49 protein-coding genes, 1 tRNA gene and 1 pseudogene (2 of these 51 only partly in view) are annotated in these 56,973 nt (G+C 69.7%); 22 read left to right on the top strand and 29 right to left on the bottom strand.

Translation table 11 applies throughout. The features are described 5' to 3' along the window. From SM754_RS08765 to SM754_RS08735, 7 genes are all read right to left on the bottom strand, one after another. On the bottom strand, nucleotides 1-702 hold the 5' portion of the coding sequence (locus SM754_RS08765; protein WP_323675843.1) for a phosphotransferase family protein. 408 nt of this gene lie to the left of the window's left edge; the window shows 702 of its 1,110 coding nt (coding positions 1-702); it begins with the start codon at nucleotides 700-702; its stop codon lies beyond the left edge, outside the window. A 103-nt stretch (nucleotides 703-805) separates the two neighbouring features. Continuing rightward, nucleotides 806-1,003 carry a hypothetical protein gene (locus tag SM754_RS08760; RefSeq protein ID WP_323675842.1) on the bottom strand — a complete coding sequence of 66 codons (198 nt, stop codon included), beginning with the start codon at nucleotides 1,001-1,003 and terminating at the stop codon, nucleotides 806-808. A 90-nt stretch (nucleotides 1,004-1,093) separates the two neighbouring features. Next, on the bottom strand, nucleotides 1,094-1,399 hold the full coding sequence (locus SM754_RS08755) for a DUF8022 family protein (protein ID WP_323675841.1): 306 nt from the start codon (nucleotides 1,397-1,399) through the stop codon (nucleotides 1,094-1,096). Beyond that, the gene (locus SM754_RS08750; RefSeq protein ID WP_323675840.1) at nucleotides 1,400-2,944 is read right to left on the bottom strand and encodes an acyl-CoA carboxylase subunit beta; all 1,545 of its coding nucleotides are present in this window, start codon (nucleotides 2,942-2,944) and stop codon (nucleotides 1,400-1,402) included. It abuts the gene before it with no gap. A gap of 70 nt (nucleotides 2,945-3,014) precedes the next feature. Beyond that, entirely contained in the window at nucleotides 3,015-4,427 is a 1,413-nt protein-coding gene (locus SM754_RS08745; protein ID WP_323675839.1) for a sodium-dependent transporter, read from the bottom strand. A gap of 272 nt (nucleotides 4,428-4,699) precedes the next feature. Further along, nucleotides 4,700-6,139 (bottom strand): sodium-dependent transporter, encoded by a 1,440-nt coding sequence (locus SM754_RS08740; RefSeq protein WP_323675838.1) that lies wholly within the window; start codon nucleotides 6,137-6,139, stop codon nucleotides 4,700-4,702. Between the two features lie 122 nt (nucleotides 6,140-6,261). Further along, entirely contained in the window at nucleotides 6,262-6,966 is a 705-nt protein-coding gene (locus SM754_RS08735) for an SDR family oxidoreductase (protein WP_323675837.1), read from the bottom strand. Between the two features lie 343 nt (nucleotides 6,967-7,309). On the opposite strand from SM754_RS08735, the gene SM754_RS08730 reads away from it, so the two are divergent. Then, nucleotides 7,310-7,528, top strand: coding sequence for a hypothetical protein (locus SM754_RS08730; RefSeq protein ID WP_323675836.1), 219 nt, complete (start codon nucleotides 7,310-7,312; stop codon nucleotides 7,526-7,528). A gap of 114 nt (nucleotides 7,529-7,642) precedes the next feature. Here the strand turns inward: SM754_RS08730 and SM754_RS08725 are convergent, their stop codons facing one another. Next, on the bottom strand, nucleotides 7,643-9,520 hold the full coding sequence (locus SM754_RS08725; protein ID WP_323675835.1) for an endonuclease/exonuclease/phosphatase family protein: 1,878 nt from the start codon (nucleotides 9,518-9,520) through the stop codon (nucleotides 7,643-7,645). Nucleotides 9,521-9,650: 130 nt separating this feature from the next. Between SM754_RS08725 and priS the strand changes: the two genes are divergently transcribed. The 4 genes from priS (at nucleotide 9,651) to SM754_RS08705 (ending at nucleotide 13,126) form a co-directional block, all read left to right on the top strand. Beyond that, on the top strand, nucleotides 9,651-10,838 hold the full coding sequence (priS, locus tag SM754_RS08720) for a DNA primase small subunit PriS (protein WP_323675834.1): 1,188 nt from the start codon (nucleotides 9,651-9,653) through the stop codon (nucleotides 10,836-10,838). Next, the gene (locus SM754_RS08715) at nucleotides 10,835-11,866 is read left to right on the top strand and encodes a DNA replication complex subunit Gins51 (RefSeq protein ID WP_323675833.1); all 1,032 of its coding nucleotides are present in this window, start codon (nucleotides 10,835-10,837) and stop codon (nucleotides 11,864-11,866) included. Before priS ends, SM754_RS08715 begins: the two co-directional genes overlap by 4 nt. A gap of 125 nt (nucleotides 11,867-11,991) precedes the next feature. Continuing rightward, nucleotides 11,992-12,456 carry a thioredoxin-dependent thiol peroxidase gene (gene bcp, locus SM754_RS08710; RefSeq protein ID WP_323675832.1) on the top strand — a complete coding sequence of 155 codons (465 nt, stop codon included), beginning with the start codon at nucleotides 11,992-11,994 and terminating at the stop codon, nucleotides 12,454-12,456. A gap of 55 nt (nucleotides 12,457-12,511) precedes the next feature. Next, nucleotides 12,512-13,126: a DJ-1/PfpI family protein gene (locus SM754_RS08705; RefSeq protein ID WP_323675831.1), complete on the top strand. Its 615-nt coding sequence runs from the start codon at nucleotides 12,512-12,514 to the stop codon at nucleotides 13,124-13,126. A gap of 171 nt (nucleotides 13,127-13,297) precedes the next feature. Here the strand turns inward: SM754_RS08705 and SM754_RS08700 are convergent, their stop codons facing one another. Continuing rightward, on the bottom strand, nucleotides 13,298-15,568 hold the full coding sequence (locus SM754_RS08700; protein WP_323675830.1) for a CDC48 family AAA ATPase: 2,271 nt from the start codon (nucleotides 15,566-15,568) through the stop codon (nucleotides 13,298-13,300). Next, on the bottom strand, nucleotides 15,565-15,804 hold the full coding sequence (locus SM754_RS08695; protein WP_323675829.1) for a DUF7127 family protein: 240 nt from the start codon (nucleotides 15,802-15,804) through the stop codon (nucleotides 15,565-15,567). The genes SM754_RS08700 and SM754_RS08695 overlap by 4 nt, the downstream gene beginning before the upstream one ends. A gap of 298 nt (nucleotides 15,805-16,102) precedes the next feature. On the opposite strand from SM754_RS08695, the gene SM754_RS08690 reads away from it, so the two are divergent. After that, on the top strand, nucleotides 16,103-16,891 hold the full coding sequence (locus tag SM754_RS08690; protein ID WP_323675828.1) for an alpha/beta fold hydrolase: 789 nt from the start codon (nucleotides 16,103-16,105) through the stop codon (nucleotides 16,889-16,891). Nucleotides 16,892-16,924: 33 nt separating this feature from the next. On the opposite strand, the gene panB is transcribed toward SM754_RS08690, so the two are convergent. Further along, the gene (gene panB, locus SM754_RS08685) at nucleotides 16,925-17,737 is read right to left on the bottom strand and encodes a 3-methyl-2-oxobutanoate hydroxymethyltransferase (protein ID WP_323675827.1); all 813 of its coding nucleotides are present in this window, start codon (nucleotides 17,735-17,737) and stop codon (nucleotides 16,925-16,927) included. 146 nt (nucleotides 17,738-17,883) lie between these two features. Here panB and SM754_RS08680 point away from each other — a divergent pair, with 146 nt between their 5' ends. Next, nucleotides 17,884-19,536, top strand: a complete 1,653-nt coding sequence (locus SM754_RS08680) for a tRNA uridine(34) 5-carboxymethylaminomethyl modification radical SAM/GNAT enzyme Elp3 (RefSeq protein WP_323675826.1) — start codon at nucleotides 17,884-17,886, stop codon at nucleotides 19,534-19,536. A 101-nt stretch (nucleotides 19,537-19,637) separates the two neighbouring features. Next, nucleotides 19,638-20,798 carry a hypothetical protein gene (locus SM754_RS08675; RefSeq protein WP_323675825.1) on the top strand — a complete coding sequence of 387 codons (1,161 nt, stop codon included), beginning with the start codon at nucleotides 19,638-19,640 and terminating at the stop codon, nucleotides 20,796-20,798. A gap of 26 nt (nucleotides 20,799-20,824) precedes the next feature. On the opposite strand, the gene SM754_RS08670 is transcribed toward SM754_RS08675, so the two are convergent. Together SM754_RS08670 and SM754_RS08665 are read right to left on the bottom strand one after the other, a co-directional pair. Continuing rightward, nucleotides 20,825-21,391: a response regulator gene (locus tag SM754_RS08670; protein ID WP_323675824.1), complete on the bottom strand. Its 567-nt coding sequence runs from the start codon at nucleotides 21,389-21,391 to the stop codon at nucleotides 20,825-20,827. Between the two features lie 78 nt (nucleotides 21,392-21,469). Then, the gene (locus tag SM754_RS08665) at nucleotides 21,470-23,056 is read right to left on the bottom strand and encodes a sensor histidine kinase (RefSeq protein WP_323675823.1); all 1,587 of its coding nucleotides are present in this window, start codon (nucleotides 23,054-23,056) and stop codon (nucleotides 21,470-21,472) included. Nucleotides 23,057-23,289: 233 nt separating this feature from the next. On the opposite strand from SM754_RS08665, the gene rqcH reads away from it, so the two are divergent. Next, nucleotides 23,290-25,437 carry a ribosome rescue protein RqcH gene (gene rqcH, locus SM754_RS08660; RefSeq protein ID WP_323675822.1) on the top strand — a complete coding sequence of 716 codons (2,148 nt, stop codon included), beginning with the start codon at nucleotides 23,290-23,292 and terminating at the stop codon, nucleotides 25,435-25,437. 52 nt (nucleotides 25,438-25,489) lie between these two features. Then, nucleotides 25,490-26,266: a DUF4013 domain-containing protein gene (locus SM754_RS08655; RefSeq protein WP_323675821.1), complete on the top strand. Its 777-nt coding sequence runs from the start codon at nucleotides 25,490-25,492 to the stop codon at nucleotides 26,264-26,266. Nucleotides 26,267-26,322: 56 nt separating this feature from the next. On the opposite strand, the gene SM754_RS08650 is transcribed toward SM754_RS08655, so the two are convergent. Then, a complete protein-coding gene (locus SM754_RS08650; protein ID WP_323675820.1) occupies nucleotides 26,323-26,937 on the bottom strand; it encodes a universal stress protein in 615 nt (204 codons plus the stop codon). Between the two features lie 99 nt (nucleotides 26,938-27,036). Between SM754_RS08650 and SM754_RS08645 the strand changes: the two genes are divergently transcribed. Beyond that, nucleotides 27,037-28,104 (top strand): mRNA surveillance protein pelota, encoded by a 1,068-nt coding sequence (locus SM754_RS08645; RefSeq protein ID WP_323675819.1) that lies wholly within the window; start codon nucleotides 27,037-27,039, stop codon nucleotides 28,102-28,104. A gap of 358 nt (nucleotides 28,105-28,462) precedes the next feature. On the opposite strand, the gene SM754_RS08640 is transcribed toward SM754_RS08645, so the two are convergent. The 3 genes from SM754_RS08640 to SM754_RS08630 all read right to left on the bottom strand — a co-directional run bounded on the left by SM754_RS08640 (nucleotide 28,463) and on the right by SM754_RS08630 (nucleotide 33,704). Then, a complete protein-coding gene (locus SM754_RS08640; protein WP_323675818.1) occupies nucleotides 28,463-29,236 on the bottom strand; it encodes a TrmB family transcriptional regulator in 774 nt (257 codons plus the stop codon). Then, nucleotides 29,237-32,785 carry an MMPL family transporter gene (locus SM754_RS08635; RefSeq protein ID WP_323675817.1) on the bottom strand — a complete coding sequence of 1,183 codons (3,549 nt, stop codon included), beginning with the start codon at nucleotides 32,783-32,785 and terminating at the stop codon, nucleotides 29,237-29,239. It abuts the gene before it with no gap. 184 nt (nucleotides 32,786-32,969) lie between these two features. Then, on the bottom strand, nucleotides 32,970-33,704 hold the full coding sequence (locus SM754_RS08630; RefSeq protein WP_323675816.1) for an MBL fold metallo-hydrolase: 735 nt from the start codon (nucleotides 33,702-33,704) through the stop codon (nucleotides 32,970-32,972). Nucleotides 33,705-33,854: 150 nt separating this feature from the next. Here SM754_RS08630 and SM754_RS08625 point away from each other — a divergent pair, with 150 nt between their 5' ends. Continuing rightward, nucleotides 33,855-34,769, top strand: coding sequence for a shikimate kinase (locus SM754_RS08625; RefSeq protein WP_323675815.1), 915 nt, complete (start codon nucleotides 33,855-33,857; stop codon nucleotides 34,767-34,769). 140 nt (nucleotides 34,770-34,909) lie between these two features. Beyond that, a complete protein-coding gene (locus SM754_RS08620) occupies nucleotides 34,910-35,176 on the top strand; it encodes a chorismate mutase (protein WP_323675877.1) in 267 nt (88 codons plus the stop codon). A 166-nt stretch (nucleotides 35,177-35,342) separates the two neighbouring features. Here SM754_RS08620 and SM754_RS08615 read toward each other — a convergent pair whose 3' ends face one another. Further along, the gene (locus tag SM754_RS08615) at nucleotides 35,343-35,741 is read right to left on the bottom strand and encodes a CopG family ribbon-helix-helix protein (protein WP_323675814.1); all 399 of its coding nucleotides are present in this window, start codon (nucleotides 35,739-35,741) and stop codon (nucleotides 35,343-35,345) included. A gap of 92 nt (nucleotides 35,742-35,833) precedes the next feature. Further along, a complete protein-coding gene (locus SM754_RS08610) occupies nucleotides 35,834-36,571 on the bottom strand; it encodes a carbonic anhydrase (protein WP_323675813.1) in 738 nt (245 codons plus the stop codon). Nucleotides 36,572-36,870: 299 nt separating this feature from the next. Between SM754_RS08610 and SM754_RS08605 the strand changes: the two genes are divergently transcribed. Together SM754_RS08605 and SM754_RS08600 are read left to right on the top strand one after the other, a co-directional pair. Then, nucleotides 36,871-37,953 carry a phosphotransferase family protein gene (locus SM754_RS08605; protein ID WP_323675812.1) on the top strand — a complete coding sequence of 361 codons (1,083 nt, stop codon included), beginning with the start codon at nucleotides 36,871-36,873 and terminating at the stop codon, nucleotides 37,951-37,953. Between the two features lie 75 nt (nucleotides 37,954-38,028). Next, entirely contained in the window at nucleotides 38,029-39,171 is a 1,143-nt protein-coding gene (locus tag SM754_RS08600; protein WP_323675811.1) for a CNNM domain-containing protein, read from the top strand. A gap of 66 nt (nucleotides 39,172-39,237) precedes the next feature. Here SM754_RS08600 and SM754_RS08595 read toward each other — a convergent pair whose 3' ends face one another. Then, nucleotides 39,238-39,900 (bottom strand): hypothetical protein, encoded by a 663-nt coding sequence (locus tag SM754_RS08595; protein WP_323675810.1) that lies wholly within the window; start codon nucleotides 39,898-39,900, stop codon nucleotides 39,238-39,240. Nucleotides 39,901-40,181: 281 nt separating this feature from the next. Between SM754_RS08595 and SM754_RS08590 the strand changes: the two genes are divergently transcribed. Beyond that, complete coding sequence (locus SM754_RS08590) at nucleotides 40,182-40,358, top strand: hypothetical protein (RefSeq protein ID WP_323675809.1); 177 nt, start codon at nucleotides 40,182-40,184, stop codon at nucleotides 40,356-40,358. A 151-nt stretch (nucleotides 40,359-40,509) separates the two neighbouring features. Here SM754_RS08590 and SM754_RS08585 read toward each other — a convergent pair whose 3' ends face one another. The 4 genes from SM754_RS08585 to SM754_RS08570 all read right to left on the bottom strand — a co-directional run bounded on the left by SM754_RS08585 (nucleotide 40,510) and on the right by SM754_RS08570 (nucleotide 45,168). Then, a complete protein-coding gene (locus tag SM754_RS08585) occupies nucleotides 40,510-41,238 on the bottom strand; it encodes a hypothetical protein (protein WP_323675808.1) in 729 nt (242 codons plus the stop codon). Nucleotides 41,239-41,350: 112 nt separating this feature from the next. After that, on the bottom strand, nucleotides 41,351-42,325 hold the full coding sequence (locus SM754_RS08580) for a DUF7282 domain-containing protein (RefSeq protein WP_323675807.1): 975 nt from the start codon (nucleotides 42,323-42,325) through the stop codon (nucleotides 41,351-41,353). Between the two features lie 126 nt (nucleotides 42,326-42,451). After that, a complete protein-coding gene (locus SM754_RS08575) occupies nucleotides 42,452-43,537 on the bottom strand; it encodes a DUF7350 domain-containing protein (protein ID WP_323675806.1) in 1,086 nt (361 codons plus the stop codon). Nucleotides 43,538-43,683: 146 nt separating this feature from the next. Beyond that, nucleotides 43,684-45,168 (bottom strand): hypothetical protein, encoded by a 1,485-nt coding sequence (locus SM754_RS08570; RefSeq protein ID WP_323675805.1) that lies wholly within the window; start codon nucleotides 45,166-45,168, stop codon nucleotides 43,684-43,686. A 103-nt stretch (nucleotides 45,169-45,271) separates the two neighbouring features. Between SM754_RS08570 and SM754_RS08565 the strand changes: the two genes are divergently transcribed. Together SM754_RS08565 and SM754_RS08560 are read left to right on the top strand one after the other, a co-directional pair. Then, a complete protein-coding gene (locus SM754_RS08565; RefSeq protein WP_323675804.1) occupies nucleotides 45,272-46,507 on the top strand; it encodes an outer membrane protein assembly factor BamB family protein in 1,236 nt (411 codons plus the stop codon). Nucleotides 46,508-46,658: 151 nt separating this feature from the next. Further along, nucleotides 46,659-47,144, top strand: a complete 486-nt coding sequence (locus SM754_RS08560; RefSeq protein ID WP_323675803.1) for a hypothetical protein — start codon at nucleotides 46,659-46,661, stop codon at nucleotides 47,142-47,144. A gap of 43 nt (nucleotides 47,145-47,187) precedes the next feature. Here the strand turns inward: SM754_RS08560 and SM754_RS08555 are convergent, their stop codons facing one another. Further along, entirely contained in the window at nucleotides 47,188-47,829 is a 642-nt protein-coding gene (locus SM754_RS08555; RefSeq protein WP_323675802.1) for a DUF6663 family protein, read from the bottom strand. 117 nt (nucleotides 47,830-47,946) lie between these two features. Here SM754_RS08555 and udk point away from each other — a divergent pair, with 117 nt between their 5' ends. From udk to SM754_RS08540, 3 genes and pseudogenes are all read left to right on the top strand, one after another. After that, nucleotides 47,947-48,672, top strand: coding sequence for a uridine kinase (gene udk / locus SM754_RS08550; RefSeq protein WP_323675801.1), 726 nt, complete (start codon nucleotides 47,947-47,949; stop codon nucleotides 48,670-48,672). Nucleotides 48,673-48,767: 95 nt separating this feature from the next. Next, nucleotides 48,768-49,040 (top strand): hypothetical protein, encoded by a 273-nt coding sequence (locus tag SM754_RS08545; RefSeq protein WP_323675800.1) that lies wholly within the window; start codon nucleotides 48,768-48,770, stop codon nucleotides 49,038-49,040. A gap of 306 nt (nucleotides 49,041-49,346) precedes the next feature. After that, nucleotides 49,347-50,315 (top strand): annotated as a pseudogene (locus SM754_RS08540) (WD40/YVTN/BNR-like repeat-containing protein); the annotation flags it as partial. A gap of 649 nt (nucleotides 50,316-50,964) precedes the next feature. Here SM754_RS08540 and SM754_RS08535 read toward each other — a convergent pair. Both SM754_RS08535 and SM754_RS08530 read right to left on the bottom strand, forming a co-directional pair. Then, a tRNA-Thr gene (locus SM754_RS08535) sits at nucleotides 50,965-51,036 on the bottom strand. Between the two features lie 70 nt (nucleotides 51,037-51,106). Further along, a complete protein-coding gene (locus SM754_RS08530; RefSeq protein ID WP_323675798.1) occupies nucleotides 51,107-52,093 on the bottom strand; it encodes a class I SAM-dependent methyltransferase in 987 nt (328 codons plus the stop codon). Between the two features lie 124 nt (nucleotides 52,094-52,217). Here SM754_RS08530 and dph5 point away from each other — a divergent pair, with 124 nt between their 5' ends. Beyond that, nucleotides 52,218-53,021: a diphthine synthase gene (dph5, locus tag SM754_RS08525; protein WP_323675797.1), complete on the top strand. Its 804-nt coding sequence runs from the start codon at nucleotides 52,218-52,220 to the stop codon at nucleotides 53,019-53,021. Between the two features lie 510 nt (nucleotides 53,022-53,531). Here dph5 and SM754_RS08520 read toward each other — a convergent pair. Together SM754_RS08520 and SM754_RS08515 are read right to left on the bottom strand one after the other, a co-directional pair. After that, the gene (locus SM754_RS08520; RefSeq protein WP_323675796.1) at nucleotides 53,532-56,342 is read right to left on the bottom strand and encodes a BGTF surface domain-containing protein; all 2,811 of its coding nucleotides are present in this window, start codon (nucleotides 56,340-56,342) and stop codon (nucleotides 53,532-53,534) included. Nucleotides 56,343-56,714: 372 nt separating this feature from the next. Continuing rightward, nucleotides 56,715-56,973 carry the 3' portion of a VOC family protein gene (locus SM754_RS08515; protein ID WP_323675795.1) on the bottom strand. 515 nt of this gene lie beyond the right edge of the window, so 259 of the gene's 774 nt are visible here — the last part of the coding sequence; its start codon lies beyond the right edge, outside the window; it ends in the stop codon at nucleotides 56,715-56,717.

Genomic DNA, 56,973 nt, shown 5'->3' with positions numbered 1-56,973 from the left:
CTCCCAGTCGAGCACGCCCGGTATCTCGGGGTCACCGCCGGGCGCGAACACGGCGTTCCCGGGTCGGTAGTCGCCGTGGACGAGCGTCGCGTCGACGGCGCCACCGGGCGGTGCGTGCTCGCGGAGCCAGTCGCCGACCGCGTGGAGTCGCGGGACGTCGAGTCCGGTGGCGTCCGTCGTCGCGGCCAGGCGGTCCCGGGAGCGCTCGACCTGTTCGCGCGGCGAGTGGCGGTCGAGGACGTCCTCGAACCGGTCGGCGTCGAGGCCGTGGATGCTGGCGAGGACGTCGACGAGCGCGTCCGCGACCCGTTCGCGAGCGCCCGGGGTCCGGAAGCGCGCCGGGAGGTCGCTGCCGAGCGGGACGACGTCGCCGGGGACGCGCTCGAGCACGACGAACGGCTCGCCGAGCGCGGCGTCGTCACCGCAGAACGCCACTGGGTCGGGCGTCGGGACCGGCCCGTCTGCGAGCCGTTCGAGGACGGCGTGCTCCGTGCGGAGGTCGTTCATGTAGCTCGCGTCCCGGAGCTTGCGGGGCGAGCGGACGACGTACGCGTCGCGGTCGCTCGTCGTCGACACCGAGAGCACGAGGTTCAGGCCGTCGGCGATGACGGAGAGGTCAGCGACATCGGCCTCGAGTTCGGCGTCGATGGACGCGCGGAGCGCGGTCGCGTCGACGTGGAGGTCGGCGAGAGCGGGCGTCATGCTGCCGTGGACGTGGACGCGTTCGAAAAGGTTCCCGGGGGCGAGTTACCTGTTCACAAGGCGAGTCCGGCGGAGCCGGCGGCCGTGCCCGGTCGCGGACCGGTCAGCGCGACGGGCCGGCGCGCTGGAGGTGCAGTCGTTCGCCGAGGAACGCGGTCGCGGCGCCCGCGACGCCGACGAGGCCGACGACGTGCCGGGCCTCCGGCGCCGGGACGACGCCGCCCGCGGCGAGCGCGAGGACGACGACGAGCGCGAGCAGGCCACCCGCGAACCAGAGCACCGCAGTTCGCTTCGGGTTCATACTCCACCTACTCGCGCGAGCCCGAAGTACCTTTCCGCCGTCCCAGCGAGGAGAGAAACCGGTTCGAGCGTCGACGCGCTCCCGTGCCGGTCAGAACCGGTCGGTGCGCCCGCTCGCCGTCCACGCGTCGGTCGGCGCACCGTCCGGAACGCGCGCACTCCGGCCCTGGACGCCCGCCAGCCGGCCGGCGTACGACCACTTCCGGTCCGTCCACGACGCCTCGTCGCCGCCGCCGGCCGCCGCGGCACGTTCCAGGTCCGTCAGGTGCGCGCCGACCGCCGCGGCGATCGCCGCCGCCTCCGCGTCGTCCGCGTCCGCCGGGATCGACAGCGCCGACAGCACGGCCTCGAGGTCCGCGTCGGCCGCCGAATCGTCCGCAGAGTGCTCGGCGGGCATCTACAGCGGGATGTTGCCGTGCTTCTTGTCCGGCTGGCTCTGCCGCTTCGTCTTCAGCATCTCCAGGTCGTCGACGAGGCGCGCTCGCGTCTCCACGGGCTCGATGACGTCGTCCAGGAACCCCTTGTCCGTCGCCGTGTAGGGGTTCGCGAACTCCTCGCGGTACTCCTCGATGAGCTCGTCCCGGAGCTCGTCCGGGTTCTCCGCGTCCGCGAGCTCGTCGCGGTAGAGGATGTTCACCGCGCCCTGGGGACCCATGACGGCGATCTCCGCGGTCGGCCACGCGTAGTTCACGTCCGCGCCGAGGTTCTTCGACGCCATCACGCAGTACGCGCCACCGTACGCCTTCCGCGTGATGACCGTCAGCAGCGGCACCGTCGCCTCGCTGAACGCGTACAGGAGCTTCGCGCCGTGCCGGATGATACCGCGATGCTCCTGCTCGGTCCCCGGCATGTAGCCGGGGACGTCCACGAGCGTCACGATCGGGATGTTGAACGAGTCACAGAACCGCACGAACCGCGACCCCTTCATCGACGCGTCCACGGTCAGCGTCCCCGCGTTCACCCGCGGCTGGTTCGCGACGATACCGACCGAGTGGCCGTCGAGCCGCCCGAACCCGACGACGATGTTCTTCGCGAAGTTCTCCGCGACCTCCATGAACGACCCCTCGTCGACCGTCTCCGAGATGACGTCCGTCACGTCGTACGGCTTCTGCGGGCTCTCCGGGACGATGTCGTTGAGCGCCTCGGGGCGACGCTCCGGGTCGTCCCACGGCTCGACGCGCGGCGGGTCCTCGACGTTGTTCTGCGGGAGATAGGAGAGCAAGCGCTTGATGCGGTCGAGCGCCTCCTCCTCGTCCTGACAGTGGAACTGCGCCACGCCCGTCTTCGACGTGTGCGTCCCCGCACCGCCGAGTTCCTCCTGGGTGACCTCCTCACCGGTAACCGTCTTGATGACGCCCGGCCCGGTGATGTACATGTGGCTGGTCTCATCGACCATGAAGATGAAGTCCGTGATCGACGGCGAGTACACCGCACCGCCCGCGCACGGACCCATGATCGCGGAGATCTGCGGGACGACGCCACTGGCCTGCTGGTTCCGGTGGAAGATGTCGGTGAACCCCGCGAGAGACTTCACGCCCTCCTGGATGCGCGCTCCGGCGGAGTCGTTCAGGCCGATGATGGGTGCGCCGACCTCCATCGCCATGTCCATCACCTTCGTGATCTTCTCCGCGAACACCTCGCCGAGACTCCCGCCGAACACCGTGAAGTCGTGCGCGAACACGAACACCTTCCGCCCGTCGACGTCGCCGTACCCGGTGACGACGCCGTCACCGAGTATCTGCTTCTCCTCCATCCCGAAGTTGTGGGCGTTGTGCGTCCGCAGTTGGTCGAACTCGTGGAACGTGTCGTCGTCGAGGAAGTACTCGATGCGCTCGCGAGCCGTCATCTTCCCCTTCTCGTGCTGGGACTCGATGCGGTCCTCGCCGCCGCCGAGCAGCGCCTCCTCGCGGAGCTCCTCGAGTTCCTCGATGCGGTCCTCCATCGTCACGGCGACCACCTAGTCATTGGAAGAACCGTCGCCCACCGACGACTAAAGGTTTCCCGTTAGGGCCTCATCTAGCGATTTCGTCAGGGACCGGGGTGCGTGCGGCGAGTGCGACGACGAGCGCGCTCGCGGCGACCGCGACGGCGACGACGACGGGCGTGCCGACGTCGACGTTCGCGGCGTCCGCGATTCCGACGCCGAGCGTGAACAGGAGGAACGGGGGGAGGACGACGCCGACGAGGACGCGCCAGGCGTCCGCGAGCCCGGTCGCGAACCGGGTGCCGCGCGCGAACTCGGCGACGGCGTCCGCGCCGAGGACCCACGCGGTGAAGACGACGAACGCGAACAGGCCGACCGTGAGGACGACGTCGACGACGGGCCCGGCGAGGAGCCCGAAGAGCTCGGGCGTGAACGCGCTCGCGCCGCCGGTCGCGAGGACGACCGCGACGACGATCAGGGTCGCGCGCTGGCGGTCGACGGCGCGTTCGTCGACGAGGTACGCGACGACGATCTCGAGCATGCTGATCGAGGAGGAGAGCGCGGCGAGCGCGACGACGGCGAAGAACCCGGCGGCGAGGAGTTCGCCGGCGGGGAGGGCGGCGAACGCGGTGGCGACGCCGACGAAGAGCGCACCGGGGCCGCTCGTCTCGACGCCGACTCCAGGGGTCGAGAACAGCAGCGGGAAGACGACGAGGCCGGCGAGCACGCCGACGGCGGTGTTGAGGACGGCGATCATGGTGGCGTCGGCGGGGAGCGACCGGTCCTCGCCGACGTAGCTCGCGTACGTGATCATCGTGCCGGCGCCGACGCTGAGCGTGAACAGCGCCTGGCCGGCCGCGGACAGGACGATGTCGAGGAAGTTCGCGCGGATGGTGTCGAGGTCGAACGCGAGGTAGAACGCGTAGGCGTCGCCGGCGCCGTCGAGCCCGCTCACCCAGGCGGCCATGGCGACGAGGACGAGGAGGACGACGGGCATCATGATCGTGGTGGCGCGCTCGATGCCGTCGCGGACGCCGCCGTAGACGACGCCCGCGGTTATCGCGAGGAAGAGGACGTGGAACGCGGCGGCCTCGGGGCCGTGCGCGATTCCGTCGAAGTACGCGCCGGGGTTCGCGAAGTACGCGCCCGTCGGGGAGGCGACGAGGTACCGGATGATCCAGCCGCCGACGACGCTGTAGAACGACAGGAGGACGAGGCCGGCGAGGACGCTCACGAGTCCGACGTGCCCCCAGTGCTTCGAGCCCGAGAGGTCTCGGAGCGCGCCGACGGGGCTCTTGCGCGACCGACGTCCGAGCACGAACTCCGCGAGGAGTCCGGGGACGCCGACCGCGAGGACGATGCCGAGGTAGACGACGAGGAACGCGCTGCCGCCGTTCTCTGCGGTCATCCACGGGAACCGCCAGATGTTCCCGAGCCCGACAGCGCTTCCGACGGCTGCGAGGACGAACCCGACGCGGCCCGTCCATGATTCACGTGCCATTGTCACTCATCGCCGGGGCATGCCTCATGAGCGTTACGGACCGACGATTCATCAAAATGCGATTATCACGGTCTTCAACCGTTCAGAAGCCCCGTTCTCGCCATCGTTAGGGCGCGAGACGCGCAGGGACGGTTACGAATCGTCGAATTGGTCCTCGAAACATCGGCCCGAGCCGTCTATCTATCGAATCGGGTCGCCGAACCGTCGGCGTGCGACGAGAACGAGGCGGGATGACCTCGCGGTCGCCTCCGGGACCCGGAAGTCGACCGCTCTCAGACGGAGCCGCCAGCGACGGTGCGCGCACCGCCGACGAGCACGACCGCGATCGCGGCGGCGAGCGCGACGACGAGCGGGAGCGAGGAGAGCGTGCTCGCGGCGACGACGCCCGCGCTGACGAGGAGGGTCTTGACGCCGAGGACGAGCGTGACGGTGAGCGCGAGGACGACGACGACGCGGAGCGCCCACAGCCACACGAGCGCGGCGGCCTCGCCGACGTCGGCGCCGCGTGCGAGCTCGCGCGTCGACCGGTCGCCCTGCATCCAGCCGACCGCGATCGCGACGCCGAGCCCGACCGCGGGCAGGAAGAGGTTGTACGCGAGCATGTTGTACCACCCGAGCGCGCCGATCTCGTTGAACGAAACGCCGAACGCCGCCGGCAGCCCGAGCAGGAAGATGCCGGCGCCGAGGACGGCCGCGATCGGCTTGCGGTCGTACGTCGTGTTCTCGACGACGTACGACACGACGACCTCGAGGAGCGAGATGGCCGAGGAGAGCGCGGCGAGCAGCAGGACGACGAAGAACACCCCACCGAGGACGTTCCCCGCCGGGAGTTCACCGAACGCGGCCGCCATCGACTCGAAGACGGCTCCGGACCCGGCGGTGTCGAACCCGATGCCCTCGGCGGCGAGGATGGGGAAGACGACGAGCCCCGCGAGGACGCCGACGAGCGTGTTCAGGACGACGATGCTCGCGCCGTCGGCGGGCAGGGAGTCGTCCTCGCCGAGGTAGCTCGCGTACGTCACCATCGCGCCCATCCCGAGACTGAGGGTGAAGAACGCCTGCCCGACGGCGTTCGGGAGGACGTCGGGGAGGTTCGTCGCGAGCGTGTCGAGGTCCGGACTGAGGTAGTACGCGTACCCCTCGGCGACGCCGGAGAGCGTGCTCGCCCACGCGGCGAGCGCGACGAGGAGGACGACGATGCTCGGCACCATCACCTTCGTCCCGAGCTCGATGCCGTCCTCAACGCCGAGCGCGACGATACCGACGACGAGCGCCATGAACACGAGGTGGAGGACAGCGGCGTCGGTCCCGGCGGCGATCGACCCGAAGTACCCCGACGGGTCGCCGAAGTACGCGCCGGTGACGCTCCCGCCGATGTACCGGAGCACCCAGCCGCCGACGACGCTGTAGAACGACAGGATCCAGAACGCGACGAACACGCCCGCGGCGCCGACGAGCGCCCACGACCGCCCGGCGTACTCGCGGAACGCGTCCACGGGATTGCGTTCGGTGTTCCGGCCGACGACGAACTCCGCGAGGAGTGCGGGGAACCCGATCAGGAAGACGGCGGCGAGGTAGACGACGAGGAAGGCCGCACCGCCGTTGTCCGCGGCCTGGAACGGGAACTGCCAGATGTTCCCGAGGCCGACTGCGCTCCCGACCGCGGCGAGGATGAACCCGACGCGACTGCTCCACGTCTCGCGCTCTTGCATACGTGTCCAGTTCGTCGATGGTACCCACGGGTAAACCTGACGTTCATTTCTTTCTGTTCCGTGTGACGGACACGCAAGTACGTCCCCATCTTCTGGCCGGAACCGCGAACGGTCGCCTCGGCTCAGGCCTCGCCGTAGACGGGGACGGCCGCGCCGCTCGTGACCGACGCCGCGTCCGAGCACAGGAAACAGATGACGTCGGCGACGTCCGCCGGGTCGACCCAGTCGTCGCTCGGCGTCATCATCTCGCGATTCATCGGGGTGTCGAGCACGCTCGGCATCACCGCATTGGCGCGTACCGCACCGAGTTCCTCCTCCGCGATGGTCTCCGTGAGCGTCCGCACGCCCGCTTTCGACGCCCGGTAGGGGCCGTCGCCTTCGCCGCCTTCGAGCGACGACCGCGAGGAGATGGAGACGATCGCGCCGTCGGCCTCCCGGAGGTGCGGGACGGCGTGCTTGCTCGCGAGGAACATCGACTTCAGGTTCACGTCGAACAGGAACTCGAACGCCTCGACGTCGGTGTCCGCGATGTCGTCGCCGCCGCGCCACGTCCCCGCGACGTTACACAGCGCGTCCACGCGACCGTGGTCGTCGACGACGCGCTCGAACAGTTCGACGACGGCGTCCTCGTCGGTCAGATCGGCGCGGTAGAACTCGGTGCCCGAATCCGGGTCCAGGAGCGCGTCGTCGTGACTCGGTTCCCGGACGTCGACCGCCGCAACCGTCGCGCCCGCGTCACGGAACGCCTCGACGACCGCACTCCCGAGCGCGCCCGATGCACCGGTCACGACCGCGACCTGCTCGCTGAAGTCGAACTCGACTGGCATATCCGAACACACGGTCGGGACGCTGATAGAACTCCGGGTGCCAGCAGGCGAGGGCGACGGACGGCGTGCGTCGAACGCCCTCGACGACCCCGGTGACGTCCTCGTCGGCCTCGTCGGGGAGCGTGATCGCCGTATTCGACCGTCGGCGTCGGCGACCGTCGGCGTCTCCCCGAACCTCGACGCCTCTCCACGTACGACCACGATTAGTCTTCCAACGACGACGAACTGCCTGCCTACGACGACTGTCCATCTCCCGTGGGGGTGAGGCGGTCGCCGCCGGCGGTTCTCGCCCACCGGAAACGCGCGACCGGTTCTTGTACCTGCCGGACGTAGGGACCGGTAGATGAACAGGCAGCGCTACATGTTCGGAATCGTCTTCGGCGCGCTCCTCGGCGTGTTCGGGACCGGCGTCCCCGTTCGCGTGATCGCCGGCGTCCCCGTCCACGGCGCCATCGCGTTCGTGAGCGGTGTCGTCACGATCGCGAGCGCGGTCGGTCTCCTCGTCGCACAGTACCGGTACACGAACGCGTCCGAGTCGGCGAGCGCCTCGTCGTCGCGCTAGAACGTAACACGGGAACTCCGACGGTGTCGTACTCGCCGAGGTTCTCGACGGTCTCGCGGACGCTGTAGTGGTTCGCGCGACCGCCGACGTGCGTTCAAGAACCCGCGATGCCCGTCAGTGCTCCGCGTCCGTCGCGGGGTCGACGGTCGCGAGGACGCCGAGGTGGTCGCTGACGGCGGCGTCGCCGACGCGCTCGCAGCGCGACACCGACCAGTCGCCTTCGAGCCAGACGTAGTCGATGCGCTGGCGCGGGTCGTGCACTGGCCACGTCCCGCCACCGCCGGTCTCGGGGTGGCCGGCGGCGGTCCAGGCGTCGGTGAGGTCCCGCTTCAGGCGGTCGTACGCGGGGTCCTGGTCGGGCTGGACGTTGAAGTCGCCGAGGACGACGGCGCGCTCGTGGTCGTCGCTGAACAGCTCGCCGAGGACGGTCTGGGCCTCGCCGAGTTGCTCGTCGTCCGCGGGCCCGTCCGTCTGGAAGTGCGTGACGACGGTCTGGAGCGGGCCGTCGGGCGCGTCGAGCGTCGCCAGGAGCGCCCACCGTGCCGGGGACCGATGCACGGGCAGCGAGACGACCGTCGTGTCGAGGACGGGATACCGCGAGAGGACGGCGACGCCGTAGCCGCCGCGGCGCGTGGGGACGCCGTAGTCGTGGTGGTAGTCGAGTTCGTCGGCGAGCCACCGCACGGGGTTCGCGCTCCCGTTCGTGTACCGGCCGCCTTCGGTCTCCTGGAGGCCGACGACGTCCGGGTCGTGCTCGGCGAGGAGGTCGCGGACGTCGCGGTAGTTCGCGTCGCCGCTCGCTCCGTCCACCCACTGGTGGACGTTCAGCGTCAGGACGTCGTAGGGCGTGCCCTCGACGACGGAGTCGTCGTCGACCGTCGAGGCGAGCGTGCCGGGGGCGAGCGAGAGCGCGGCGAGCGCGCCGGGGGCGAGCGCGGCGAGCGCGTCCCGACGGTCCGCGTTCGCGAGTTCGGTCGGGTCGCCGCCGACGCCCGCGGCCTCGCGAGCGAGGACGAGGACGGCGGCCACGACCGGTGCGGCGGCGAGCGCGAACGCGGAGAGCGGCGCGTGCCCGGCGAGGGCCGCACCGCCCGGGACGTACGCCCAGTTCGCCGCGAGCACCTGCGTGGCGACCGCGACGACGCCGACGACCTGCGCGAGCGCGAGCCACGAGACGCCGTCGTCGCGCAAGCCGGCGGCGACGAGCCGCAGGAACGTCACCTGCACGAGCAGGACGGCGACGGAGCCGAGCTGTCCCACCCAGACGACGTCCGCGAGCGAGAGCGCGAACGCGACCGCGACGACGACCGCCTCCCGCCGGCCGAGCGCGCGCCCGAGCCCGACCCAGGCGACGCCGACGACGACGCCGGCGACGGTCGCGACCGCCGTCTCGGCGTACCCCAGGCCGCCCCACGCCGCGGTCGCCGCCGGGTACGCAAGGAACAGGCCCTGCGCGAACGCCGCGAGCCACGCGACCGCGGACGCACCGGGTTCGGGGACGTCGTCGAGGAGCGCGAGCGCAGCGGCGACGACCGCGACGCCGACGAGGAGCGCCGTGCCGCCGAGCGTCGCGTACGCCGGCAGCGTCCCGAGCCACCCGCGGACCGCCGCGATTGACGCGACCCCGCCCGCGAGCCCCGGGAGGAACGCGGGGTCGCGAGCACCGAGCGCGACCAGCCACGGCGTCGCGAGCGACAGCGCCAGGACCGCGCCAGCGCCCGCGAGCACCGGGTCCGCGACCGCCGACGCGACGACGGCGAACGGGAGCCCCGCGACCGCCACGCGCAGCGACCGCTCCCAGCCGAGTCGACGCGCGACCGGAAGCGTCCACACCGACAGGAACCCGAGGACCAGAAGCGCGGAGAGCCCGGGACCGGACAGCGAGAAGTTCGATACGAACACGCGCGACGCCGTCCGCTGGAGCGACCCCGCCACCACCACCACGAGCGCCGCGGTCAACGCCACGCGACCCAGTCGACCGTCCCAGTTCATGCCCCGAACGTACCCGTCGGCACTAATAGAGGTTGTCGACGATACCGACGCGCGTTCTTCAACCCCGGACCGCCCCCTGTCGGTCACGAACGGTGGGTTCTTGACGTCGCCGCCAGTACGGTCTCGGAGGATGGAAGAGCGAACCGTCGCGTACCTCCGCGGAGCGTTCAAGCGCCACTACGAGGCGACGACCGTGTCGCCACCGCCGGCGCCGAACGAACGCGAGTGGGGGTACATCCCGTGGACGGCCGAGGCGCAGACGACGATGGTCCGTCATCGCTCCTGGCTGGACGTCGGGAACCTCGGACGGTTCCTCACCGAGGAACGCCCGCAGCACGTGTACTTCTCCGCCGCACGCTACCGCGACCCGTCGGCGAACTCGATGAGTCGGAAGGACTGGCAGGGCACCGACCTCGTCTTCGACCTGGACGCCGACCACCTCCCCGGTGTCGACCCGGAGACGACGACGTACGCAGAGATGCTCGCGGCCTGCAAGGACGCCCTGCTCGACCTGCTCGACGTCCTCGAGGACGACTTCGGGTTCGAGGACTGCACCGTCGTCTTCTCGGGCGGCCGCGGCTACCACGTCCACGTGCGGGACGACGGCGTGCAGGAGCTCGGGCGCGGGGACCGCCGCGAGGTCGTCGAGTACGTGCTCGCCGAATCGCTCGACCTCGACGCGCTCCTGGAGCGCGAGCTCGTCGACGGCATGGGCCTGGAGAACCCGACGGAGAAGCGGACGCTCTCGACGACCGGCGGATGGGGCAAGCGCGTCCACGACCGGTTGCTCGCGCTCGTCGACGAGGTCCGCGCGATGGACGACGAGGAGGACAGATTGGAGCGCCTGCAGGCGTACGACGGCATCGGTCAGGGCTCCGCCGAGAAGCTCGTCGAGGTGTTCGACGCGAACTACGACCAGATCGCGGCGGGGAACGTCGAGGTGCACGGCCGCTTCCTGACGCTCGCTCGCCAGGTCGCCGCGGAGACGTTCGACGCCGAGTCCGCGCCGATCGACGAGCCGGTGACGACGGACATCAATCGCCTGATCCGCCTGCCGGGGAGCCTCCACGGCGGCACCGGGCTCGAGGTGAAGCGCATCCCGCGCGAGAACGTCGCCGACTTCGACCCGCTCGTCGACGCGGTCTCGTCGACGTTCGCCGACGAGGGCGACGCCGAGCTCGTCGTCGACGTGACCGAGCCCGTCGAGGTCGAACTCGGGGGCGATACATTTACCTTGGAGGCGGGCGCATCGACTGTTCCGGAGTACGTCGGCGTCTTCGCGATGGCTCGCGGGCACGCCGAGATAGCAAAGCAATGAACATCGACGAACTTCGCTCCGCGCAGAGCAAGGAACGGCAGAAGTCGGACCTCCAGCAGCTGCGCGAGTCGTTCTACGGCGACGTCGCGGAGTACGTCGAGGAGCTGGAGGCCGAACGCGAGCGCGCCGCCGAACGCGCGGAGGACCCGTTCGGGTCGCCGGAGGTCCAGCAGCTCACGAACGACATCGAGACGGCGAAGGACACCGCGGAGGCGATCTACGAGCGGCGGCTCGGGAAGATCGTGAAGAAGGCGAGTCTCGTGTCGGCGGAGATGGCGAGCCCGAACGACGTGAACGGGCTCACCACCGAGGAGCAGGCGCTGTTCAGCGACCTGGTGGCCCGCATCGAGGAGAACAAGGCGCACATGCTGGACGTCATCGCGGGCGACGTCGCCCCGGGGTCGCGCGAGGACGCGGCCGACTCCGGTGGTGACGGGGCGGCGTCGAGCGACGCGGGGTCGCGGACGGCCGCCGACGCGTCGCCGGGACCGGACGTCCCGCATCCCGAGGACGGCCTGGACGCGCCCGCCGCGGACGCCGGGTCGTCGAGCGCGGACGAGACCGCGACCGTCGACGCGGACGGAACGGCGACCGCGGACGGAGACCGGGACGTGGACGCGGACGTGCGTCGGTCCGAGGCCGCCGCGGTCGCGGACATCGAGGACGAACCACCAGAGGATGACGCCACACCTGACCCGGACGGCGCGGCGCACGTCTCCGCGGCGGACCTCATGGGCGGCGACGACGCGGCCGCCGACGCCGAGGGGAACCAGCCCGGCGGTGCGAGCGACGGCGAGCGCGAGGACGCGGCGGGCCGCGACGCGCCCGAGACCGACGGCGGACCGACCGACGCGGACCGGGCGGCCGTGGACGACGAGCGGGCGACGCTCCGCGTCACGGAGAACGTCGGCGAGATATTCGGCGTCGACGAGCGCGAGTACACGCTCGCCGCGGAGGACGTCGTGACCCTCCCCGAGGAGAACGCGGACGTCCTCGTCTCGCAGGGCGCGGCCGAACGACTGGACTGACCTCCTCGGCCGGACGCCGAAACTGACTCCCGGCCGAACTGACCCGCCCAGGCGGAGCGCCGTCGACCCCGGCGGGGTCGACCGAGAACGAAATCCACTTTTGCGAGCGTCGCTCCGAGTGCCGTATGCTCGAACCAGGGAGTGACGCTCCGGACTTCGAACTGACGGACCAGAACGGCGAACAGGTCGCGCTCTCGGACTACGCTGACCAGCGCGTCGTGGTGTACTTCTACCCGCGAGCGAACACCCAGGGCTGTACCGTCGAGGCGTGTAGCTTCCGGGACCGCTGGGACGAGTACGGCGAGCGCGACGTCGCCGTCCTCGGCATCAGCGACGACGACGTCGAGGACCTCGACGAGTTCGCGACCGAGTACGACCTCCCCTTCCACCTCCTCAGCGACCCCGAGGGCGAGGTCTCGCTCCTGTACGACTCGTTCGGCGAGAAGAACATGTTCGGGAACACGTTCGACGGCGTCTTCCGGAACACGTACGTCGTCGGCCCCGACGGACGGGTGGAGCTCGCGTACGAGGGCGTCGACCCCGAGGACCACGCGGACGAGATCCTCGCGGACCTCGACGACCTCGAGTAGCGGAGCGGGTAGCGGCGAGCGCAACGGCTACGGCGCGAGCGGTCGTGCGCTCGGTATGGACGTCGCGATACCGTTGTTCGACGGGTTCGACGAACTGGACGCCATCGGGCCGTTCGAGGTGTTCGAGAACGCCGTCGAGGCCGGTGCGGACCTGAACGTGACGCTGTGTACGGTCGACGGCGCCGACGAGGTGACGGCGAGTCACGGACTCCGCGTCGGCGTCGACGCCGTACTCGACGCCGCCGCGACCGGCGCCTTCGACCTCCTCCTCGTCCCGGGCGGCGGGTGGACCGACCCGGACGCGCCGGGCGTGCGTCGCGAGTACGACCGCGGCGCGATACCGGACGCCATCGCCGCACTCCACGCAGACGGCGTTGCGGTCGCATCGGTCTGCACGGGCGCGATGCTCCTCTCGAAAGCCGGAGTCCTCGACGGCCGGCCCGCGGCGACGCACGCCGCCGCCGAAGCGGACCTGCGAGAGACCACGGCGGACGTCCGGGACGCGCGCGTCGTCGACGACGGCGACGTCCTCACGTGCGGCGGCGTCACCAGCGGCCTCGACCTCGCCGTCCACCTCGTCGCCCGCGAGTTCGGCAGCGACGTCGCCAACCGAGTCACGACCGAGATGGAGTACGAGCCAACCGGCGACGTCCACGCCGGCGACGACTGAATCGCGGTCGCGTCGAGTAGCCGCGGACGATGCCGGCCGACGTCGTGGCCGCGGTCGGGCCTGCACGCCCCGTGAGCGCACCGGAGTCGAACTCGCGCGAGAGGTTTACATCTCGTGTAAATTTCGACGAGCGGAGGCCCGCAGGGCCACCCGAGGAAGAAAAGCTGGTGGCTACTGGAACGTCCGACTCGTGTCGGTCTCGGGTTCGGGTTCCTCGCGCCCGAACCGTTCTTCGATCTGGTCGTAGCTGTCCTTGACGTCCTCGGTGACGCTCGCCTTGACCTCGTCGAGTGCGTGCTCGAAGTGCTCGCGGGTGATGCGGACGTTCCCGACGGAGTCGGTCATCTCCTCGGGGTCGACGGAGTTCACGAACTCGCGGGTCGCGGCCATGCTGGCTTCGCGCGTGACGGCTTCGACGTCCGCGCCGACGTAGCCGTCCGTGCGGCGCGCCAGCCACTCCAGGTCGACGTCGTCAGCGAGCGGCTTGTCCCGCGTGTGCACCTCGAAGATCTTCTCGCGAGCCTCCTGGTCCGGCACCGGCACGTGGACGTGGCGGTCCAGGCGCCCCGGCCGGAGGAGGGCGTTGTCGATGAGGTCCGGGCGGTTCGTCGTCGCGATGACGACGACGTCCTCCAGGGCCTCCAGGCCGTCGAGCTCCGTGAGGAGCTGGCTGACGACGCGTTCACCGACGCCGCTATCGCCCGTGCGCTGGCCGCGTTCGGTCGCGATGGAGTCGATCTCGTCGAAGAAGACGACGGTCGGTGCGTTCGACCGCGCCTTCTCGAACACCTCGCGGACGCCCTTCTCGGACTCGCCGACGAACTTGTTCAGGAGCTCGGGGCCCTTGATCGAGATGAAGTTCGAGTTCGCCTCGTTCGCGACGGCCTTCGCGAGCAGCGTCTTCCCCGTCCCCGGCGGCCCGTACATGAGGACGCCCTTGGCCGCCTGGAGGTCCATCGCCTCGAACACCTCGGGGTAGTCCAGCGGCCACTGGATTGTCTCTTGGAGCCGCTCCTTCGTGCCACCGAGCCCGCCGACGTCGTTCCACGTGACGTCCGGCACCTCGACGAACACCTCGCGCATCGCGCTCGGCTGGATGCCCTTCAGCGCCTCCTTGAAGTCCGATTCCGTGACCTTCAACTGCTCGAGGACCTCCGCGTCGATCTCCTCCTGTTCGAGGTCGAGCTCGGGGCGGATGCGCCGGAGCGCGTTCATCGCCGCCTCGCGAGCCAGCGATTCGAGGTCCGCGCCGACGAACCCGTGCGTGTTCTCCGCGTACTCGTCGAGTTCGACGCTGTCGCTCATCGGCATCCCGCGCGTGTGGACCTGCATGATCTCCATGCGGCCGTCCTTGTCGGGGACCCCGATCTCGATCTCGCGGTCGAACCGCCCACCGCGGCGGAGCGCCGGGTCGATGGCGTCCACGCGGTTCGTCGCCGCGATGACCGTCACCTGCCCGCGCTCCTCCAGGCCGTCCATCAGGCTCAGGAGCTGGGCGACGACCCTGCGTTCGACGTCACCGCTGGCCTCGCCGCGACTCGACGCGATCGAGTCGAGCTCGTCGATGAAGATGATCGCGGGCGCGTTCTCCTCGGCGTCCTCGAAGACCTCGCGGAGCTGCTCCTCCGATTCGCCGTAGTACTTCGACATGATCTCCGGGCCGCTGATGGTCTGGAAGTGCGCGTCGATCTCGTTCGCGACCGCCTTCGCCATCAGCGTCTTCCCGGTGCCCGGCGGACCGTGCAGGAGCACGCCCTTCGGCGGTTCGATGCCGAGTTGCTTGAACAGCTCGGGGTGACGCATCGGGAGCTCGATCATCTCGCGGACCTGGTCGAGCTCGTCGTCGAGTCCGCCGATGTCCTCGTAGGTCACGTTCGGCACGCCTTCGGCGCCACCGCTGGCGGCGCCCTCCGCGCCCTGTATCTGCTCGGCGGGCTTCTCGCTGATCTGGACGTCCGTCGAGTCGGTGATGACGACGGTGCCCTCGGGGTCGGTGCTCGCGACCTTCAGCGGGACCGACTGGCCGCTCCCCGCCATCGGGCCGAACGAGAGCGAGAACGGGATGGTCTGCCCGCTCGTCACGGCCTGCCCGCTGAGCTTGTCGCGCACGAGCGGCCCGATGTTCCCGCGGATGCGGAGGTTCTGCGGGAGCGCGACCGTCACGCTCTTGGCGGGTTTCACGTCCGCTTTCTCGACCTCGACGCGGTCGTCGATGCCGACGTCGGCCTCCTGGCGGAGGCGACCGTCGATGCGGACGACGCCCTGGCCCTGGTCCTCGGGGTAGCCGGGCCAGACGCGCGCGACGGCCTTCCCGTCGCCCGTCCCGGTGATGAGGATGTAGTCGCCGTTCTCCAGGTCGAGTTCGGACATCGACGCGCGGTCGATGGCGGCGAGTCCGCGACCGGCGTCCTTCTGCTTGAGGGGTTTGACGGTGAGTTTCATGCGTGAGCCTCCATCTCGATGGTGAGGACGCCGTTCCGGATAAAGGCGCGCGTCGGCGTCGAGGGGGTCGAGAGCTCGAACTGTTCGCCGTCGCTGGCGACGACGATGACGGTGTCGTCGAGGACGTCGACATCCGCGTCGGTGACGTCGAGGTCGGCGGCGACGACGACCGCGTCGTCGTAGACGTACTGACGAGCGAACTGACCGTCGTGTTCCGTGAACTGCTGTATGTTCATCCTAACCACGAGTTAGGGATTATAGAATATAAACCTTTCCCCCACGAAACGCACGAAGGCGAGAGGCTACATGCGAACAGGTCGATTCGTGGTTCACACCCAAGAAGAGCGGTGCACAGCTGGTCGGCGACGCTCACAGCCGACCAGCACGCCGCCCGCCGGAGGTGTTCACGTGCGACCAGCTCGCGCGTGCGACCGTCTCGCGACAGGCGTCCACAGCCACGCACGGGCGAACGGGTCGGTCACGGAGCGCCGCGCGGAGTCGGGGTTTAAGCGACCCGCCGGAGTAGTACCTCCCATGCAGACCGTCTCTCATCACGGCCGCGAGACAGCCTTCGAGGTCTTCGACCGCGGCGGCGACGGCGCTCCCGTCCTCTGCGTGCACGGGAGCGGCGGCGCGCGCGGCGTCTGGAAGTCCCAAGCCCGACTCGGGGACGAACGCCCGGTCGTCGCCGTCGACCTCGCCGGGCACGGAGCGAGCGACGACGTCGACGCCGACCCCGGGTACGAGACGCTCGCCGCGTACGCCGACGACGTCGTCGCCGTCGCCGACGCGACCGACGCACGCGTCCTCTGCGGGAACTCCCTCGGCGGCGCCGTCGTCCTCCACTGCCTCCTCGAACGCGGCGACGGCCTCGCCGTCGACGGCGCCGTCTACGCCGGCACCGGCGCGAAGCTCGCCGTCCTCAGCGACCTCCGGGACTGGCTCGCGAACGACTTCGAGCGCGCCGTCGACTGGCTCCACGAACCCGGCCGGCTCTTCGCCGACCCCGAGCCGGAGCTCCTCGACGTCTCGAAGAGCGCGATGCTCCACTGCGGGCAACGCATCGTCGAACGCGACTTCCTCACCTCGCACGCGTTCGACGTCCGCGACCGGCTCGGCGAGATCGAGACCCCGGGACGCGCGGTCGTCGGCGAACACGACGCGCTCACGCCACCGCGATACCACGACTACCTCGCGAGCGAACTCGACGACTGCGACGTCGCCGTCGTCGAGGACGCCGCGCACCTCGCGATGCTCGAACGACCCGACGGGTTCAACGCCGCACTCGCCGACTTCTGCGAACGCATCGACGGGCCCGAGTAGCGGCTCGCGTCGCACGCCACCCGGCGCGACGTCTCAGTACAGTTCGTCCAGTTCCTCGATGCCCTCGCTGTGCTCCGCCGCCGGGAACTCGCCGGACTCGACCGCGTCGGCGTACGCCTCGATGGCGTCCCCCATCGCCGCGCGGACGTCCCCGAACTCCTCGACGAACGACGGCGTCCAGTCGCTCAGGCCCACGGCGTCGTCCACGACGAGCACCTGCCCGTCGCAGTCCGGGCCAGCGCCGATGCCGATGGTCGGGATGTCGATAGCGTCCGTGATGCGGGCCGCGAGCGACGCCGGCACTCTTTCGAGGACGAGCGAGAACGCGCCCGCGTCCTCGTGGTCCTTCGCGAGGTCGAGCATCCGGTCGGCGGCCTCCTCGCTCGTCCCCTGCAGCGCGTACCCCTGCTGGTTCACGGACTGCGGCGTCAACCCGAGGTGCGCCATCACGGGGATACCGAGGTTGCTGAGCTTCTCCGTCAGCTCGACGGTGTGCGGGCCCGATTCGAGCTTCACCGCGTGCGCGCCCGCCTCCTTCAGCATCCGGCCGGCGTTCTCGATGCTCTCCTTGTCGTCGTGCCCGTACGAGAGGAACGGCATGTCCGCGACCACGAGCGCGTCCTCGGCGCCGCGCGCGACCGCGGTCGTGTGGTCCGCCATCTGGTCGACCGTCACCGGGAGCGTCGTCTCGTGACCGTGACTGGTGTTCCCGACGCTGTCGCCCACGAGGATGACGTCGACGCCCCGTTCGTCGACGATTTCCGCGGTCACGGCGTCGTACGCCGTCAGCATCGTTATCGGCTCCTCACCCGCCTTCGACAGGACGTCCCTGACCGTCGTGCGCATACCCGCTCTACTCGACGCCGGACTAAACCAATACTGGATTTCCCGCGGTACGTAACCGCGTTCACGCCCACGCACGCACCGCGAACGCCCGGTTGGTTCGACGGGCAACGACACGCTTAACCGCGTCTCGCCACGACCATGTGGCGATGAGCGAAGCGTCGGACCCGACCGAGACCGAAGCGTTCAGAGCCGTCTGCGAGGCCCTCGTCGACCGCATCCTCGCCGGTGAACTGGAACGCGACGACGTCGAGTCCGCGAAGCTCCAGGCGTGCTCGGAGCACTCCGCGCCGAAGGTCCCGAAGAACTCCGAGATACTCGACCACGCCCCCCAGGAGCGCCGCGAGGAGCTCGAAGGCGTCCTCATGCGCAAGCCGGTGCGGACCGCGAGCGGCGTGTCGCCGGTCGCGATCATGACGAGCCCGCACATGTGCCCGCACGGGAAGTGCCTGTACTGTCCGGGCGGCCCCGCGAGCGAGTTCTCGAGCTCGCAGTCCTACACGGGTCACGAGCCCGCGGCGGCGCGCGGGGAGCAGAACGACTACGACCCCTACGGGCAGGTTCGGCTGCGGTTGAACCAGCTCCGGGAGATCGGGCATCCGGTCGACAAGGTCGAACTCATCCTGATGGGTGGGACGATGACCGCGCGGAGCCACGACTACCAGGAGTGGTTCGTCAAGCGCGCGCTGGAGGCGATGAACGACTTCGACGCGGACGCGGAGCCGAGCCCCGCCGAGGGCGTGAGCTTCGCCGAGGACGACCCCGAGTTCTCGTACCTGGAGGACGTCATCGCGGAGAACGAGACGGCGGACGTGCGCTGCATCGGGACGACGTTCGAGACGAAGCCGGACTGGTGCGACCCCGAGCAGATCGACCGGATGCTCGACCTCGGCGGGACGAAGGTCGAGGTGGGCGTGCAGACGACGTTCGAGCGCATCAACCGCGAGATGCACCGCGGGCACGGCGTGCAGGCGAGCATCACCGCGAACCGACGGCTGCGCGACGCGGGGTTCAAGGTCGGGTTCCACATGATGCCGGGGCAGCCCGGGATGAGCCGGGAGATGTGCCTGGAGGACTTCCGGCGGATCTTCGAGCAGGAGCAGTACAAGCCCGACTACCTGAAGATATATCCGACGCTCGTCGTGCGCGGCACCAGGATCTACGACCAGTGGCGCCGCGGCGACTACGACCCGTTGACGAACGAGGCCGCGGCGGAACTCGTCGCGGAAGTGATGTCCCAGATTCCGCGGTACACGCGCCTCCAGCGCGTGCAGCGGGACATCCCCGCGGACTTCATCGACGCCGGCGTCTGGAAGTCGAACCTCCGCCAGCTCGCGTGGGACGTGATGGACGAGCACGGCTGGGAGTGCGAGTGCATCCGCTGCCGCGAGGTCGGGATGAACGACGAGGACCCCGAGGACGTCGAGCTGGACACGATGACCTACCGGGCCGGCGGTGGCACGGAGCAGTTCATCAGCTTCGAGGACTTCGACAAGGACCTCCTCGTCGGGTTCTGTCGCCTCCGATTCCCGAACGACCCCGTCCGTCGGGAGCTGGAGAACGCCGCCATCGTCCGCGAGCTCCACGTGTACGGGAACCAGGTCGGGGTCGGCGACGAGGGCGAGAACGCCGACGTCCAGCACCGCGGGTACGGCCGGAAGCTGCTCGCGGAAGCCGAGGACCGCGCCCGCGACGCCGGGTTCGACAAGCTCAGCGTCATCTCCGGCATCGGCGTCCGCCAGTACTACCGCGAGAAGCTCGGCTACCATCAGGACGGCCCGTACGTCTCCAAGCGGCTCTGAGCGCGCGGGGAGCGCCCTGACTGGCGGTGTTCCCGGGCTTCGTTTCGCCCTTCGAGAACGCTGTCGAAACGTTTTTGTTGGTGAACTAATATTTCAGCGGCATGCACGCGCCGCGTTCGCTCCACGTCGTACTCGTGCTCGCGTTCGTCGCCAGCGCCGGCTGCGCGGGGTTCGCGCCAGGTGGCGGACCTGCCGACGACGCACCACCGGAATCGACCGTGAACGTGTCGGGCGGTGAACTCGAGTACGACGAGGACCTCGTCTGGCAGCGCGTCCAGGACGACCTCGGGCCGAACGTCAGTCCGCCGAACGTCGTCGTCCAGGAGGTCGCCGGCCCCGGCCGAATCGAGGGCGGACTCGTCTACGTCGACCCCGTGGCGACCAGCCCGGACGGTGCAGATACGCTCGCACACGAGTTCGCACACTACGTTCAGCGCCAGCAATCCCCGTGGCCCCACCGGTTCGTCGACTCCGTCGACGAGGGGTTCGCGAAGATGGCGTTCAAAGAAGGGTTCGCGACGGTCGCCCAGGAGCGCTACGCCGCCGAGTACGGCTACCAAACGCAGTGGGACGGTGAACTCGCGACGTCCTCACCGGAGCTGCACTGGTTCCAGGCACGCTACGAACTCGGCCGCGAGTACGTGGCCTACCGGAAGAACCACACGGCGGAACTCGGGAGCGTCCTCGACGGCCGGTGGCCGCGAACGAGCGAGCAGGTGCTCCACCCCGAACGCGGGTACGAGCCCGCGAAACCCCTCGACGTCGCGGTCGCGGCCGCGAACCGGGAGGGCCGCACCGACTACGTTCCGCTCCGACAACCACGGCACCTCGGCGAACTCGCGGTCCGCGTGACGCTGTGGACGCGCCTCGACCCCGTGACGGCCACGGGCGGTGCCGAGGGCTGGGGGAACGACACCCTGCTGACGTTCCAGGGGCCCGACGGTACCGGGCACGCGTGGGTCGTCCGGTTCGACACCGCAGCAGACGCGTCGGACGCTCGCACCGCGTTCCGTGCGTACCACGAGAGCGACCGACGAGCGTTCGAGTCCCCGAGCGAGTTCATCGAGGGGAAAGCACCACCCGATCGGCTCGTCGACGGGTTCTGGCGTGCGACCGGCGACCGCGGCTTCCGCACCGTCGTCGTCGACGACGAGACGCTCGTCGTGTTCGCCGGGCCCGAGCCGTTCGTCGACGCCGCTGCTGCGACAGGCACGGCCGGGAACGTCACCGTGGGAACCGGCGCGAACGCGACCGCGACCTGACCGCCGGCAGCGTGACCCGAAAGCGGTCAGTCGTGGCCGGGGAACTGGTGGAACGTCCCCGTCTGTGCCTCGTCGTCGAGGTCGTCGAACGACTCGTCGACCCTGGCTTTCAGTTCGTCGGTGCGGTCGACGAGGTCCTGGTAGCGGTCGTCGGCTTCGAGTTCGCGGACCGGCATCGCGTCCTCGATGGTCGCGCGCTTCTTCGCGAGCGTGAAGTACTCGCGGACGGCGTCGGTGTACTCGCCGATGGCGAGGAGGTCCTCGACGGTCCCGCGGACGTCGTCGCGGTCGACGGGCTTGACGAGGTAGTCGTCGAACCCGAACGCGAGGACGTCGAGCGTCGGGTCGACGGCGGTCACCATCGCCACGCGAGCGTCGTAGCCCGCCTCGCGGACGCGTTCGAGGACCTCGTCGCCGGTGAGGTCGGGCATCCGTCGGTCGAGCAGCACGACGTCGACGTCCTCGTCCATGCGGTCGAGGGCTTCCTCGCCGCCGGTCGCGATCCGGGTCTCGTACTCGTCGGGCAGGAACAGGTCGTACGCTTCGGCGACGTTTGGTTCGTCGTCGACGACGAGGACGGTCGGGGTCGGCATCTGGTCGCTATTTACGGGTTCGGTGGTGGTCAAGGTTCGGATTCGGTCGGTTCCGGCCGCGCTGGGGGTGCGTGGCGCTCACGGGTCGGGGTCGACGCGGACGTCGAAGCGCGCGCCGCCGGTGTCGCTCTCCGTCGCGTCGACCTGCCAGCCGTGTGCGCCCGCGACCGACCGGACGATAGCCAGCCCGAGCCCGGTGCCGCTCTCCGACTCGGTGTGCCCGTGCTCGAACACGGTCTCGCGGTCGCGCTCGGGGATGCCCGGGCCGTCGTCGGCGACGAAGAACCCGGGGTCGTCCGCGAGCGCGCCGACGGTGACCGCGACGTCGTCGCCGGCGTGATGGACCGCGTTCCCCAGCAGGTTCTCGAGTATCGTCCGGAGGCGCTCCGGGTCGGCGTCCACGCGCCCGAGGTCGTCCGCGACCGACAGCGACGCCGCGGGAGCGCCGGCGGTCTCCCAGGCGTCGAGCGCGACGGCCGCGACGTCGACCGGTTCCGTGTCGCCGACGGTCCGGCCGTCGCGGGCGAGCGAGAGGACGTCGTCGACGAGCGTCGCCATGCGGTCGTGGACGTCCTCGAGCCGGTCGACGTACTCGTTGTCGACGTCGTTCGCTCGCAGGAGCTCGACCTGCATCGCCGCGGCGTTCAGCGGGTCGCGGAGGTCGTGGCTGACGACGCTCGCGAACGCCTCCAGGCGCTCGTTCTGTCGTTCGAGCTCGCGCTCTCGCTCCCGGAGGCGTCGTTCGCGGTCGACGCGGTCGAGCGCCGCCTCCGTCGCCGACGCCAGGACCTTCGCCAGGTCGACCTCGTCCTCGTCGGGCTCGCCGGGGTCGGTGCGGCCGAGCACGAGTACCCCGTGGCTCCCCAGCGGCAGGACGACCTCCGCGCGGACGGGCGTCGTCGCGTTCGCCGCCGCCTCGGCCTCCCGGACGTCCGCGAACGTCCGGGTCTCGCCGGCGCGGAACGCCGACCACGCCACGGAGTCCGCACCGAGCGTCGGCACCCCCTCGAACACCGCCTCCGCGCGGTCGCTCGACTCGAGCGCGACCAGCCCACGGTCGCTCCCGGCGTCCGGGTCGTCGCCCGCGCCGGTCGTCCGCGCCGCGTCGCTCCACGTCCCGTCCACGGGGACGAACACCGTCGCGAGCGGGAACCCGAGGACGTCCTCGGCGGCCGCAACCACCTCGCTCGCGACCGCCGCCGCCGCCGTCTCGTCCATCAGCGCCTGCGTCGTCTCCTGGAGCGCACGCAGTCGGTTCTCGTACTCGACCTGCGCCGTCACGTCCTTCATGATGCCCGAGAAGTACCGCTTCCCGTCGTAGACGTGCTCGTGGAACGTGATGTCCAGCGGGACCTCGTGGCCGTCCGCGTGCTCCGCGGGAAGCCGGATGTCCGACCAGTCGAGGCTCCGGTCACCGGACTCCAGGTACGCCGCGATCGCGGCGTGATGCGCGTCCTGGAACCGCTCCGGCATCACCGTCGTCAGCGGCTCGCCGACGACGTCACCGGGCGCGTACCCGAGGACGTCCTCGATAGTGTCGTTCGTGAACACCACGCGACTGTCCGCGTCGATGGTGAGCACGACGTCGCTCCCGCGCTGGACGAGCGCGCGCAGGAAGGCCTCGTCGACGTCGACGAGGTACTCGGGGCCGCCGTCGTCCGTCACGCACGACCCCCCTCAAGCGTCGCGAACGACGCCCCTCGCTCCGTCGCGACTGCCCACCGGTCCATGCCCGAACGGACGGACTGGCGTCGTTTGACTGTTGGGGCGAACCACGCCACCGGCGACCACACACCGGTCCTCGCGACGAGACCGCCTCCCGCGACGAGCGCACGACCAACGGCCGGGTCGTGGCCGACAACGGAACGTCTTTCCGCGAGCCACCGGTACGCGCCGGTATGGACGCGAAGCGAGAGCTCTCCAGCGTCGACCTCGCCGCCGTCGTCTCCGAGTTCGGAGCGTACGAGGGCGCGAAGGTCGACAAGGCCTACCTCTACGGCGACGATCTGCTGCGGTTGAAGATGCGGGACTTCGACCGCGGGCGGGTCGAACTCATCCTCGAGGTCGGCGACGTCAAGCGCGCGCACGTCTCCGACCCCGAGCACGTCCCGGACGCGCCCGGTCGCCCGCCGAACTTCGCGATGATGCTCCGGAACCGACTGTCGGGCGCGGACTTCGCGGGCGTCGAGCAGTTCGAGTTCGACCGCATCCTCGAGTTCCGGTTCGAGCGCGACGACGAGGACACCATCATCGTCGCCGAGCTGTTCGGGCAGGGGAACATCGCGGTGTGCGACGAGACGTACGAGGTCGTCGACTGCCTCGACACCGTCCGCCTCAAGTCGCGCACCGTCGCGCCCGGGGCGACCTACGAGTTCCCGGACTCCCGCATCAACCCGCTCGCCATCGAGTTCGACGCGTTCGTCGCGAAGATGAACGACTCCGACACGGACGTCGTCCGGACGCTGGCGACGCAGCTGAACCTCGGCGGGCTCTGGGCGGAGGAGATCTGTAGTCGAGCGGGCGTCGAGAAGGCTATGGACATCACGGCCGCGACCGAGGACGACTACCGGCGCGTGTACGACGCGCTCGACCGGCTTCGCGAGGACGTCGCGTCCGCGGACGTCGACCCGCGCCTGTACCGGACCGAGCCAGATGACGACGACGGGAGTTCGCGCGTCGTGGACGTGACGCCGTTCCCGCTCGAGGAGCGCGACGAGTACGTCCCGGAGGCGTTCGACACGTTCAACGCGGCGGTCGACCGGTACTTCTACGAGTTCGACCGCAGCCAGGACGACGAGGGGAGCGACGGCGAACCGGGCGAGGAGTCGCCGGACTTCGAGAACGAGATCGCGAAGTACGAGCGCATCATCGAGCAGCAGGAGGGCGCCATCGAGGGGTTCGAGCAGGACGCCGAAGCGTACCGCGAGAAGGCGGAGTCGCTGTACGCGAACTACGGGCTCGTCGACGAGGTCCTCGGGACGATCCGCGGGGCGCGCGAGGACGACGTCCCGTGGGACGACATCGAGGCGACGTTCGCGGACGGCGCGGAGCAAGGGATCGACGCGGCGGAGGCGGTCGTCGGCCTGGACGGGAGCGAGGGCACGGTGACGCTGTCGCTCGACGGCCGCGAGGTGACCGTTGAGGTCCGCGAGGGCGTCGAGCACAACGCCGACCGGCTCTACCAGGAGGCGAAGCGCGTCGAGGGGAAGAAGGAGGGCGCGCTCGCCGCCATCGAGGACACGCGCGAGGACCTCGAGGACGTGAAGGAACGCAAGCGCGAGTACGAACGCCGGCAGGCCGAGGGCGGCGACGACGACGACGATGACGGCGGCGAGGACGAGAGCGAAGACGTCGACTACGACTGGCTGTCGGACCCCTCGATTCCCGTGCGACAGTCCGAGCAGTGGTACGAGCGCTTCCGGTGGTTCCACACGACGACCGGCTATCTCGTCATCGGCGGCCGGTCCGCGGACCAGAACGAGGAGCTCGTGAAGAAGTACGTCGAGCGCGGCGACAAGGTGTTCCACTCGCAGGCGCACGGCGGCCCCGTCACGGTCCTGAAGGCGGCGGACCCGAGCGAGTCCGCGAAGGACGTCGACTTCAGCGACGAGACCCTCGAGCAGGCGGCGCAGTTCGCGGTGACGTACTCGTCGGTGTGGAAGGACGGCGTGTACGCGGGCGACGTCTACATGGTCGACAGCGACCAGGTGTCGAAGACGCCCGAGTCCGGGGAGTACCTGGAGAAGGGCGGGTTCGCGGTCCGGGGCGACCGGACGTACTTCCGGGACACGCCCGTGGGGTGTTCGGTCGGTATCCAGTGCGAGCCCTCGACGAGGGTGGTCGGCGGGCCGCCGGCGGCGACCGCCGAGCGTACGGAGACGATGATGACGGTCGAACCCGGGAAGTTCGCGCAGGGCGACGTCGCGAAGCGGATCTACCGGGAGTTCCGCGAGCGGTTCGCGGACACGTCGTTCGTCCGGAAGGTCGCGAGCCCGGACCGCATCCAGCACTTCCTCCCGCCGGGCGGGAGCCGCATCAAAGACTGATGACTGACGTCGGACGGACGCGACCCGCAGGTCGCGCGATGGGTGGTTCGGAGTGACGGCGGACAGCGACACGTTCGTCGGCGCGCTCCGGTACCCGACGCGCGGAGCGGCCGCGCGGGACGGCGTCGCGACCCTGACCGTGATGGCGCTCGCGGTGGCGCTCGCCGGCCGGTACGCGGTCACGGTCTATCCGGCGGTCGCCGCGCTCGGGTTCCTCGCGCTCGCCGGCGCGGCCGTCGTCGCGTGGCTCGGGTACCTCGGGCGCGTGCTCGCCGGCACCGTCGGCGGCGACCTGGCCAGTGGCGACGGCGCGCTCGTCCGCGTCCCCGGCGACGCGAGCGACCTGCCAGCCGCCGGCGGCGTCCGCGCCCTGCTCGCGACCGGCGCACGCGTCGCCGCCGCGAGCGTCCCCTACCTCGGCGCGCCGTTCGCCCTCCTCTACGTCACCGTCCTCGGGCTCGGCGGGCTCGCGCCCGACAGCGTCCAGGGCGGCGGCGGGCTCGCGCTCCTGGCCGGCGGCACGCTCTCGTTCCTGCTCGCGCTCGCGTTCGTCTACGTCTACCCCGCCGCTCTCTGCGAGCTCGCCGCCACCGGCAGCCTCAAGCGCGCGCTCGCCCCCTGGGCGTTCCGGGACGTCCTCGCGCACGCCGCCTACCTCTACGCGTGGACCGCGGCGTTCGCCATCGCCGTGCTCGCACTCGGCGCGTACGCTCGCGTGTTGACGGCCTCGGGCGTGTTCGGGCTGCTCGCCGCACTCGGCGCGGGGTACGCGAGCGCGGTCGCCGCACGCCTCGCCGGGATGGGCTACCGGCGCGCACGACGACGGTAGCACTGCCGACGGCGACGCGCTCGCCGCTGCGCCCCGGAGCCCTCGGCGACCGATGGTCAGGGGATGATGCTCGTCCGCCGGGTCACCGGGTCGACGTAGACCAGATGCGAGTCGTCGTCGCCTTCGGCGTCGACGACCCACACGCTCACCTGTCGCTCGACCTCGGTCACGGTCGCGTCGATGCCCGCGTCCACGAGGGCGTCGCGAGCGATGGCCGCCGCCGCCTCGTCGTCCGCGACGGTCTCGTCGGTCTCCGGGAGCCGGACGGTCATCACGGGGCAGCGAGCGCGCCGCACCAGTCGCTCGGCGACGCTCCCGATGAGCCGGCGCTCGACGCCGGAACGGCCGTGGGTCCCCGCGACGATGAGGTCGGCCTCGATCTCGTCGGCGTAGTCGACGATCCGGCGCGCGGGGTCGCCGTCCTCGATGGCCGTCACGACGTCGACGCCGTGTTCGCGAGCCATCGCCGCGACGCGCTCGACGGCCGCCTCGCCGCGGTCGTCGAGCTCGGACTCGTCGCCGAACCCGGCGACGAACGCGCGCACGCTCTCGTCGACGACGTGGAGGACGTGAACCGACGCGCCGTAGGTCTCCGCGAGGTCGATCGCTTGCAGGGCGACGTGAGCCGAGCCGACGCTCCCGTCGGTCGGCACGAGGATTCGTTCGTACATACCCGACCCATCGGTCGCATTCCTCATGAAGGGTCCTGCCGGCGACGGGCGGCCCGCCCGATAGCAGGACACTTACCCGGGCCGGGGCAATCCCCGGGTATGCAGATTAAGGACCGCTATCGGGTCGAGGGCGACCGGGAGCGCATCACGCTCGTCCCGGAGACGCTCGACGACCTCTGGCACCTCCAGTACGTCCTCGAACCGGGGGACCTCGTCGCGGGCGATACGACACGGCGCATCCAGCGGAACGACGAGGACCTCCGGGACACGGGCGGGGAGCGCGAGCACATGTTCGTGACGCTCGGCGTGGAGGAGGTCGAGTTCCACAAGTTCTCGAACCGCCTCCGGGTCTCGGGGGTCATCGAGGACTGTTCGCGCGAGGACCAGCTCGGGTTCCATCACACGCTGAACGTCGAGGACCACGACGAGCTGGAGGTCGAGAAGGTCTGGAAGCCCGACCAGCTCGACCGCATCGAGGAGGCCGAGGAGGCGGCGGAGAACCCCGACGTCGCCATCGCGACCGTCGAGGAGGGCGAGGCGTACATCCACACGGTCGCGCAGTACGGGACCGAGGAGCGCGGGCGGTTCACGGGGACGACCGGGAAGGGCGAGTACGCGCGCGGCCGGTCGGAGCTGTTCGGCGACCTCGCTGCGGCGCTCTCGCGGATGGACGTCGACGCCATCGTGCTCGCCGGCCCCGGGTTCACGAAGCGGGACGCCCTGAACCACATCGAGGAGGAGTACCCGGCGGTCGCGGAGAAGGTGACGACGGTCGACACCGCGGGCGTCGGCGACCGCGGCGTCCACGAGGTCCTGAAACGCGGCGCGGTCGAGGACATCCAACAGCAGACCCGTATCGCGAAGGAGGCGGAGTACATCGACGAGCTCACCGAACGCATCGGGCAGGGACACGAGGCGTCGTACGGGCCGGACGCGGTCGCGGAGGCCGCGGAGTACGGCGCGGTCGACCAGCTCCTGATACTCGACGAGAAGCTCCGCGAGGAACGCGGCCCCGACGGCGACTGGAGCATCGACGTCGACGAGGTCGTCACGAGCGTCGAACGGCAGGGCGGCGAGGTGACGGTGTTCTCCAGCGAGTTCCCGCCCGGCCAGCAGCTCCGGAACCTCGGCGGCATCGCCGCGTTGCTCCGGTACCGACTCGAGTGACCGCCACGCGCCCGACGCTGTCGGCCTAGACGGTTTGGGACGCGAATCAATGGGTCCCAACCGATACGTACAGATGCAGTCCGAGGCAGCGAGACACTGACCAAGGAGCGACGTTCCGTGCCACGACGTCGCCGACTCCACCCAACCCACCCATGCCACCCCGCCCGCCGTCACCGCCGCCATAGCGGTCGACGACGGTCCCCACACCCGGACGCCCTCCAACCCCCCACCCACTTTCCCCCACTTCCCCCTTCACGCGTTTCCCATCCAGCGAGTAGCTCGGCGGCTCTCCAGCACGGCGCGCTCGACCGTCGTGATTCCAGCGCCAGCGACCCGCCTCGCAGCCGTCGTCTCGACGTCAGGCGGTCTCGCGCGGGGCGATCGAGTTCATCGCGAGCTCGTGCAGGACGGTCGCGAAGTTCGTTTGCGCCGTCCAGAACGCGGTCTCCGTGGTGAGTTCCGGGATGTCGTCGCGGTCACCGAGGACGCTCAACAGGACCACGTCCCCGTCCGCGAGCACCGCACGGCCGGTTCGTTCGTCGTCGACGGCGGGCTCGGCCGTGTCCATCGTCGCGATACTCGCGTCGTCCGCGAACAGCTCGCGGACGTCCGGGTTCACGCTCACCACGCGAACGGTGAGGTCGTCGGCCGCGGCCTCTCGGAGCGCCGCCGCGATGTCGTCCGTGACGAGGTCCGGGGTCCGCGCGGCGAACACGACGCGCCCCTCGGCGTTCCGGACGAGTTCCGCCGCGCGCTCCGCGACGTGGCCGTGCCCGGAGAGCGTCCAGATCGCCTCCTGTTCCTCGCGCTCACCGCCGCGTTCGTTCCGCACGCTCTCGACGTACCCGAACGCGCGGTCGGATTCGGTCTCGAAGCGCTCGCGGAGCGTCCGCCGAGCCTCCTCGATACGTACCGGGCGGTACTGCATCGGACTGGACTGCTGGACCTCGACGAGCCCGCGCTCCTCCAGGCTCTCCGTCACGCTGTACACCTGGGACCGTGGCACGTCCGCGACGCGAGACACCTCGCGTGCCGTCCCGGACCCGAGCTTCTGGAGGGCGATGAACACCTTCGCCTCGTACGACGTGAGGCCGAGGCGTTCTAGGGAACCGACCGCCTCGGCTTCCTCCATTCAGTCGTCACCTCCAGCGGGTGCCTCGGCGGCCTTCGACCGTCTCGTGAAGTCCGCGTCCGGTCCGAAGTACTTCACCCACACCACGAGCAGGCTCGGGAGCACGAGCACGCTTGCGAGGAACGCGTAGACGATCGTCATGCCCGTGATGACGCCGAACTGCTGGAGCGCCGGGAAGATCGCGAACGCGAGCGTCCCGAACCCGCCGACGGTCGTCGCCGCGCTCCCCAGTAGCGCCCCGCCGGTGCCGGTGATGGTTCGGTCCATCGCCGTCCAGACGTTCCCCGTGCGTTCGAGTTCGAGGTTGAAGCGTTCGCTGACGTGGATGGAGTACGCCACGCCGAGTCCGACCGTGAGGCTCGTGATCATCCCCGTCAGGACGTTGAACGGCATCCCGATGGCGTACATCGTCCCGAGGATCCACGAGACGCTGAGCGCGACCGGGAGGAGCGTGAACGCGCCGAGCGCCGCACTTCCCTCCTGGATGCGGTACGCGAGCATGAGGAACGCGAACACCGCGACGAGCGTGATGACGAGGCTCTGGATGACGGTATCGAGCAGTTCCTGCTGGACGATCTCGTTGACGACCGGACTGCCGGTCGCGGTCGCGCGCGTCCCGTCGCCGTTCATCGTCGCCGCGACGTCCCGGAGCTGCGTCGTGACCTCGCCGGTGTCCGCACCGCCCTTGATGGGGACGACGAGCCGCATCGACTCGTAGCGGTAGCCGTCGTCGGTCTCGACGCGGTGGACGTACTGGCTCGCCTCGTCCTCGTTCACGCGGAACAGCGCGGAGAGGACGCCAGTGACGTTCTCGTCGGGGACGCCGTCGCCGTCGGTGTCCGCCGCGCGGAACGTGTCGTTGAACGACGCGTTCGTCGCCGCGGTCGACCGCATCACCGACAGCGCGGAGCGCGTCGCGACGTCGCCGCTACTCCCCGTGAACGCGGTGTCCATCTCCGAGAGCCCGGACTCGGTCTCGTTCAGGCGCGCGAACGTCCCCGCCGTATCGAGCGAGGTGGAGTCGTTCGCCCTGACGAGCACCTGCGCTTGCGAGTCCTCGCGCTGGAAGTTCTCGTTCACGTAGTCGAGGTTCGCCTTCGCGGAGTACTCCCCGGGTTTGAACGGCTCGGGGAGGTCGTACAGCCACTCGGCGGGTTCGTCCGCGATGAAGCTCTCCTGACTGAACTCGGTACTGACCTGGGTCGCGCCGACACCGCCGGCGATGGAGATGACGAGCGCGACCGCGATGACGACCGCGGGCGCCTTCCGTGCGGCCGTCCCGCCGACGGAGAGCACCTGCGAGAACCGGCCGCCGCCGGTCCCGAACGCGCGCTTCGTGCGGTCCAGACCGAGGCGGTTCTCGAGGAAGCCGTCGGCCTCGATCTTCAGTGCGGGAACGAGCGCGCCGAACACCGCGAGCGCCGCGAGGATACCGACCGAGGACACGATACCGAAGTCCTGGATGGGCGGGAGCGGGCTCGTGAGGTTCGAGAGGAACCCGATGACGGTCGTCGCCGTCACCCACGTCAGCGCGAGGCCGACGCCGCCGAGGGCGACGCCCATGGAGCCGCGGACGTCGTCGACCGTGTCGTCGTCCGTGCGCGCCTCGCGGTGACGCATGAATATGTGTATCGCGTAGTCGATGGACAACCCGATCAGGAGGACCGGGACCGCGATCATGATCTGGTTGAACGACACGCCGGCGAGCCCCATGAACCCGAACGTCCACAGGAGGACCGCGACGATGCCGAACAGCCCGAGGACGATGTCGAGGGCGTCGCGGTACGCGACCATGAGCGTCAGCAGCACGAACAGCAACGCCATGGGCGCGACGATGTTCACGGAGTCCGTGAGCGACTGGTCGATCTCCTGGGAGATGACGCCGAACCCGAAGACGATGTACTCCTCGTCCCCGCTCCCCGTCGACCCGGCTTGCGCGACGTCCTGCATCTCGAGCTGGACCTGCGTCACGCCGTCGGCGACGGTCTGTGCGTTCGACGCGGCGCTACCGGAGGACGTCTCGAGGACGCCGATGAGCATCCGTGCGTTCGCACTCGTCGCTCCCGGCTCGAAGTCCTGGGGCATCAATCCGAGCGCCCGGCCGGCGAGTGGCCCGTCGCCCTCGCTGAGGACGACCGACGTGGCGTCCTCGACCTCGCTCGCGTTCATCGACTCGACCTCGTCTATCTGTGCGGACAGCGACGGCGTCCCGCCTTTCCGGAGCGATTCCCGGCGTTCCTGGAACTCGGCGAACGCCTCCTGGAGCGCCTGGCCTTCCGCCTGGAGTTCGTCGGCTCGTTCCGCGAGCGCCTGCGATTCGTCGCGGAGGACGCCCTGCGTGCCGGCGAGGTAGTTCCGTTCAACGGCCGCGAGCAGCGGTTCGACGTCGCGGACGGTCGCCTCGAACGCGGCGAAGTCACCGTCCTCGAACTCGACGGTCGAGTTCGCGACCACGGCGTCGTACCGGCCGCGAGCGGTGACGTTCGGGTCGCTCGCCGCGGCGGTCATCGCCTCGCCGAGTGCCGCGGCAGTCGCGTTCACGCGGTCGGAGCGGTTCGCGAGCGCCTGCAGCTGGTCGCTGAGGACGCCCTGGGTCCCCTGGCGGTACGCGCTCTGCACCTGTCGGTCGGTGCTCGCGTTCCGGAGGCGTCCGGCGGCGTCCTCGAAGGTGGCGTAGTCACGTGCGTCGAACTCGACCGTGGTGTTCGCCGCGACCCGGTCGAACTGCGTGCGGACGCTCGCGTCGCGGTCCTCGCGGAGGACGGTGAGCGCGCCGCGAAGGCGCTCGCTGGTGTTCGTCAGGGTCGCCTCGCGCTGCTTGAGCGCGCGGAACTCGTCGCCGAGCACCTGCTGGGTGCCGCTCCGGACCGTCGTCTGCACGGCGCTGGTGTTCGCGCGGAGTCGCGTGGCGGCGCGCTGGAAGACGGCGTAATCGTCGCTCCCGAGGTCGACGCTCGTGTTCGCGTTCACCCGCTCGAACTGCGTGCGAACGCTCGCGTTCGGGTTGGCTCGGAGCGCGTCGAGCGCGCCCTTGAGGCGTTCACCGGTCTCGTTGAGCGCTTGCCCGCGTGCCTCCAGTTCGGCGCGGCTCTCGTTGAGCGCCTCCGAGCGCGCCTGCAGTTCCGCGCCGCGAACGCGGAGTTCGCTGGCCTGCTCCTGCTGGATGGCGGCGATGGCGACGAGGTTCGACACGCCGAACAGTCCCCGGTCGCCGGCGAGCGTCCCGTTTATCGTCGCGTTCGACCGCAGCTCCTGTTGATAGCGCAGGGACGCCAGCAGCGAGTCCTTCGAGAGGACGTTCCCACCCTCCGATCGGTTCCGGATTATCACCTGGACGCTCGTCGTGCTGGTGTTGTCCGCGACGAACGTCTCCGAGATGTACTCGGAGGCGTTCGTGGCGTCGTTCTCGCTGTTGAACTGGCCGAGTCCGGACTCCGAGTCGACGGCGCCGGCCTGGGAGCCGAGGCCGGCGGTCACCAGCAGGAGGGCGACGATGATGACCTTCGTGTGTCCTGCGATACCATCCGCGATGCGGTCCACGGCGCTCACGTGGACCGACCTCCGACGACGGGTTTGCTGTGTGTACTGAACATACGACAGTTGTGTTGTTACTCGGCTACTAACAGACTGTCTCGGATAAATGTGACCGTACCGACCTCCGGAAACGCGGGAGAACTCGCGAACGGTTCCAGTCCGATGGCGAGCACCGGAGACCGCGCGACGGCCGTTCCGGTCAGTCGATACTGACCGAAAGCAGGTCCTCCGCGAACCGGACGTCGCCGTCGTAGTGCCCGGCGACGGCGTCGAGCATCTCGTCGTGGACGTCCTCCGTGTGCGGGTAGAGGTGCGTGAGGTAGACGCGACCGTACTCGTGGCCGGCGAGCGCCTCGCCGAGCTGGCTCGGCGTCGGATGGTTGTCCACGTCGACCGAATCCGGGAACGAGCAGTCGTGTGCGAACACCGCGACCTCGTCCGCGAACGACGCCAGCGCGTCGGTCGCCTCGCCGTCCCCGCTGAACGCGAACCGGTCGTCGAACCGGTACGCGAGGCACTCCTTGGAGTGCTCGGTGCGGTGCGCGTCCACCTCGAACCCGGCGACCTCGAACGACCGCTCGCCGACCTCGCGCACCGACAGGTCGACGCGGCCGTCGAGGTAGTCGTGGACGTCCAGCAAGCCGTCGACGAGCGCCTTCGTCCCGCGCGGCCCGACGACCTCGAGGTGGTCCTCGCCGGCGAGCCACCGCGCCTTCAGCAGCGGCATGAGGTCCGAGACGTGGTCGAGGTGGTGGTGCGTGAGGAGGACCGTCGACACGTTCTCGGCGCCGACGCCGGTCTCCTCGAGTCGATGCAGGACGCCGGCACCGCAGTCGACGAGGAGGTACCGGCCGGCCTCGTCGACGAGCAACCCGGTCTGGTGTCGGTCGGCGAGCGGCATCGCGCTCCCCGTCCCGAGGAAGGTGACGCGCATACCCGAGACACTGGCCGCCAGCGGGATGAAAGGGTCGTCTCGCGGTCGTCCGATACCCGGGGTCGACGACCGACCGTCGAGACGCTCGGAGTGTCGGCGGGTATCGCGCGCACCGCAACCGCCAAGTGCGTCCTCGGATTCGGGACGCGTATGCAGGGTCGTGCCACGGCACCGGCGGCGGGAACCGTCCTGAACGCGCTCGCGACCGGGCGCGGGTCCGCGTTCGCCATCGACGCCGACACCACCGCGTCCGTCACGCTCGACGCGACCGACCGCGGTGACGCGGACGCGAGCGAGGAGCCGTCGGTGACCGGGACGGTCGCGGGCGCACCCGACGCCGACACCGCGCTCGTCGAACGCTGCGTCTCCCTCGCGGTCGACCGCTGGGGGCCAGCGGCCGACCTCGACCCGTCGACGGTCGCCGGCGAGGTCCGCACGGAGAGCGACGTGCCGATGGCGGCCGGACTGAAGTCCTCGAGCGCGGCCGCGAACGCGACCGTGCTCGCGACCGCGAGCGCGCTCGGCGCCGACCCGGACCCGCTCGACGCCTGCCGGCTCGGCGTGCAGGCCGCGCGGGACGCCGGCGTCACCGTCACCGGCGCGTTCGACGACGCGAGCGCCAGCATGCTCGGCGGCCTCACCCGCACCGACAACACCGCGGACGAACTGCTCGCGCACGACGACGTCGACTGGGACGTCCTCGTCTGGACGCCCCCCGAGCGCGCGTACAGCGCCGACGCCGACGTCTCCCGCTGCGAGCGCGTCGCGCCGATGGCGGCCCTCGTCGACGACCTCGCCCGCGACGGCGACCACGGCCGCGCGATGACCGTGAACGGTCTCGCGTTCTGCGCCGCACTCGACTTCCCCACGGACCCGATCGTCGACGCCCTCCCGGACGCGACCGGCGCGAGCCTCTCCGGGACCGGCCCGAGCTACGTCGCCGTCTTCGACGCCGACGACGGCGACGGCGGCGACCCCGTCGGCCGCGTCGAGGCGCGCTGGCGCGACCGCGACGGCGACGTCTGGCGCACCACCACCCGCAGCGACGGCGCACGCATCCTATGACACGAGAACCCAGCCACACCGACGACGGACCGACAGACGACGACACCACCGCGAGCGGACGACCGCTCGCGGACGGCGGCGCGCACGACGACCGCGGCACCGGCGACGTCGCCGACGCCGACATCCCCGCACCGGACGAGATGAGTCTCGACGAACTCCGCGACGAGATTCGGGGCATCGACCACGACCTCGTCGAACTCATCGCCAGACGGACGTACGTCGCCGACACCATCGCGCAGGTCAAGGACGAGAAGGACCTGCCGACGACCGACGAGGAACAGGAACAGCGCGTCATGGACCGCGCCGGCGAGAACGCACAACGCTACGACGTCGACGCGAACCTCGTCAAAGCGATCTTCCGGCTGCTCATCGAACTGAACAAGGTCGAGCAACGCGAGAGCCGGTAGCCGAGTTCGAGTGTCGGCAACGACGTCGCTGCGTTCGGTCCACGGTCGACCGTCGGCACAGCCGAGGACGGGGACTCCAGTGCTTTCGAACCCGTGAGCTCTTCCGTTATTTCTCGTACGTTCGGTAGTCAGTGCGGGCGAACCGCTCGCTCACCGTGGCTGGCGGTCAGTGGCCGTCGTCGTCGCGGATGACCATCACCTTCACGCGGCGGACGGCGTCGAAGTCCCGGAGGGCGTAGACGAGGTCGCGGACGCGTTCGGCGTCGCCGCGACAGTACAGCGACTCCAGGCACCACTCGCCCTGGTGCGTGTGACTCGTGTTCAGGATGACGTCTTGGTAGTCGTGCTGGACGCCGTGGAGCTCCCGGATGACCTCGTGATGCCGGTAGTCGAACCCGACGAGTGCGACGACCTCGCCGGTCGTCGCCTCCAGGCGCGAGTGCGATTCGACGTACTCGAGCATCGCCTCCCTGACCGCGCGCGACCGGTTCTCGATGCCCTCGTCCCGCCAGACGCGGTCGAACTCGGCGACGATCTCGTCCGGGATGTTGAAACTCGTCCGCATTCGTCCTGCCACTGGACGCGGTCGTACAAAAGTCCCGGAGCCCGCCGGACGCGGTCGTAGCGAAGCCCCGGAGCAACCGGGTCGGTGGGGTGTCAGTACCGGAACCGGCGGGAGACGCGGTCCGCGACGTCGGGGTGCTCGTCGCGGATCCCGTCCGGGTTCCGCTGGCCGTCGGCGTTGACGACGTGGACCTCGCCGCGGTCGCCGCCGTAGACGTCCTGGAAGTCGTAGACGACGCCGAAGACGGAGACGTCGTCGGGGACGTCCGCGCTCTCCGCGAGCGCGTCGACCTGGCGGTCGACGTTGTACTCGACGAGGTGGTTCACGGCGTCGGCGTGCGTGAGGTCGGCGGGGAGTTCGTCGACGCCCGGTTCGACGCGCGGGCGAAGGAGGTCGATGCAGCGCGCGACGCCCGCCGGGTGGGCGGCCGCGGGCGTCGGCTCGGGCGCGTTCGCGTGCTCGGGGACGAGCGCGTCGTCGCGGTCGGCGCGGACCGCGTCGTACGTCGCCGTCACCGCCCCGCAGCCGGTGTGTCCGACGACGACCGCGGTCCTCGTGTTAGTGTACGCGAGCGGGTAGAGGACGTCGCCGGAGACGACCGTCTCGTCGTCGCTCGTGCGTTGCACGACGCGGTTCCCGATGTTGCCGACGGTGAACACGCGCCCGGGTTCGTCGTTCCCCCAGAGGTCGTCCTGGAGGACGCGACTGTCCGAGCAACAGACCGAGACCGCGTCGGGCCGCTGGCCGTCCTGGAGGTCGTCGAACCGGCCGGTGGCCGCGTCGGCGTGTGTGCGATTCCCGTCGAGGAGATCGACGATGGTCCGCGTCATACCAGCACCGTCGACCGCCAGCACGTATTACTCTCGGTTCGCCGCGGACGTTGCGAGGCCGGGGGAACCCGATGCCGTCGCGGCGTCGACGACACCGGGTCGAGCGCTCGGCTACGCGGAGAGCGGTCGAGGTCGAGCCGGTGGACGAGGCCCGCCATCGACGCGATGGACGCCATCTCGACGACGGTCCAGTCCTCGACGCGACCCGACCGGGTCGTCGTCACCGATGCGGACCATCGTGAGAAGCGCTCGCACGCCACCCCAAGGTCTTTCGAGCGGTCGAGCGTCGGCCGTGGACGATGACAGACGTCGAGGTCCCCGCAGTCGTCGACCCCGTGCTCGCTGCCGTGTTCCCGGACCGCGAGGTCGCCGCGGCCGGCGACGCCGGCCCGTCGTGGAACGACGACAACCGAACGGTCGGCGTCGAGTTCGCGGACGGCGAACGGGCGTACTGCAAGGTCGCCGTCGACGGCGACCCGTCGCGCGCCGCCCGCGAGTGCGGCGTCCTCGCGTACGTCGACGCGAACGCCGTCGTCCCGACACCGGCGGTGCTCGCGAGCGCCACGGGGAGCGCGGCCGACCCGCCGTACGTCGTCACCGCTGACGTCGACGGCACCATCGGCTGGCGCGCGTGGCGCGACGCCGACGACGACGAACGCGTCGCGTTCGCACGCGCCGTCGGGAGGACGTTCGCGAGCGTCCACGCCTGCCGGTTCGACGCCCACGGCCGGGTCGTCGACGGCGACGCGAACGACCTCGACGTCGACCCCGTCCCGTGGCCGGACCTGCTCGCCGACCAGATACGGTGGTCGAGGGACCGCGCCGGCGGCGGGCGGTTCGACGACCACTACGACGACGTGCTCGCGCTCGTCGACGACGAACGCGACCGGCTCCGCGACGCTCCCGCCGCGCTCTGCCACGGCGACCCCGCTCGCCCGAACCAGTTCGTCCACGCCGCCGACGCCACTGACTCGACCAGCATCGGCGACGACACCGGTTCGACCAGCACCACCGACTCCACTGACCCGACCAGCGCCACCGCCGAGCGCGCGCCGACCGTCGGCCTCCTGGACTGGGAGCTCGCACACGTCGGCGACCCGGTCCGAGAGCTCCAGCGCGCACGCCGACAGTTCGTCGACTCGCGCTACGACCCCGGGACCGAACGGCACGCACAGGCGTTCTACGACGGCTACCGCGACCGCGCCGGCGGGCTCCCCGACGGGTTCGAGGACCGACGACGGATATACGACGCCGTCACCTACCTCGGCGTCACCGGGTTCTTCGAACGCTGGGCCGACGACTTCGACACTCCCACGGACGAACTCGCCGCCGAGGTCGCCGACGAGATGGACCGTCGACTCGCCGCCGCACGCGAGCACTGACGGTCGAACCGGGCCGCCGACCACGTCCGCGATGAAGGGATTTATCCGAGCGTAGGGAGTCGAATCGAACGAGCAATGGTCGAGACGACGACGTTGCTACGGCTGTTCGCGGGCGTCGGACTCCTGCTCGGGAACGGGTACTTCGTCACCATCGAGTTCGCGATGACCCGCGTCCGACAGTTCGAGGAGGCCGCGTTCACGGGCTCTCGCGGCCTGGAGCGCGCGTGGGAGATGACCGAACGCCTCGAGATATACCTCTCGGGATGCCAGCTCGGCATCACCATCTGTAGCGTCGGGCTCGGCATCGCCGCCGAACCCGCGCTCGCCGCCCTCCTGGACCCGGTCGTGGCCGCGGTCCGACCGGCTGTCGAACCCGTGCTCTCGAGCGTCGGTCTCGGCGGCGTCGTCGGCGGTGGTGGCGGCGGCGAGGGCGGACACACGTTCCTCGCGGCCGCCCTCTCCTACGGCGTCATCAACATCTTCCACCTGACCGTCGGCGAGCAGGCGCCGACGTACCTGGGTATCGAGCGCTCGCGGCAGGTCGCGAAGTACGGCGCGCCGATCCTCTACTGGTGGACGAAGGTGTTCGGCCCCATCATCACGTTCGCGGACTGGCTCGCGAAGGCGATGCTCTCGGTGTTCGGCGTCGAGATAACGCGGTCGTGGGCCGAGGAGGAGATCGAGGGGGACGGCGAGGACGCCGAGGGGCGGACGCGCGGCGAGTTGATGACGCGGATGGGTGACGCGCTCTCGGGCGCCGGCCTCCCGGAGGAACGTCGGCGCGAGGTGATGAACGCGCTCGCGATCGACCGCATCCAGGTCGGCGACATCATGGTCGACCGCGAGGACGTCGTCGCGGTGTCCACCGAGGCGTCGACCGCGGAGAACTTCGAGGCCATCCGCGGAACCCCGCATACGCGGTTCCCGCTCGTCGGCGACGGCCTCGACGACGTCGAGGGCGTCGTGTACGTCTCGTCGCTCCTGGACGAACGCGCGGCTCTCGACGCGGGCGAGCGGACGTTCGCGGACGTCGCGGTGGACGCGATGACTGTTCGCGCCGACATGCCGGTGAGCGAGGCGATCGACGCGTTCCAGGCGCAGAACCAGGAGCTCGCCATCGTCGAAGCGGACGGGCGGGCGGTCGGCGTCGTCACCGCGACCGACGCGTTCGAGGCCATCGCGGGCGAGCTCGAGGACCCACTGGACGCCGAGCGCTGACGGGTCTTCCCGTCCCCGAGGAGCGACCGGTCGGTCGACGCACCGCGGTCGCCGAACCGTGCTATCTCACCCGAGGAGGACTCGCGCGGGCCGGACGACGCGGCGGAGTGGTGCGACGACGAGCCCGCGGAGGAACGCATCGATGCCGAGTTCCGAGCGGTCGAGACGGTACGTCTCGCCGTCGCGGACGACGATACCTCGGTCCGTGCCGATGGCGAGTGCGTCGTCGATGCGGTCGGCGTCGAGGTCGCAGGCGTCGTGGAGCGCGTCGTGAGTCAGCGGCTCGTCCTCGAGCGCGGTGGTGACGCGGTTCGCGTCCTGTAGCGTCGCCATCACGTCGCTCCGGGAGTCGACGTCGGAGAGCGGGTCCGGAGTCGATCCGGTTCGGGCGTCGGCGGCGGCGTCGGCGAGGAACCACGCACCGGCGAGGAACGTGCACGCGGGCAGCCAGAGCGCGCCGTCGCCGGTGCGAGCGAACGCGACGGCGAGTGCGACGCTACCGACGAGGACGACCGCGCCGAGACCGGTCTTGACGTGGCGGTCAGGGACTGCGCTCGCGTCGGTGGCGACGCCGACGAGTTCGACCGCTGCGAGTCCGATGCAGACGCCGACGATGCCGTCGACGGTGTAGCCGAGGAACGCGTACAGGACGGCGACGAAGGCGGCGAGACCGAGGAGGCGGCGTGCGGTGAACCGCTCGCGGGCACTTCGGTAGAGGGCGCGGCGCATGCTCGAGCGTACGTCGGCGAGCGCCAAAGGTGTCGGTGATGTGGCGAATCGTCTTGTGGAAGTCGTCCGGGGGGATTCCCGTGGTGTTGGCCCACGGACTCGCTCGAAGTGGCTCGGGGCGCTCCGACAGACGACGAGAACTTGCGAGGAGTTTCCAACGCCACAAGAACCGACACTAAAGACAATCTCTACTGAGTATAGTGGAAACTCGTCAGAGTTTTTTTTTTTTTTTTCAGTTTTCCGAACGCTTAACGGGCCTGCTGCACAGGCGTAAGGTGGCTATGGCACAGGACTGTGCTCGCTGTGGCGCCGACATCGACGACGCGGACGTCCGCTACACCGAACACGCCACTGACGGAACCGACACGTACTGCTCCGTGAACTGCATCGCCGACGTCGAACGCGTCGACGAGCAGACCGCCAGATCGAACCTCTTCGCCGACCTCCTCGAAGCCTGACCGGCCAGCACCACCCGAACACGAACGCATCCAGGCCTCCCCCAGGCCATCCCTCCTCCGGCGGCACCCGACTCCGCCGATAGCGTCCCACAGCCTACCGTCTCGGCCACGACGCGGCGCATCAGGCGCCGCGACGATACCCGAGCACGCGTCAGAACGGCAGTGACGACCGTAACCGCGAGAACACATCCGCATCTCGGTCCGGCCCGCCGTCTTCCGCAGCGAAGCGTCGAGCCGTCTCCGGGTCCGCGAGCACCGTCTTCGATACCTCCGGTTCCGACACCCACTCGAACGCCTCCGTTCCGGGACGACACTCCCCGCAGCCGTCCGAGGTCGTCGACGACCCGGTTCCACCGGACCTGCTCGCAGCACCCGGTTCACCCGCCGACTCGTCCGACGCTCTCACCGGCTCGCCAGAGGCCACCGGTTCGTCCGACGCCACCGGTTCGTCCGACGGCGACCACGTCGGCCCGCTCGGTTCGCCGGACAGCGTGCGCACGGATTCTCGAGAGCTCGTCGCTCCGGACGCACCCGCGTCGCCGGAGGACGGCTCGGCTGCATCGTCGAACCCCACCACGTCCTCGGGGTCCGGCGTCGACCCGTCGGTCACCGCGAGCTGGTCGTCGACGTCCGCCGCGAACGCCTCGAACGCCGGCGGCGCCGGGACGACATCCGCGTCGCTCGGGCGTCGGTCCGCGAGCATCACCTCCTCGGGCGTGTCCTCGTCGAACCGCTCGAAGAGCGCGTCGACGGACGCCTCGACGAGCGACGGGTCGACGCGCCCGCCAGCGAAGACGTCGTCGACGCCGTCACGCGCGAACGGCGCGACCGCGTCCTCGGTCGACCCATCGCGCCCGTCGTGCTCGGACTCTCGCATCACGACCCGAACGTCAGCATCCCCGGTATTAAATTTTTGCTATGCTAGTTCGAAAATAGTGGCGGTGCGGCGAGGTTCGGGAGTCGATAACCCCGCGTCAGAACCAGAACGCCGCTCAGTCGCGCTGGCGGACGCCGAGCACGGCGAGCGCCGCCACGAGCGCGACGCCCGCGGCGACGGCACCGAAGCCGAGTGCACCGCCGGCCTCGCCGGAGCCGGTCTCTGACCCGCCGGAACCGGCCGCCGTCGACCCCCCGGACGACGTCGTCGTCGGCGCCGGCGCGGTCGTCCCCGTCGCCGTGACGACGATGGACGTCGTCCGACTCGCGTTCGCGACCTTCGTCACCTCGAACTCGGACGCGACCGGCGTCCCACCGACGGTCACCGGACGGTCGGCGCTCGCGTCGAACTCGCCGTCGCCGTCGTCGCGGTAGACGGTCGCGGTCAGTTGCGCCGACTCGTTGCGTGCCATCGACTCGTAGAACGACGCCGCGAGCGGCACCGAGACGTTCTCGTTCGCGCCCGCCGACACCGGCGCGGACCCGAGGACGGTCCCGTTCTCGTCCGCGACCGCGACGAACCCCGAACGGTTCGACTCCGCGCGCCTGACCGTCACCGAGGCGTCGTCGATGCGTTGACTCCCGAAGTCCCGCGCGACCACGTTCACGTTCCCGTCCTCACTCACGTATATCGGGATGACGGAGCCCGCGACCCGCCCCTGGATACCGGTGAGCGCGGTGTCCTGGTTCGGTTCGAACTCGCCGTCGCCGTCGGTCCGATGCAGTGCGACCCAGACCTTCGCGACGCCATCGATCTGCGAGAGGAACTCCTGGTCGACGTCGATCTCGTAGTTCTCGTCGGGGCCCGCCTTCAGGGCGGCGTGCCCGATCGCCTTCCCCATCTGCCCGCCCTTGTCGATGTGGACGACGGCGTACCCGTCCTGGAGTATGAACGACCGTTCGACGACGACGTGGTCGTCGACGACCTGCGCGTCCGCCGTCAGGTGGTTGCCGTGACCGGCGACGGGGAGCGCGGCCAGGGTGGCGAGGACCACGAAGCAGGCGAGGACCGGAGCGAAGTACCGACGCATGTTCACGAGTGGTGGTTGGATTCTTTAGTGTTTGTCGGGACCGAACGCGTGAACGAAACCCGCGACCGGGCGGTTCCTTCGGCGGCCGACGCACCCGCAGGTTCGACAGGGTGGGTGAGTGCGCGCTCAGACGGTGAACGTGCGTCCGGGGAGTTGACGGAACGCGCGCTCGTAGCCCTCGTGGCGCGCGACCTGCGAGGGCGTCGTCGCGCGAACCACGACCTCGTCACCCGCTTCGAGACCGTCGACGGCCGCACCGTAGTGGTACCCGATCTCGCCGTCGATGACGGGCGCGAGCCGGTCGTCGAACACCGTCTCGCCGCCGCGCGTCACCGTCGCCTCGAGCCCCATCATCGGGACGACGAACCCGTTGTAGCGGGTGCGCGCGGAGACGTACAGGTAGTCGCTGCCGTCCGCGAACCGACCGCCGTCGTCGACTCGGGCCGTGACGAGGGTCGCGCCGTCGGCGAGCTTCGACCCGACGACCGTCCCGGGGAGCGCGTCCGGCGCGGGGAGTCCGCCCTTCGGCGCGTCCATCGACCCCATCGGCTTCACCGCACCGGCCTTCCCGCCGGCGCCGACGTCGCGGACGCTGAACTCGCCGGCGACGGACTCGCTCCACTCGAAGGGGATCTCGATGCTCGTGGACTCCCCGTACCGGTCTGCGAGCGCGCCGACGCCGCGCGTCGACCCCAGGCCTTCGAAGTTCACGCGCGCCGTGTACTCGCCGAAGTCCGGCATCTGGAAGTTGGCGCCGTAGTGAAAGCCCATGCGCTGGGAGAGCATCGGGTACGTGACCTCCTGCGTGACGGTCTCGCCGTCGCGGAGGACCTCGGTGTTGACGCTGGAGGGCAGCACCTGATTGGTCTCGGCGTCGAACACGGACGTCATCAGGTGGAAGCTGTCGGCGTCCTCGGTCTCGGTCTTCTCGACGCTCCGCCCGTTGACGTTCCAGAAGTTGTGCGGGATGGAGAGCATGAGCATCGCGCGGAGGTCGCCGGACTTCCCCATCCCCGACATCACCATCTGGTCCATGAACGTCTGGACGTAGATGCCCGACGGGCCGTCCGGGGTCGTGGTCGTCGGCTCGGCGGTCTCGGTCGGCGCGTCGTCCGTCGCGCTCTCGGTCCCGCCGGTGTCACCGTCGAGACAGCCGGCGAGCCCGACGCCGGCGGCGGCCGGCAGGGCGTGGAGGAGGCGGCGTCGTTGCATGCACGCACCTAGTCGAATGCAAAGAAAAACCGTTGTGGTTCACGTCTCGAACCACCGGTTCTCGTCGTGGCCGGGGCTTGCGATACGACTGCGGCCGCGAGATGGCGGTTCGGGCGGGTCACGCGAGCGGGAACGGGCTCGTCGGGTCACGGTGCGGCGAGCACGTAGAGGGACGCGACGGTGTACGCGACCATGAGGGCGGCCAGTGGCGCGTGCCCTCGGCGGGCGCGACGGGCGTCGGGGAACGCGCGCTCGGTCGCGAGGTGCGCGGCGACGACGGCGACGAGGTGCCCGCCGACGACGAGCGCGACCTGGGTCGCCCAGACCGCGACCGGTGCGAGCGCGCTCGACGCGTCCACCGCGAGCGGGACGCCGGCCGCGCCGAAAGCGCGTTCGACGAGCCGGGTGGCGTTCACGAGCACGTACGGGTAGTTGTGCGCGACGTCGTACGCGACCGCGATCGGTAGTAGCGTCGCGGCGAGGTAGCGGAGGACGCCCTCGGCGTCGACGACCTCGTCCGCGCCGCCGGGCGCGGTCGTGGTGCCGCCGTCGGGGCTCGCTGGCGTCCCCGCGGCGACCGAGACGGCGCGGCGGACGAGGACCGCGCCAGCGAGGAACGCGGCGAGGAACCCGACGTAGATCGCGAGGCCGGCGTACGCGCCGACGAGCGAGCCGAGTGCGGCGAGTGCGCGCGCGGCGACGGTCGTCTCGACGGCGCCGTCGAACGTGACGGTGGCCGCGGCGACGACGACGAACGCCGCGGTTGCGACGTCCGGGAGTGGGCGCGCGCTCCCGACCCACGGCGGTCGAAGGACGGCGACGACGCGCTCCCCGTCCGGCCCCGGTTCGCGCTCGAATGCGACCGGGGCGACGCGGCCGGCGAGCCGGTAGAGCACGGCGAAGGCGTCGGCGCGGTCGAGCGCGTCCCGGCCGAACGCGAGCGCGAGCGCGAGCATCGCGAACGCGTACGCGGCGAGGACGACGACCGTGAGTCGGCCGTCGTCGGGGACGACGGTGAGGTTCTCGGCGACGCCGACGACGGCGACGAGACCGAGGACCGCCGGCCACGACCCCAGCCGGTCGGGGTACTCGCGCGCACCCAGCTCCCCGCCTTCCAGCGCTGCGAGCGCGTCGTACGCGACGTGCCACGGTGAGAGCAGTCGCCACGGCGACCCGACGGCCGCGGCGACGACGAGCGACCCCTTGAACAGCACCGGCCAGACGAGTATCTCCGCGAACGTCACGGCGGCACGGCTCGTGAGCCCGGAGACGACCGCGGCCGCGAGCGCGACGACGGCGAGAGCGCGGACCGCGACCGCGAACGCACGGACCACGTCGGCGTCGAGCGACCCGAGACGGACGCGTCCCGTCGGCGGGTCCGGGCCGACCGCGAGGCCGACCGCCGTTCCACCGACCGCGAGCGCCGCGCCCGCGACGAGCGCCGGGACCGGGACGGGCGGCGTCTCCACCGCCGTCCCGTGCGCGCTCGCCACCCCGGCGAGCGCCGACAGCGTCGCGAGCGCGAACAGCGCCGCGAGCGCGCGGCGGCCGCGACGGCCGCGGCGACGGGACCCACGTCCGTCCGACCGACGGTCGCCGGAACCGCATCGCCCTGGGCCGCGTTCCTGCATCGGTCGACCATCCGGGAGCGCGGTACAAGTGCGCCGTGGTTCGCGCATCGAACACCGCGGTCGAGAGGGGGCGCTTATCCCCGTGCGCCCCCGACGCCTGGGCATGCGAGCGGTCACCGTCGCCGCGGTCGCGGTCGTCCTCGCGAGCCTCGCCGGCGCCGTCCTCCTCGGCGCGACCGGCGCGCTCGTCGAGCAGGACGGCAGCGACCTGGCGACGACGTGGACGAGCGACTCCGCGGTCCCCTCGGACAACAACCACCACGAGCCCGCCGTCGGCGTCGTCGGCGGCGAACCCCGCGTGTTCGCACCCGTCAGCTCCACGCGAGCGGTGGACGCGTGCGCGCTCGTCGCGTTCGACGCCGCGGACGGCGGCGAGACGTGGCGCGACCGCGTCCCGAGCGCGAACTGCACGGTGCACGCGGTCGCGGACGTCGCGGTCGCGGACTACGACCGGGACGGCACCACGGAGGTGCTCGCGACCACGACCGAGCGCGTCGTCGTCGCGTACGCGCCCGGCGGCGAGGTCGAGCGCGAGTGGGAGCTCTCGGCGTACGGGTACACGAGACCCGTCGTCGCGAACGTCACGGGCGACGCCGCGCCCGAGGTCGTCGTCGTCGACTCCCGCGGCCTCGTCCAGGTGCTCGAGGCCGACGGCGGCGTGGCGTGGCGCGACGACCGCGACGGCTACGTCTGGGGGTCGCCGGTCGTCGACGACGTGGACGCCGACGGCCGCATCGAGGTCGTCGTCGCCGACAGCACCGGCGCGATGACCGCCTACACCGCGGACGGCGGCGTGGACTGGAACGTCTCCCTCGACGGCGAGGCGGTGACGTGGCTCGGGCACGGCGACGCGGACGACGACGGCGTCACCGAGTTCTACGCGGGCACGCCGACCGGGTCGGTGTTCGCGGTCGACGGCACCGGCGAGCGCGCGTGGACGACGACCCGCAGCGACCTGACCGCGACGAGCGCCGTGCTCCGGGACGACGCCGGCGCGGGTGCGTTCGTCGCGAGCGACGACGGCACGGTCGCGCGACTGAACGCCACCACCGGCGACGTCGTCTGGGAGACGACGGTCGCGAGCGACGCCGTCCAGATGATGCCTCCGCCCGTCGCCGGCGACGTCGACGGCGACGGCGGCGAGGAGCTCGTCGTCGCCGCGAACGACGCGACCGTCGCCGTCCTCGACCCCGAGACCGGCCGGACGCTCGCGAACGTCGGGCACGACGACCGCGTGTTCGCCGCGCCCGTCCTTGCAGACGTCGACGACGACGGCCGCGAGGAGGTGTTCGTCATCTACGCCGACGGCACCGTCCGCCGGTTCGACTACGGGGACTGACCGACCGCGACCCCGTCGACTGACCGACTGCGAGCCCGCCAACTGACCGACTGCGACCCCGCCTCCGCACCGTCGACTGACGGGGTGCGATGGTCGCGTGCGACGTGACGCGGCAGAAGGTTTTCACCGCCAGGTGTCGGCTTGTCGAGACGTGAACCGTCGACAGCTCGCCGGCGTCGCGCTCGCCGCCACCGCTACCGCCCCCCTGCTCGCACTCCTCGTCCTCCTGACGTACGGAACGCGCTGGGGCCACGAGCTCTACCTGTTCCCGTACGCCATCGGTGCCGCGACGCTCCCGTTCGTCGCCGCGGTCGCGACCGAGCGATACCGACTCGTGCTCCCGACGCTCCTCCTTCCCGTCGGCGTGCTCGCGTTCGTCGGCGGCGTCGTCGCCGGCGGTGGCTGCCTGCAGGCCGCGGGCGAGGGGTGGTACTTCACCTACGACCCAGTGCGTAACGTGATCCGTTACGGCGGGAGCGTCGGTACCTGTCGTGCGGAACCGAACGCGCCGGTCGTCCTCCTCGGGTACGCACTCACGGCCGTCGGCGGCCTCCAGACGCTGGACGCCGTCACCGCCCGCACGTGGTCGCCACTCGACCTGTCCGCACTCCCGGGAGCGAGTCGGTTCGCGCCGTAGCACGACGCCACCGCCGAGAACCTCGAGGCGCGCGGCGACGGCTCTAGGCGACGTCGTACGTGTCGCGGACCGTGGACGAGAGCATCCCGTCGCGGTCGAGCGCGACGTACACGACGACGCAGCGCTCGTCGACCGGGTCGAGCACGAAGACCTCGCGCGCCCCGCCGTCGCGGTCGCCGGCGTCGACGCGCGCCAACAGCGGGTCGAGCGGGCGAGCGCCCGTCCGGAACTCCTCGAAGAGGTCGCGCTCTCCCGGCTGTTCAGCGAACGTGTACAGCGCGCCGTTCTCCGCGCCGTCCGTGTTCCGCGTCACGCGCGAGTTCACGCCCTCGCCACGGCGCTTCGCCTCCGCCCACGTCTCCCGCGCCGCCTCGAACAACCCCGTGACCTCCCGCGCGAACGAGAACCGCGTGTCCCGGACCGGCTCCAGAGCCGCGACCGTCGGCGGCTCGGTCTGCCAGTCAAGGGCCGCGGACACGACCGCACCAGGACGCAGGTCCGCGACGCCGTCCGCGTCGTGGCCGTCGCGAGCGATCTCCGTCACCTCGTACGCGCCCGGTTCGTCCGTCGTCGGGTCCGCCGGCACGCGAACGAACGCCAACGCGTCACCGCGACGAGCGCTCTCGTACACGCGGAACGTCTCCACCTCTGCCGGTACGTCCGATCGTCGGTCGTCTGCCGTCACGCCCGCCACTCGGCGCGCCACACGGGTAAGCGTCGCGGGTCGCCATCCCGCCGTCGCCGCCGCGCTGCCGGGAGAAGGCCACGTTCAAGACCCTGCCCGCCCGTTCATCGAGCAGAGATGACCATCCCCTCGTTCGTCATCGGGATCGCGGGCGGCACGGGCGCGGGCAAGACCACCGTCGCCCGCGAGGTCGCCGATTCCGTCGGCGAGGCCGTGACCAGGATCCCCATCGACAACTACTATCACGACCTCTCGCACCTCGAGATGGACGAGCGCGAGGACGTGAACTACGACCACCCCGACGCGTTCGAGTGGGACCTCCTCATGGAGCACCTCGACGCCCTCCTCATGGGACAACCGATCGAGATGCCCCAGTACGACTTCACGATCCACAACCGCAAGGACGAGACCGTTCACGTCGAACCGTCGGACGTCATCGTCGTCGAAGGCATCTTCGCGCTCTACGACGACGCCGTCACCGACCGCTGCGACCTCAAGGTCTACGTCGAGACCGACGCCGACGTCCGCATCCTCCGCCGCATCCGCCGGGACGTCATCGACCGCGACCGCGATCTCGAAGGCGTCATCGACCAGTACCTCGGCACGGTCAAACCGATGCACGAGCAGTTCGTCGCCCCGACGAAGAAGCACGCCGACATCATCATCCCCGAGGGCGCGAACCAGACCGCGGTGAACCTCCTCACCGAGAAGGTCGAGGTCGAACGCAGCGGCGTCGCGCAGGGACTCGCGAGCGAATGGGAGCGCAACCCGGTCGAGGTCGCCGACACCGACGGCGACCGCACGACCGTCACGCCCTCCCCGGACGAGGACGCCGAGGAGTGAGCGCGCCGACGCGGGAGACCGGCAGCAGGCGGGCGGTTCGACGCGGATGCGAGATTCCACATCACTTATGCCGTTCGGTGTGAGTATTCTTCCCTATGAGTACCCAATCACGCACCGCGGAGCCCAACGAGTACGAGGAAGGGTTCTTAAGCCAGAACACGTGGATCCGGCCGGTCGCGATCTTCGTGGGCATCTGCTTCGGGTTGCTCGCACTCATCATCGGCGCGAACGCGACGATGGGCTGGCTCGGCGGTCGCTTCGGACAGGTCCTGTTCGGGATGGTCGCATCGCTCGTCTTCATGAGCTTCGTCTTCAGTGCGGTCCTCCTCGTGGTCAACGGCGCCCGTTACCTCTACAACAGGAGCTGACGACCGCCGTACCGCCGTCGAACACCGTTCTCCTCGCTCGTGACGACGCCTGCAGTGACGTCGCTCGACCGACGTCCAGCCACCTGTCCCGTCGACACCACGCGCTCCCGAACTGGACGCCACTGGCCATCGCACCCGCCTGCTTCGATGTCAACCCAATGACGGTGTTCGACCGTTCTCGAAGACACAGTACCCGGGGAAGCCACCGCACGGGCCCGAAACAGCTTGTGAACAACCCGCAAGAACAGGCAGCTCCCAGACAAATTAGCGACGTCTTTCATTACTCGACCGGTGAACGGTACGGTCGTGACAGCGAACCAGTCATCGACGCGACGACGGTTCCTCCAGTTGAGCGCCGCAACCGCGACCGCCACCGCCCTCGGCACCACGACCACGGCGGCCGACCCCGGAACGTGGGAGTCCACGAAGAGCCCCGTCGACGTCACGCTCCACGACGTCGAGACGACCGCCGCGAACGCCTTCGCCGTCGGCGGCGCCGGCGTCGTCGTCGAACGCACCCAGGACGGCTGGCGGAAGGTCGTCGACGGCGGCCCGACCGGGAACGGGAACTCGCTGTACGGCGCCGACGTCACCGACGACGGCAAACGCCTGTGGTTCGTCGGCGCGAGCGGCGCAATCGGCGAGTACGACGTCGAGACCGGGAACCTCGAATCTCACTCCGCGCCCAACGACTCGACGAACAACTTCAACGACGTCGCCGTCACCGGCGACAGCGACGAGGCGAACGTCTACGTCGCCGGTGACTCCGGGAGCGTCCACTACAGCTTCGAGAACGGCGCGACCGGCACGTGGAACTACGTCGCCGTCGGCCAGGGCGCCGCCATCCAGGCCATCGACTTCCACGGCCCGCGCACCGGCCACCTCGTGAACGGCAACGCGAACGTCTTCTATACGGGCGACGGCACCACGTGGAACAAGACCGGTATCGCCGACGCCGACGTCTCGCTGTACGGCGTCGACTCCGACGCGAAGGACGACGTCCACGTCGCCGCCGGCAGCGGCGTCGTCTACCGCTACAAGCCCGACAGCGAGGGGACGCCGAAGTGGTTCCGCACGAAGGTCGGCGAACCCAGCCTCCGCGACATCGAGAAGACCGACGACGACGGCTACGCCGTCGGGGACGCCGGCGCCGTCTTCGACCAGGAATCCGGCGAGTGGGGGCGCGACGAGACGCCGAACGGCCAGGGCCTCACGGCCGTCGTCGACACCGACGGCAACGACATCGCCGTCGGCGCCTCCGGCACCATCGTCGAGACGAACCCCGACGCCGAAGCCGAACCCGGCTCGGACACCCAGACCGGACAGGCCGCGGACGTCACCCGCACCAGCACCAACACCAGCGGCCAGAAGAAGCTCGAGTTCACCGTCCAGAACACCGGCGACTCGACGGTGACCGTCGACGCGTTCGCCCTCCAGACGAACGTCCAGGTGGAGACGATATCGCGCGACGGCGGCGAGGTCATCGTCCCCGCCGACGACACCGGCTACCGCAACAGCGAGGACCCCATCCCCGTCGACGGCGAGCTCCGCGCGCTCGACACCCCCGGCGTCTTCGACGCCGGCACCGAAGCCACCGCGCACTTCAAGCTCTACGACGGCGGGAACGTCGCCCTCGCCGTCGACCCCGTCGACGAGAGACCCAGCGGCAACTACATCAGCGCCACCCTCCAGTACGGCGACGATACCCGCGACACCTTCTACTTCGCCGTCACCAACGTCAACTCGTAACGACGCCGCGACCTCACCCTGCCCGACTCTCCCGGAGCAACGAGCACACGACCGCCTCACGTACCACTCACGACGAAAGCATCACGACGAGAGCAACCAGCAGGTCCGCTACGATTCGACGCATCCGACGAACGCGGACGACCGTCTATAGGGCATCGATCGTCGCGGAAAAGCAAGCCGGTGGAGGGATTTGAACCCTCGGCCTATTCCTTACGAAGGAATCGCTCTACCTCTGAGCTACACCGGCAGACGGCGTCTGTCTGCATTCAGTCATGGCGGGAGAATCGCAATAAGGGTTGCGAATCGGGCCGGGCGTGCTACGTCGAGACGAGGCGGACGTCGAGGCAGACGTTGTGCTCGTGGGGCGCGTACGAACGCACGACGTGCCGGGTCTCGACGGTCACGTCGTACGCGGGCTCGAACGCCTCGCGGATGGCGCGCTCGCCCGGACCGAACGGGTCGTCCTCGTGCTGGATGTCGTAGAGATGGAGGACGCACTCGTCGCTCGCGAGCACCGCCGCGGTGTCGAGGAACTCGCTCGCCGTATGCGGGAGGTTCATGACGAGCCGGTCCGCCCAGCCCGCGTACTCGCCCGCAGCTACGTTGCGGACGTCCCCCTCGATTGCAGTGACGCGGTCCGCGACGCCGTTCCGGCTGGCGTTCTCCCTGAGGTACTCGACCGCGACGGGATTCAGGTCGACGCCGACCGCCTCCGCCCCGCGCTTGGCCGCCGGAATCACGAACGGGCCGACGCCCGCGAACATGTCGAAGACGCGCTCGCCCGGCTCGACCTGACTCGTCACGCGATGGCGTTCCGTCGCGAGCCGCGGCGAGAAGTACACCTCGGCGAGATCCAGGTGGTACTCGCAGCCGTACTCGCGATGCACCGTCTCCGTGGAATCGCCCACGAGGACGTCCCACTCGCGCACCCGGAGCTCGCCCTTCACCTTCGACGCTCGATTCAGGACCGTCTCGACGGGCAGGTCCGACGCCACCATCGCCTCGGCGATCTCGCGAGCGCGCTCGTCGTCGTCCTCGTCCAGGATGACGACGTCACCGAGGCGTTCGTAACTCGGCTCGAACCCGAGCACGTCCGCGGGCGTCGTCTGAGTCTCCCGGTCGGGCACCGCACGCGCCACCACCTCGAACCCCGCCGGGACGCCGTCCGCGTCCACCACCGGGATGAACAACGTCCCGTCCTCGACGACGATCTCGCGGCTATCGTCGAGCACGCCCGCGTCCGCGAGCACCTGCCGCGACTCCTCGCCCGACTCCCGGTCCACGCGCACGCACGGCTCGTCCATACGGACACGAGCGAGACGCGCCACCCTCAACCTGACGAACCACACCGGCGCTCACGGCCGCGACCGACCCGTCATCGCGACGCGGACCGACGGCTTCAACGCCGCCGACGCACACACGGACAGTATGCTCACGTTCATCGGTCTCGGCCTCTACGACGAACGCTCCATCACCGTCGAAGGCCGCGACGCCCTCCGCGACGCCGACCGCGCGTACGTCGAATGCTACACGAGCAAACTGCTCGGCGCCACCGTCGACGACCTCGAACGCCACCACGACGTCGACATCGACATCGTAGAGCGCGCCGACGTCGAACAGCACCCCGAAGCGATACTGGACGCCGCCGAGACCGAATCCGTCGCGTTCTGTACCGCCGGCGACACCATGATCGCGACCACGCACACCGACCTTCGACTGCGCGCGGAGGACCGCGGAATCGACACCCGCGTCCACCACGGCGTCACCGCCGAGACCGCCGCCGCCTCCCTCACCGGCCTCCAGAACTACCGGTTCGGGAAGGCGACCACGCTCCCCTTCGAGTACGCGCACGCCGGCACCGACGTCCCCGACAGCGTCCTCGACACCATCACCGCGAACCGCGACCGCGGCCTCCACACCCTCGTCTTCCTCGACATCAAGGTCGGGGACGACACCGCCGGCGCCGACGTCCGCGACGGCGACGAGTACATGACCGCCGACGTCGCCGCCGAACGCCTCGCCGAGCACCACCCCGACCTCGTCGCCGTCGTCGTCGCCCGCGCCGGCAGCCCCAACCCACTCGTCCGTGCCGACACCCTCGCGAACCTCGCCATCGGCGACTTCGGCGACCCACTCCACCTCCTCGTCGTCCCCGGCGACTGCCACCTCCTCGAAGCCGACGCCCTCGAGACCCTCGCCGACGCCCCCCGCGACGAACTGGACGTCGTCTGACCGACCACCAGACACCCACACGCACCACATCTCCTCACCGACCCTCAGTCCTGCCAAGTCAGGGCTCTCGCCCCGACCTGGGAGCGGTAGCACGCCACTGACTCGATGCGACCGCCCGAGTACGACCACCGGCTCGGCGCGCGAACGTGCGGACCGAGAACGCCAGTGAGCGAGTCGCGCACACACTCGCGAGGGACGCTGCCTAGGTCCCGCGAGCGCCGCGAGCACGACCCGACAGCGTCGGCAGGGGAGGACGTGGCCCACAACAGTCACCGCGAGCACGAGAACGACACCACACACTCCAGACACGAACAACCCACCAGAACCACCAGCAGCCACAGCACCACGACCATCAACTACAACACCACCAGCAAACGACCGCACGCCACACCCGACGACCCAGCCCCACACTCACCAAGGGCAAGCACGGAACTGCCGTCGCTATCGAGCGTCGCACGCGAAAGAAAAGCGAACGTGAAGACCGAGTGAGACTCGGTTAGTTAGCTGACGTTATTCGTCGCGACGGGTCGCGAGGAGCGCAGCCGCAACGAGTGCGACGAGCGCAACAGCGACACCGAAGCCGGGGGAGCCACCCTCATCGGAGGTGGTGGTCTCCTCGTCCGTCGGCTCGGACGTCGTCGGGGCCTCGGACGTCGTCGGCTCGTCCGTCGGCTCCGTCGTCGTCGGCGTCGTCGTCGGCGTCGTCGTCGTCGGCGTCGTCGTCGTGCTGGTCTCGTCCTGCACCGTGATACCGGCCGTGACAGCGTCGTTGTCACCGACCATCACACCGTGCGTGTAGTCACCAGTCGACGAGGGAACCGTGTACTCGAACGTGACCTCGGTCGTCGAACCAGCGTCAACGGACACGTTCTGCGTCGACTCCGTCGTGCCGTTGAACATGTACGCGACCTCGGTCTCGCCCGAGGAGTCGCCAGTGTTCTCGACCGTCGCGGTCACCGTGATCGTCGAACCGGGGGCAGCCGACTCCGGCGCGTCGAGGGACGCGAGCTGGAGGTTGGCAGCGCCGCCGATCTGTGCGTCGACCGACTCGAGCGACTGGGAACCGTCCTTCACGGCGACCGTGAAGTTAGTGCCAGTCGGGATGTCACCGAGATTGAGAGTGGTCGACCACGTGCCGTCGGACTGAACCGTGGCCGTGGCCGTGCGGAGGAACGGGTTCTGGCCGCTGGACGAACGGGCACTAATCGTGAGGTTCGTGCCGGTCGCCGCAGAGGACGAACCAGTGATTTCCGCTTCGTCGGACTGCGCAACAATCAGCGGGTCCTCGGAGTTCGGCTCGGCGCCGTCGATGTTACCCGTCCGCTGGATGACCGAGAACTGCTGGACCGTCGACATCTGCTTCTTACCGTAGGCCCACGCGCTGTCGAACGTCATGTTGACGTTGAACGTCTGGCGCGGGTTCTTGTCGGACACCGAGAAGTTGTCCTTGTCCGTGTCAACGAACATGTACATCGTGTTCTCGGTGGGCGAGAGGAGCGTCGTCTTGTTCTTCGTGTTAATCGTCGTAGCCGGCGTGTTCGGCGGCGTGGAAGCCACCGTCTGCGTAATATTCAACTGCGCACCGTTAACCTGGGTGAACGGACCAGTGATGACGGCGTCGTTCTTCGCACTCGGGACGAGAGTCCCGTAGACACCGGCAGCCTTGATCTCAAGGACGACCTCGTCCTCGATCGCGGCCGTGGAGTCCTGAGTGATGTAGTCCTGGTAGTAGTCGTCGGACTTCGGGCTGAGGGAGTTCTTGCCGTCAGGCGCCGTCCAGACGTTGATTGCGCGGTCGACGTTGTTCGGGTTCCGCACGACAACCGTCGCAACGCCGGTCTCGTCGCCACCGACCGTGGCGTTCACGGGGTACTCGGCAGCGCCGAGTCTCTGGTTCGAGTTAGCGAACTGACTGCTGAGCGTACGGCCCGCGATGGCGTCATCGCTACCGGACGGCAGCTGGAACGTGGTGTTGTCGCTCGTGCCGGCCGTCGCCGTGTTCCAGTAGAACTCGACGTAGCCGTCGTCGTTGTCGTCAACGAGAGTGACGCTCTCCTGATAGCGGACAGAGGTGCCGCCGACGTTGACCGTCGCGCGGTCCGTCGCCCCCGTGATGGAGACGTTCATGACGACGATGTCACCGCGCTCGTCCGAAATCGCCTGCGTCACGAAGCCAGCGGAGCCCTCGGCGGGCGCGTTGACGTTGACGGCAGCGGTGTCGGACGCCGTGGTGTCCGTGACCGAGAACGTGAGGTTCTTCGGTCCGGCCTCAACATCAGTGAAGTTGAGGGTCGCTTCGTTGTTGTCGTTGCGGGTCAGACCGGTGACCATGATACCGTCATCGTCACCGGCGTCGCCGTCTTGGTCAATGTCGACGTCCGTCGCGGTCGGGCCCGCGCTCGAGAACACGTCGCGGAGTTCCTGGTCCGTCATGTTCTCCGAGAGGACGTACGCGCCGAAGTTGGACGCACGGTTGGAGTCAATCTCCAGGTCAACTTCGCTGTCCTCACCGGAGTTCGCGACCGTACTGGACGCGAAACCAACGGAGAGTGTCTGCGGGACGACCTCGAAGTTCACACGCACCGAGGAACCGGAGGTGTCCTCGGCCTTCACGAAGTAGTCACCGTTGAAGTCGCTGGTGGGGACGGTGACGCTGCCGTCCGAACCGACTTCGTAGTTGTTCTCGTAGGAGCTACCGGACGAGGTGTTCTCACGAACTTCGACAGTCGTGCCCGGGTTGACGTTCGTCAGGACGAGGTCCTGACCCTGGAAGACAGGGCTGGACGAAGGCTGAGCCTGCGTCACACCGACCTGACTACCAGTGATCGTGTAGGTACCCGACCAGCTGTCGAACTGGGTGTCGCTCGAGTCGCTGAGGGACACCGAGTAACTGGGGGTGCTGACCGAGGACGGGTTCTTGACGTTGTCAACGGCGACGCGGACCGTGTCGCCGTTGGACAGGCTCTGAGAGTTCGAAAGCTTGAATTCGACCACGCCGCTAGACGCGGAGACTTCCGTCAGACCGTCCGTGTACTCGTTTCCATCGACGTAGACCGAGATATCGCTGGCATCGACGTTGCTCACGTCGGCCGAACCCAGGTCGACATCGACGTACACGAGGGTATTTTGGTTACTGAGCGACACATCAGCCGAGGTGTTATACTCTACACCCGGCTCGTTGGGCGCCTGGTCCGAGAGCGTGATGGTCGCGCTGTTCGCGGCGGCGGCCGTGCCCGCGAGGGCGACGGTACCGGCGAACACGGACGTGACCATCAGCGCTGTGAGAACCAGCGCGCGGAGTTTGTTGGTTTCGTCTGTCATTTTTGATTGGATTGCTTCGGCGGCGACCGCAGCTTTTCTCGACGTCGCCCGAGACCTGTGGGCGCACCGATACTCGCTACTGTCACCATGGGTAGGGGTACATCACGAAAGCACGACCCATTGTTATAAATGTCTTGTGGTGATGGCGGTTTCGTGGTATCCCGTCACACACGCTCTGTGGGTTGGATTCGCACGGTTCCCGTCGGCATCGGACGCACGGCACGTGCCCCGGGAAGGTATATAAACAGACGCGGAGGAACCGGCGAAGCTCGCGAGAGAACCCGCTCGAAGATCGGCGCCCCAACAGCACGGGCGGTGGCGACGGCGTCGACGCACCCGACGGCGACGGTGCAGGGAATCAGCGGACGGCCCCTATTCGCCGGGTGCGTCCGTCGGGTTCAGGATCTCGATCTCGTGCCCGTCCGGGTCCTTCGTGAACGCGAACATGTCGTCGCAGCTCGCGGGGTCGCGGTAGTCCGTGGCATCCCGAACCATGAGCTCGTCCCACGCATCGTGAAGGTCGTCTACGCGCACGCACACGTGCCCCCACGAATCACCCATATCGTACGTCCGGCCGTCGTAGTTGTACGTCAACTCCACCGCCATCGCCTCCTCGCCGGCGTCCTGGGGC

Origin of the sequence: Halorubellus amylolyticus, assembly GCF_034808145.1 — an archaeon.
In the GTDB taxonomy this organism is placed as follows: domain Archaea; phylum Halobacteriota; class Halobacteria; order Halobacteriales; family Natrialbaceae; genus Halorubellus.
Note: the sequence above shows the minus strand (reverse complement) of the source record. Positions and strands in the feature narration are given on the sequence as shown.

Excerpts from the sequence above, each read along its gene's own strand:
- panB (WP_323675827.1), bottom strand. The coding sequence starts at position 17,737 with ATGCGCACGACGGTCAGGGACGTCCTGTCGAAGGCGGGTGAGGAGCCG.
- SM754_RS08650 (WP_323675820.1), bottom strand. The coding sequence starts at position 26,937 with ATGTACGAACGAATCCTCGTGCCGACCGACGGGAGCGTCGGCTCGGCT.
- SM754_RS08580 (WP_323675807.1), bottom strand. The coding sequence starts at position 42,325 with ATGCGTCGGTACTTCGCTCCGGTCCTCGCCTGCTTCGTGGTCCTCGCC.
- bcp (WP_323675832.1), top strand. The coding sequence starts at position 11,992 with ATGCTCGAACCAGGGAGTGACGCTCCGGACTTCGAACTGACGGACCAG.
- SM754_RS08670 (WP_323675824.1), bottom strand. The coding sequence starts at position 21,391 with ATGCCGACCCCGACCGTCCTCGTCGTCGACGACGAACCAAACGTCGCC.
- SM754_RS08760 (WP_323675842.1), bottom strand. The coding sequence starts at position 1,003 with ATGAACCCGAAGCGAACTGCGGTGCTCTGGTTCGCGGGTGGCCTGCTC.
- SM754_RS08730 (WP_323675836.1), top strand. The coding sequence starts at position 7,310 with ATGAACAGGCAGCGCTACATGTTCGGAATCGTCTTCGGCGCGCTCCTC.
- SM754_RS08570 (WP_323675805.1), bottom strand. The coding sequence starts at position 45,168 with ATGCAGGAACGCGGCCCAGGGCGATGCGGTTCCGGCGACCGTCGGTCG.
- SM754_RS08645 (WP_323675819.1), top strand. The coding sequence starts at position 27,037 with ATGCAGATTAAGGACCGCTATCGGGTCGAGGGCGACCGGGAGCGCATC.
- SM754_RS08640 (WP_323675818.1), bottom strand. The coding sequence starts at position 29,236 with ATGGAGGAAGCCGAGGCGGTCGGTTCCCTAGAACGCCTCGGCCTCACG.
- SM754_RS08600 (WP_323675811.1), top strand. The coding sequence starts at position 38,029 with ATGGTCGAGACGACGACGTTGCTACGGCTGTTCGCGGGCGTCGGACTC.
- SM754_RS08530 (WP_323675798.1), bottom strand. The coding sequence starts at position 52,093 with ATGGACGAGCCGTGCGTGCGCGTGGACCGGGAGTCGGGCGAGGAGTCG.
- SM754_RS08605 (WP_323675812.1), top strand. The coding sequence starts at position 36,871 with ATGACAGACGTCGAGGTCCCCGCAGTCGTCGACCCCGTGCTCGCTGCC.
- SM754_RS08630 (WP_323675816.1), bottom strand. The coding sequence starts at position 33,704 with ATGCGCGTCACCTTCCTCGGGACGGGGAGCGCGATGCCGCTCGCCGAC.
- SM754_RS08735 (WP_323675837.1), bottom strand. The coding sequence starts at position 6,966 with ATGCCAGTCGAGTTCGACTTCAGCGAGCAGGTCGCGGTCGTGACCGGT.
- dph5 (WP_323675797.1), top strand. The coding sequence starts at position 52,218 with ATGCTCACGTTCATCGGTCTCGGCCTCTACGACGAACGCTCCATCACC.
- SM754_RS08695 (WP_323675829.1), bottom strand. The coding sequence starts at position 15,804 with ATGAACATACAGCAGTTCACGGAACACGACGGTCAGTTCGCTCGTCAG.
- udk (WP_323675801.1), top strand. The coding sequence starts at position 47,947 with ATGACCATCCCCTCGTTCGTCATCGGGATCGCGGGCGGCACGGGCGCG.
- SM754_RS08610 (WP_323675813.1), bottom strand. The coding sequence starts at position 36,571 with ATGACGCGGACCATCGTCGATCTCCTCGACGGGAATCGCACACACGCC.
- SM754_RS08700 (WP_323675830.1), bottom strand. The coding sequence starts at position 15,568 with ATGAAACTCACCGTCAAACCCCTCAAGCAGAAGGACGCCGGTCGCGGA.
- SM754_RS08520 (WP_323675796.1), bottom strand. The coding sequence starts at position 56,342 with ATGACAGACGAAACCAACAAACTCCGCGCGCTGGTTCTCACAGCGCTG.
- SM754_RS08715 (WP_323675833.1), top strand. The coding sequence starts at position 10,835 with ATGAACATCGACGAACTTCGCTCCGCGCAGAGCAAGGAACGGCAGAAG.
- rqcH (WP_323675822.1), top strand. The coding sequence starts at position 23,290 with ATGGACGCGAAGCGAGAGCTCTCCAGCGTCGACCTCGCCGCCGTCGTC.
- SM754_RS08675 (WP_323675825.1), top strand. The coding sequence starts at position 19,638 with ATGCACGCGCCGCGTTCGCTCCACGTCGTACTCGTGCTCGCGTTCGTC.
- SM754_RS08750 (WP_323675840.1), bottom strand. The coding sequence starts at position 2,944 with ATGGAGGACCGCATCGAGGAACTCGAGGAGCTCCGCGAGGAGGCGCTG.
- SM754_RS08745 (WP_323675839.1), bottom strand. The coding sequence starts at position 4,427 with ATGGCACGTGAATCATGGACGGGCCGCGTCGGGTTCGTCCTCGCAGCC.
- SM754_RS08755 (WP_323675841.1), bottom strand. The coding sequence starts at position 1,399 with ATGCCCGCCGAGCACTCTGCGGACGATTCGGCGGCCGACGCGGACCTC.
- SM754_RS08680 (WP_323675826.1), top strand. The coding sequence starts at position 17,884 with ATGAGCGAAGCGTCGGACCCGACCGAGACCGAAGCGTTCAGAGCCGTC.
- SM754_RS08620 (WP_323675877.1), top strand. The coding sequence starts at position 34,910 with ATGAGTCTCGACGAACTCCGCGACGAGATTCGGGGCATCGACCACGAC.
- SM754_RS08565 (WP_323675804.1), top strand. The coding sequence starts at position 45,272 with ATGCGAGCGGTCACCGTCGCCGCGGTCGCGGTCGTCCTCGCGAGCCTC.
- SM754_RS08575 (WP_323675806.1), bottom strand. The coding sequence starts at position 43,537 with ATGCAACGACGCCGCCTCCTCCACGCCCTGCCGGCCGCCGCCGGCGTC.
- SM754_RS08590 (WP_323675809.1), top strand. The coding sequence starts at position 40,182 with ATGGCACAGGACTGTGCTCGCTGTGGCGCCGACATCGACGACGCGGAC.
- SM754_RS08595 (WP_323675810.1), bottom strand. The coding sequence starts at position 39,900 with ATGCGCCGCGCCCTCTACCGAAGTGCCCGCGAGCGGTTCACCGCACGC.
- priS (WP_323675834.1), top strand. The coding sequence starts at position 9,651 with ATGGAAGAGCGAACCGTCGCGTACCTCCGCGGAGCGTTCAAGCGCCAC.
- SM754_RS08740 (WP_323675838.1), bottom strand. The coding sequence starts at position 6,139 with ATGCAAGAGCGCGAGACGTGGAGCAGTCGCGTCGGGTTCATCCTCGCC.
- SM754_RS08545 (WP_323675800.1), top strand. The coding sequence starts at position 48,768 with ATGAGTACCCAATCACGCACCGCGGAGCCCAACGAGTACGAGGAAGGG.
- SM754_RS08690 (WP_323675828.1), top strand. The coding sequence starts at position 16,103 with ATGCAGACCGTCTCTCATCACGGCCGCGAGACAGCCTTCGAGGTCTTC.
- SM754_RS08725 (WP_323675835.1), bottom strand. The coding sequence starts at position 9,520 with ATGAACTGGGACGGTCGACTGGGTCGCGTGGCGTTGACCGCGGCGCTC.
- SM754_RS08705 (WP_323675831.1), top strand. The coding sequence starts at position 12,512 with ATGGACGTCGCGATACCGTTGTTCGACGGGTTCGACGAACTGGACGCC.
- SM754_RS08615 (WP_323675814.1), bottom strand. The coding sequence starts at position 35,741 with ATGCGGACGAGTTTCAACATCCCGGACGAGATCGTCGCCGAGTTCGAC.
- SM754_RS08625 (WP_323675815.1), top strand. The coding sequence starts at position 33,855 with ATGCAGGGTCGTGCCACGGCACCGGCGGCGGGAACCGTCCTGAACGCG.